We start from the raw sequence: 57671 nt of genomic DNA, 5'->3' as shown, positions 1-57671 counted from the left end.
CCTTGCGGCGGGTGAGGCGCAGTTCGCCGGTCGACGGGGAGAGGGCGGCCGCGACCACGCGGCCGTCCTCGTCCACGGTGAGGCTCACCTCCGCGTCCCCGGGCAGTTGCGCGCCCGACTCGGTCCACCAGGCCCCGGCCGTCTCCTGTTCGGTCGGGTGGGCGGCGAAGGCGATCCGGCCCGAGTCGGCGCGCTGGGCGAGCAACGTACAGTCGTGGCCGTCCAGTTCGCAGCGGACCGCCGCGACCCGGCCGGGACCGGCGGCGGTCAGCACGGTGACGGGCTCGCCGCCGGGACGCCAGGCGCGCAGGTCGCCGGAGTCGTCGGTGAAGAGCAGGGTCGTACTCCCCGACGAGGTGGCCAGCGCGCGCAGCGTGCCCGGGCGGGCCGTGGCCTCCATCGCCTCCTCCAGGACCGGCGCGGCGCCCGCCTCCTCCTGCCGCCAGTGCAACAGGGCGCCCGGCACCGCCGCGTACAGCTCGACGCGGCCCGACTCCCCCGTCACCGCGGCCGGTTCCCCCTGGACGTCGTGCCCCTTCAGGTCGTGCCAGGGTTCCCAGCCGCCCGTCTCCTTCTGGGCCCGCATGCTCATCCCGCCGGCCGCGTTGCGGACGAAGACGTGGGCGCGTCCCTCGGCGTCCACCGCGACCGTGGGGATCCCGGTGCGGTCGCCCTTCTTGTCGGGGTGCCCGATCGAGGTCCAGTCCAGGGCCGAGAGCCGGGGTTGGTAGTGGGTGGAGTGCACCAGGCCGGACTCGCCGGGCGCGGTGGGCCGCCAGGAGACCAGATGGGCATAGCCGTCGACACCCTGTCCGGTGCCGAGGACGGGGTGCAGTCGCTGCTCGCCGCCGACCCTGCGGGGCGCGCTCCAGGCGCCGCCGGGACCGCGTTCGGCGCGGCACAGGACCGCTTCGTCCGAGAACATGTAGACACTGAGCCGGCCGTCGCGGCCGCGTATGAACCAGTCGCCGTGCACCGGATCACCTTAATGCCGCCGCCGGGGACCGTGGTCGATACCGGGTGATCTCCGTGCGAGGCTGGGCGCATGAGCGACCAGGACGCGCGCCCCCTCCTCGTGATCGTCGACGCGGCGAACGTCGTCGGGTCGGTGCCCGACGGCTGGTGGCGCGACCGGCACGGCGCCGCGCGGCGGCTGCGGGACCGGCTGGCGGCGGACGGCCTGCCGGGGCACGACGGCCCGGTGGAGATCGTCCTGGTGGTGGAGGGCGCGGCCCGTGGGGTGGAGTCCGTGCCGGGGGTACGGGTGGAGTCGGCGCCCGGCAGCGGCGACGACCACCTCGTCCGGGTCGTCGCCGATGCCGCCGGGCGCCCCTGTCTGGTCGTCACGGCCGACCGTGAACTCCGGCGCCGGGTGACGGAGTTGGGCGCGCAGGTGACGGGACCGCGAGCGGTACGGGGTGACGGCCGTCCGGGGTGACGGCCGTACGAGGTGACGGCCGTACGAGGTGACGGCCGTACGGGCTGTGGCGGCCGTACGGGCTGTGGCGGCCGTACGGGCTGTGGCGGCCGTACGAGGTGACGGCCGTGCGGGCTGTGGCGGTAAGGGCTGACGGCCGGTCGGCTCACTGTCCCGCCGCCGCCCGCCGGTACAGCACCGCCCCGTCCACCCTCCCCGCCTCCTGGTACCCGGCCGCCAGCAGGTGCCGCAGCCCGGGAACGCGTGCCGGGCCGTACGGGCCGCCGCGGGAGTCGTCGACGATCAGCGACGGCGGACGGTCGGCCAGTTCCGCGCGGAAGACCGGCCAGGTGCCGGGAACCGCGTACTTCTCGCCGACCTGGGGGCCGTCGCGGCCGCCGCTGAAGTTGGTGAGCAGACCGGCCGTCAGATAGCGGCTGGCGGGGATGCGGTCGGCCAGCCAGTACGTCTCCGGGTGCATGCCCCACAGCAGGACCCGGTCGGTGGGGCCGGTGCGGTCGGCGACGGCGGCGGCCAGGCGCTGGGCGTGGGCGAGTTCGGGGCGCGGGGCGAGCAGCCCCCAGGCAAGGAACAGGGCGCAGCAGCAGGACGAGGTCAGCACGGCGGCCGGCGCCCGGTCCCGGGGCAGGATCTGGAGCGCGGAGGTGGCCAGCAGCGCGAGCGGCGGGATCAGCTGGAGGTAGTAGTGGCCGAAGAAGTGGAAGCCCAGCAGCACCGCTCCGCCCGACGCGGCCAGCCACAGCCAGAGGTCGGCCGCGCCCGTGCGCGCGATGCGCAGGGCCCGTACGACGGGTGGGAGCAGGCCCGCGCAGGCGACCGCGAGGATGGCCGTGTTGAGCAGCCCGCGGCCCAGGACGTGCAGTTCGGAGCCGGTGAACGTGGCGTAGGCGGCGGAGCCGGTGACGGTCCAGAAGAGGAAGCCCGCCGGGTCGGTCAGCAGGGCGGCGCCCAGCACCGGCAGGGCCGCGCCGGTCGCCAGCCGCAGCAGGGCCGGCCGTGCGGTGCCGTCCGGCCGTGCGGTGCCGCAGAGCCACAGCACCGGCAGCAGTACCGCGCCCCCGGTCTGTTTGGCGAGGAAGGCGCAGGCCACCGCGGCCCCGGCGGTCGCCCAGCAGCGCCGGTCGGCGCACCACATCGCGACTGCCGTACAGGGCAGTATGAACACCTCGAAGCCCGCCGCCTGCGCGTCCTCGGGGTTGAGTCCGACCGAGACCAGCAGGTAGAGCACGCCGGCGGTGCGGCCGGCGCGGTCGCCCCAGCGGCGCCGGGCGAGCGAGGCGAGAGCCGCGGCGGTGAGCAGCTCGGCCAGCACCGCGAACACCCGCACGCAGGTGAGGGAGTGCGAGCCGCACAGGGCGAACGCCCCCTGGTAGAGCCACGGCACCAGCGGCGGCTTGCGGTCCACGACCGTCTGGTAGAGCTGTCCGCCGTGGGCCAGGAGGCGGGCCTGCACGGCGAGATAACCCTCGTCCGGGTTCCACAGCGGCGGCACGAAGGACGGCACCCGGGTGACGCAGGCCAGCACCGCGAGCAGAGGTAAAAGGCGCTTCCAGTACGACGTCGCCGCTTCGGCTGCGACTACGGAACGTGGTGTGGCGAGCGGCGCGGCAGACATGGGGAGCACGTTATCCGGCCCCGCATCCCTCACCTGAACGGGACATACGACGCCGGGTGGTCGGATGGTTCGATCACTCCCCGTGCTTGGGGATCTGGTCGGCCGTGACCTCCTCGTGGCGTCCCAGACGGCTGTGCGAACGGCCGTACAGGAAGTAGACGCCGAAGCCGATCACCATCCACACCGCGAACCGGAGCCAGGTCTCGGCGGGAAGGTTCAGCATCAGCCAGAGCGTGGCGAGGACCGAGACGATCGGGAGGAACGGCACCCAGGGGGTACGGAAGGAGCGGTGCAGGTCGGGGCGGGTACGGCGGAGGATGATCACGCCGAGGGCGACGACCACGAAGGCGAAGAGCGTGCCGATGTTCACCAGTTCGGCGAGCTCGCTGAGGCTGGTGAAGCCCGCGACGATCGCGATGATCACACCGAGCAGGATGGTCGGCCGGTGCGGGGTGCGGTAGCGGGGGTGGACCCGGGAGAAGAAGCGGGGCAGCAGCCCGTCACGGCTCATCGCGAAGAACACCCGCGTCTGCCCCAGGAGCAGGATCATGCAGACCGTGATCAGGCCGACGGCGGCGCCGAAGCTGATCACGCCCGCGAACCAGGGGTGTCCGGTGGCCTTGAACGCGTCGGCGAGCGGGGCGTCCACGGACAGCTTGCTGTAGTGCTCCATGCCGGTCACCACGATGGAGACGGCGACGTAGAGGGTGGTGCAGACGAGCAGCGAGCCGAGGATGCCGCGCGGCATGTCGCGCTGGGGGTTCTTGGTCTCCTCGGCGGCGGTGGCGACCACGTCGAAGCCGATGAAGGCGAAGAAGACCACGGACGCGGCGGTGAAGATGCCCATCACGCCGAAGTTGGAGGGAGCCCAGCCGGCCATCAGCTGGATCAGCGGGGCCTTGAGGCCGCCGCCCGCCGGGACCGGCTGCGCCTTGGGGATGAACGGGTGGTAGTGGGCGGTGTTGATGAAGAAGGCGCCCGCGACGATGACGATGAGGACGACGGCCACCTTGATCGCGACGATGACCTCGGTGACGCGCGCGGAGAGCTTCATGCCGAGCACCAGGACGCCGGTCAGCACCAGGACGAGGGCGGCGGCGAGGATGTCGAAGCCGAAGCCGTGGGCCGTGTCCCGGCTGCCGAGCTCCGCGGGCAGATGCCAGCCAGCGTTGTCCAGCAGCGAGCGGATGTAGCCGGACCAGCCGACGGCGACCACCGCGGTGCCGAGCGCGAACTCCAGCACCAGGTCCCAGCCGATGATCCAGGCGGGCAGCTCGCCGAGGGAGGCGTACGAGAAGGTGTACGCGGATCCCGCCACCGGGAGGGTGGAGGCGAACTCGGCGTAGCACAGCGCGGCCAGGGCGCAGACGACGCCGGCCACGACGAAGGCCAGGGCGACCGCGGGGCCCGCGTTCTCCTTGGCGACCTTGCCGGTCAGGACGAAGATGCCGGTGCCGATGATGACGCCGACGCCGAAGACGGTCAGGTCCAGCGCGGACAGGGATTTCCTGAGCGCGTGCTCGGGCTCCTCGGTATCGAGGATCGACTGCTCGACCTTCTTCGTCCGGAAGAGGGTGCTGGTCACGGCGTACCTCCCACGCTTTGTCGTCCTCGACATGATCGAGAGGGGGCGTAGTCCGTGTGCCCCGGCGCGGGAGCTTTCACGCGGACGGGCCGGTTCCACCACCCTTCTCGATGGTGAAACCGGCCCGTCCGGCCGTGTCGTGTTGCGCCTGGACCGTCAGTCGCGCGCGGGCTCGACCTCGGCGGTCGGCCGGTCGAAGCGTCCGTCCAGCTTCGAGACCAGGCCGGTGACCTGGCGGGCGATGTCAGGCGCGGTGAGCCCGATCTCCGCCATGACCTCGGCGCGGGAGGCGTGGTCGAGGAAGCGCGGCGGGATGCCGAAGTCGCGCAGCGGGATGTCGACACCCGCGTCGCGCAGGGCCTGCGCGACCGCGGAGCCGACACCGCCGACGCGGGAGTTGTCCTCGACGGTGACGACCACGCTGTGCCGCTCGGCGAGCGGGGCCATCGCCTCGTCGACGGGCTTGACCCAGCGCGGGTCGACGACGGTGGTGGTGATGCCCTGCTTCTCCAGCAGTTCGGCGATCTCCAGGCACATCGGCGCCAGCGCGCCGACGGAGACCAGGAGCACATCGGGTGTGCGGGTGCCCGGCTCGCGCAGCACGTCCATGCCCCCGACCCGGCCGACGGCCGGTACGGCGGGGCCGACGGCGCCCTTGGAGAAGCGGACCACGGTGGGCGCGTCCTCGACGGCGACGGCCTCGCGCAGCTGGGCGCGGACCTGGTCGGCGTCGCGCGGGGCGGCCAGCCTGAGGCCGGGCACGACCTGGAGGATCGACATGTCCCACATGCCGTTGTGGGAGGCGCCGTCGGTGCCGGTGACGCCGGCCCGGTCCAGGACGAAGGTGACTCCGCACTTGTGCAGCGCCACGTCCATCAGCACCTGGTCGAAGGCGCGGTTGAGGAAGGTGGCGTACACGGCGAAGACCGGGTGGACACCGCCGGCGGCCAGGCCCGCGGCCGAGACGGCGGCGTGCTGCTCGGCGATGCCGACGTCGTAGACGCGCTCGGGGAAGGTCTTGGCGAACTTGTCCAGGCCGACCGGCTGGAGCATGGCGGCCGTGATGGCGACGATGTCCTCGCGCTCCTTGCCGAGCTCGACCATCTCGTCGCCGAAGACGGAGGTCCAGTCGGCGCCGGAGGAGGCGATCGGCAGACCCGTGTCGGGGTGGATCTTGCCGACGGCGTGGAAGCGGTCGGCCTCGTCCTGGAGGGCGGGCTGGTAGCCGCGGCCCTTCTCGGTGAGGCAGTGCACGATGACGGGGCCGCCGAAGCGCTTGGCGCGGGCCAGCGCGGACTCCAGGGCCTCGATGTCGTGGCCGTCGATCGGGCCCACGTACTTCAGGCCGAGGTCCTCGAACATGCCCTGCGGGGCGATGAAGTCCTTCAGGCCCTTCTTCGCGCCGTGCAGGGTCTCGTAGAGCGGCTTGCCCACGACCGGGGTGCGCTCCAGGAGGTCCTTGCCACGGGCCAGGAAGCGCTCGTAGCCGTCGGTGGTGCGCAGCGTGGCGAGGTGGTTGGCCAGGCCGCCGATGGTGGGCGCGTACGAGCGCTCGTTGTCGTTGACGACGATGACCAGCGGACGGTCCTTGGCGTCGGCGATGTTGTTGAGCGCCTCCCAGGCCATGCCGCCGGTCAGCGCGCCGTCACCGATCACGGCGACCACGTGGCTGTCGCGTTTGCGCAGCTCGTTCGCCTTGGCGAGGCCGTCGGCCCAGCCGAGGACCGTGGAGGCGTGGCTGTTCTCGATGACGTCGTGCTCGGACTCGGCCTGCGAAGGGTAGCCGGACAGGCCGCCCTTCATCTTCAGCTTCGAGAAGTCCTGGCGTCCGGTGAGCAGCTTGTGCACATAGGACTGGTGGCCCGTGTCCCACAGGACCTTGTCCTTCGGGGACTCGAAGACGCGGTGCAGGGCGATGGTGAGCTCGACCACGCCGAGGTTGGGGCCGAGGTGGCCGCCTGTCTTGGACACGGCGTCGACGAGGAAGGTCCGGATCTCCTCTGCCAGCTGGTCCAGCTCCTCCAGACTGAGCCGGTCCAGATCGCGCGGTCCCCTGATGCGGGTCAGCAGCGGCACCCGTGCCTCCTTGCACTTAAAAAGCTGATCGAGCTGTTGCCGGGCTCGTCGAGTCTAATGTTCCGTCCCGGCGGGTGATGCCCGGGCTCCTCGTCATGGGTCATGCGAACGGCCGTACCCACGATTGCCCGGCGTATGACATACCTGTGCCCGGCACCGCCGTTGGTGCCGGGCACAGGATCTTCCGCGGGGGCCGCCGCCGGTTTCCGCGGCGGCCCCGGTGCGGTGTTACGCGCGGCCCGCGGCCTTCTGGCTCTTGCGGGAGACGGAGTCGATGACGACCGCGCCCAGGAGCACCGCACCAGTGATCATGTACTGGATGGAGGTGTTCATGTTGAGCAGGTCCAGACCCGTCTGGATCGACTGGATGACCAGCATGCCCAGGAGGGCCGACCAGACGTTTCCGCGACCACCGAAGAGGCTGGTACCACCGATGACGGCCGCCGCGATGGCGAGCATCAGGGTGTTGCCGCCACCGGCGTTGAGCGTGGCGCTCGCGGTCTGGCCGGCGAAGAACATACCGCCGATGGCCGCGAAGGAACCGGAGATGGCGAAGACGGAGATACGGACCATCGGCACGCTGATGCCGGCCCGGCGGGCGGCCTCGATGCCACCGCCGACCGCGAAGATCTTGCGGCCGTACGTGGTGCGGCGCAGCACGAAGTCGACGATCACCAGGGAGGCGAGGAAGATCACCAGGGCGTTGGAGACACCGGAGGCGTTGTTCAGCACGGCAGCGGCGGCGAAGGCGGCCACGGCGAGCGCGACGACACGCAGCAGGATCTCGCTGGTGGGGCGGAAGGGCACCCCGGCGGCCTTGCGGCGGCGCTGCTCCATGAAGGAGCCGACGAGCATCGACAGGACGGCGAGGCCGGCCAGCAGGTAGGCGCCGATGACGGCCTGGTCCATGAAGAAGGAGCTCTGGCCGAGCAGGTGCACCGGGCCGGTCTCGGCCGGGATGTTGATGGTGCCGCTCGAACCGAGCAGCCACAGCATCAGACCGCTCCAGCCCAGGAAGCCGGCCAGCGTCACGACGAAGGCGGGCACGCCGATCCGGGCGAAGAACCAGCCCTGGAGCGCGCCGATGGCGGCACCGGTCAGGACGGTCAGGAACAGGGCCAGCCACTGGTTCATGCTGTGGTTGACCACGAACACCGCGAAGACGGTGGACGCCAGGCCGCTGACCGAGCCGACGGAGAGGTCGATCTCACCGAGCAGCAGCACGAAGACCAGGCCGATGGCGAGCATGCCGGTGGCCGAGAGGAAGTAGCTGATGTTCGACAGGTTGTCGGCGCTCAGGAACCGGTCGTTCTGCGTCTGGAAGATCGTCCAGATGACGATCAGGCCGACGAAGACCGGCAGCGAGCCCAGCTCGCCACCCTTGATCTTGCGCTTGAACTCGGTGACGTAGCCCTTGAGGCCCTCTTCGCGGACCAGCAGACGCGGGTCGACGACGGCGACCGGCGCGGCGGTGGGGTCGTCGGCGGGAGCGACCGTGCTCTGCTCCACCTCGGCCTCCGCCTTGGAAACCTTGGACGTGTCGCTCACTTTGCGGCCTCCGCACTGCGACGCCCCGCACGACGGGTCACGGCGTTGTCCGTGGCTCCGGTGATCGCGGCGATGATCTCTTCGTGGCTGGTGTCCTTCACGGAGAAGGAACCGTTGTTCTTGCCCAGGCGCAGGACGGCGACGGTGTCCGCGACGGCCTTCACATCGGCCATGTTGTGGCTGATGAGGATGACGCCGAGGTTGCGCTCGCGCAGCCGCTCGACCAGGTCGAGGACCTGCGCGGTCTGCTCGACGCCGAGGGCGGCGGTCGGCTCGTCGAGGATGACGACCTTGGGGTCGCCGATCAGGGCGCGGGCGATGGCCACGACCTGGCGCTGACCGCCGGAAAGGCTCGCGATCGGGATGCGCACGCTCGGGATGCGGATGGAGAGCGTGCTCAGCAGCTCGCGCGCCTTCTGCTCCATGGTGACCTCGTCGATCGCACCACGGTGCTTCAGCTCACGACCGAGGTAGAGGTTGCCCACCACGTCGAGGTTGTCGCACAGAGCGAGGTCCTGGTAGACCGTCGCGACGCCGAGTCCGGAGGCGTCGTGCGGCTTGTTGATGCTGACCGCCTTGCCCTCCCACTCGATGACGCCCTCATCGATGGGGTGGACACCCGCGATCGTCTTGACCAGGGTGGACTTTCCGGCGCCGTTGTCGCCCACCAGGGCGACCACTTCTCCGGCGTGGACCTCCAGCTCGACGTCGGTGAGGGCCTGAACCGCACCGAACCGCTTGGAGACTCCGCGCAACGCCAGCACGGGCGTAGCGGACACGTGAACCATCTCCTTCGCCGCCTGACCGGCGGGGATGCCGCGCTCGATCAAACAGGCGCGGAGGGATGTGCGAAAAGCACAAGGTTTACAAGATGAACATGCGCGAATCCGTCGCGCTTCGCAACGGTTCCATCCGACGCCCGCCCCGCAGCGGGGTGTGAAGGTGGGGCAGGCGTCGGACAGGTTCGCGGGACCGCCGGGCGGTCGTGACTCGGGCGGCTACCCGTGGTGCGGGTAGTCGCCCGAGACGAACTGCTTACTGAAGGCCGGCAGCCTTGCAGGCCGCGGCGAAGTCCGCGGTGCAGATGTCGGCGACGGAGTACAGACCGTCCTTGATCACCGTGTCCTTGATGTTGGCCTTGGTGACCGAGACCGGGGTCAGCAGCTGCGAGGGCACCTTGTCGCCGGAGCCGCTGGTGAGCTCCTGGGTGGCCAGGGACTTGATGTCCTTGCCCTGGAGCAGGTTGACCGCGAGCTGGGCAGCGGCGTCCGCCTCCGGCTTGAAGGCCTTGTAGACCGTGGAGGACTGGGTGCCGGCGACGATGCGCTGGATGCCCGCGAGCTCGGCGTCCTGGCCCGTCAGCGGGATGCCGCTGATCTTCGCGCCCTTGAGGGTGTTGGCGATACCACCGGCCATGCCGTCGTTGGCGGAGTAGACGCCCGCGATGTTCTTGGCACCGAGCTGGGTGATGGCGGCGGACACCTTCTGAGCGGCGACCGTGTCCTTCCACAGACCGGACTGCTCGTACGCGATGTCGACCTTGCCGTCGAGGGCCTTGTGGGCACCCGCCTTGAACTGACCGGCGTTCGGGTCGGCGTCGTCGCCGTTGATCATGACGATCTTCGACTTCGGGGTGGCCTTGGAGCCGAGCGCGGCGAGGAGGGCCTCACCCTGGAGCTCGCCGACCTTCTGGTTGTCGAAGGACACGTAGGCCGAGACCGGGCCCTGGGCGAGACGGTCGTACGCGACGACCTTGATGCCCTTGTCCACCGCGGTCTGGATGGAGGACTTGATGGCGGCCGAGTCCTGAGCGGAGATCACGAGGACCTTGACGCCCTTGGTGATCATGCTGCTGACCTGCTGCGCCTGCTTGGCAGCGTCGCCGGCCGCGTTCGCGTACTCGACGTTGCAGTCCGAGCACAGCTCCTTGACCTTGGCCTCGAACAGCGGCTTGTCGAACTTCTCGTAGCGCGCGGTCACGCTGTCGGGGAGCAGGAGACCGATGGTCTTGCTGTCCGACGAGGAGGAGCTGCTGCTGTCGGAGCTCTTGTCTCCGGCCTTGCCGCAGGCGGCCACCGAAAGGGCCATGGAAACGGCAGCGGTACCGATGACGACTCTACGCATCGTGTTGTTCATTGGTGGTGCCTCCCTGACAGGGCCGCAACGCTGCGGCCGAGGTGGGTTGGAGTCAACTCGGCCGCAGGTTCGACGTCAAGAAGTAAATACTTAACGGGTTGGCAACGGCGTGTTTCGTTCTCTAAGTGAAGGCAGGTGCTGCGGTAGACAGCGACCCGTCCAAAAGGGTCGAATCACCCATCTCGTTGAGTGCGAGAGCGAGCGCTCCGAGCACCTCGGCGCGGCCCCCAAGTGCCCCTGGGAGCACCGAGAGTTGGCGGGCGGCACTGGGGATCGCATAGCGCCCCACGGACTCCCTGATGGGCCCCAGGACCAGCTCACCGGCCTCGGCGAGATCACCGCCCAGGACGACCCGGCTGGGGTTGAGCAGGTTGCAGAGATTTGCGACACCACTGCCGATATGGCGGCCGACGTCGCCGATCACGCGACGGCATCCCGGATCCCCGTCCCTGGCCAGCCTCACGACACCCTCCATGGTCAGATCCATGCCGTGACTGGGCTGGAGCAGCGGCAGCACATAGCGCGCGGCCGTGAAGGTCTCCAGGCAGCCACGGTTGCCGCAGCGGCAGACAGGACCCGATTCATCGAGTGTAATATGTCCGATTTCTCCTGCGGTTCCGCCGGGACCCCGGTAGATCTTCCCGTCGATCACCAGCCCCGCGCCGACCCCGCTGGACACCTTGATGTAAGCAAGATCACGCACCCCGCGGCCACTGCCCCAGACCAGCTCGCCGAGGGCGCCCAGGTTGGCGTCGTTGTCCACGTGGACGGGCACGCCGAGCCGCCCCCGCATCTCCTCGGCGGGTCTGCTGCCGGTCCAGCCCGGCAGGATCGCGGTCGAGCCCAGGGTGCCGGACTCCACGTCGATCGGCCCGGGCACGCCCAGACCCACGCCCGCGATCTTCGAACGGTCCACGCCGGTGGCCGCGATCAAGCGGTTGACCAGCTCTTCCGCCCGGTCGAAGCCCTGGGCGGAGGAGGCGTCGACGTCCAGCGGCTCGGACTCCTCGGCCAGCACCTGATGGGCCAGATTGCCCACCGCGACCCGTAGGTGGGTATGCCCGAAATCGACGCCGATGACGATGCCGGCGGCACCGCTCAGCGAGACGCTGCGGGCCCGGCGGCCGCCCGCCGAGGTGGGCGTGACCTCGACGGTCCCGCCGTCCTTGAGTTCACGGACGATATTGGAGACCGTCGCCGCCGACAGGCCCGTCGTCCTCGCGATCTCCGCCTGGGTGAGCGATCCCGCCAGCCGGACGGCACGGACGACCCGCTCCAGGTTGGCTCGGTGCAGCGACGACTGCGACCCTGGAGTCTCCACGACGACCTCCTGCGCACGGGACCGCCGCGATGAGGCCCCGTCTATGTCCAACTAGTGAACTCTAAGCTGAGCCGTTCGGGTTGCCTCCCGTCAAGAGGTTGAACAATTTCGGGGGTACTGGGTGCAGCGACACACACCGCTCCCGGCCGCGGGAACGGTGTGCGCACGGGCGCCTGCGGAGCGCTACTTCAGGGTGGCCGAGGTCAGTCCCGCCTGTACCTGGCGCTGGAAGGACAGATAGACCACCAGCATCGGGATCATCGCGATGGTCACGCCCGCGAAGAGGACCGGCAGGTCGGTCGCGTAGCCCATCTGCTGCTGAAGCTGGATCAGGCCCTGGGTGAGCACGTAGCGCTCGGGATCGTCGCCGCTCTGCGGCTGCATCAGGACCGTCGGCAGGATGAACTGGTTCCACTGCCCCAGCGTGTTGAAGATTCCGACGCTGATCAGGCCGGGCTTCGCCATCGGCAGCATGACCTGGAAGAACGTCCGGGTGTGCGAGGCCCCGTCGAGGATCGCCGCCTCGAAGACGGCCGTCGGCAGGGTCCGGAAGAAGGCGTGCATGAAGAACACCGTGAACGGCAGCGAGTAGGCGACGTAGACCAGGATCAGGCCCTGGTAGGTGTTCAGCATGTCCAGGCGTTTGACCATGAAGAACAGCGGCACCAGGGCCAGGAACACCGGGAACATCGCGCCGGCCACGAAGAAGTAGTAGAGGAACCGGTTGCCCGGGAACCGGTAGCGGGCCAGCACGTACGCGGCCATCGAGCCGAAGAGCATCGTCAGCGGCACCGAGAACACCAGCACGATGACGGTGTTGAGGAGGTAGTCGCCGATACCCGTCTTCCAGGCCCGCGAGAACACGTCCAGTGACCAGTGCTGCGGCCAGCCGAAGGCCGAGCCGCCGATCTGGGCGTCGGTCTTGAAGGAGCTGAGGACCAGCCACACCAGCGGCAGCACGATCAGCAGGGCCCACAGGGCGAGGAAGCCGTGCGAGAAGGCGTTCAGTACGACGCCCTCGCGGGGCCGGCCGTCGGGGCGGACCGGGGTCCTGCCCGCGGACCGCTGGGCGGGGACCTTCGTGGTCTCCTTGATGGGGGTGCTCATCGTCGTCGTCTCTCCCGCTCAGAACTCGATGCGCTCACGGCGGGTGGCGCGCAGTGTGACCACGGACAGGACCAGGGTGAGCAGCAGCATGATCACGCCCATCGCACAGGCGTAGCCGCTCTTGCCGAAGTAGAGGAAGTTGCGCATCATCACGGTCGACATGACGTCGCTCTCGTGGTTGGGCCCGCCGCCGTAGGCGCCCATGCTCGCGGTCATCGAGGAGACCAGGACGAACATGTCCATGGCCACGATGCCCAGGTACACCCAGGCGGTCTGGACGGTGTCCCACAGCAGCGGCAGCGTGATGCGGAAGAAGGACTGGGCGCGGCCGGCGCCGTCGATGAGGGCGGCCTCGTAGACGTCCCTCGGGATCGACTGCATGGCGGCCGAGAACAGCACCAGGTAGAAGCCGACGCCGTGCCAGACGACCACCAGGATGAGCGCCCAGCGCACGATGCCGGGCTCGTTGAGCCATTCCACCGGGCTGTCGGGGTCGACCAGCCCCAGTTTGATGAGCAGTCCGTTGAGCATGCCGCCGCCGTCGCTGCGGTACACCGCGTTGAAGAGGACGGCGAGAATGGCGAGCGACAGCACCTGCGGGAAGAAGTAGACGATTTTGTAGAACGACGACCCGGCGACCCCGCTGACGCCGCCGGCACGACTGCGTCCGCCCACGTTCACCATGAAGGCGAAGAAGATCGACAGCAGAATGGTGATCACCGGGATGAACACCAGGAACTGGATGTTGTGCCAGATGGCCTTCAGGAAGACGTCGTCCTGGAAGAGGGCCTTGTAGTTGTCCAGGCCCACGAAGTCGAAGGTCTGCGACTGTCCCTTCCAGTCCGTCAGCGAATAGCCGAACGTCTGGATGTACGGCCAGATGACGAAGATCAGATAAAGCGCCACGGGAACGAGGAGAAATCCCGCGACGAACCTGTACTGCCCTTTGCGCATGGCGTTCCTGCCCCTGGTGTCCTTCCCCCGGGCCGGAGCGGATTCCGGCCCGGGGTCCGCCTCGTCGAGCGCGGTCAGTCGCGGTGGTTCTTCTTGGACGCCGGGTCCTTGGCCGCCTTGTCGACCGCCGCCTGCGCCCGCTTCAGCCACTCCTTGGGCTGGATGCGCTTGGACATGAGCTCGTTGGAGGCCGCCTCGATGGACGCGCCCATCTCGCTGTACCACTCGGTGTACAGGAACCGGAAGGTGTTGTCACCGGCCGCCTTGGACGCCTCGACCGTGGACTGGGTGCCCGGCCGCAGCTGGACGGCGGAGTCGACGCCGTCCTTGAGGATGGTCAGCGAGTTGGCCTCCTTGGCGAACGAGGTGGACCACTCCTTGGACAGCATCCGCCGCATGAACTCCTTCGCGGCGGGCAGGTTCTTGGCCTTCTTGGGGATGATGAACGGCTCGCCGGAGCCGGCCCGGATCGCCTCGAACGGCATCGCGCTGCCGGGCAGCAGCGGCATCGGCATGAACTTCATGTCGAAGTCGTCCGGGGTCTGCTTCAGCTGCTCGTTCTCCAGCCAGGAACCGCAGGTGATGAAGGCGGCCTTGTACTGGTTCCAGCGGGTCTGCGACTCGGTGTGGGTCAGACCGTTCGTGCCGGGCATCAGATAGCCCTTCTCGACGATCTCGTAGATCGCCTCGATGCCGGCCTGTGCGGCGTCGGAGCCGACGAACGCCTTCGGGTCGAGGTTGTCGATCGCCTTCATGGCGTCCAGACCGCCCTTTTTGGCGATCATGTCCATGATGGCGACATTGATGTAGTACGGGTACTTGCCCTGGTGCGCGAGGCCGCCGATGCCCTGGGACTTGGCGTCCTTGCAGATGGCGAGGAAGTCGTCCCAGGTCTTGGGCTCGCTCCAGCCCTTCTCCTTGAAGAGCTTGCCGGAGTACCACAGGCCCCACACCGTGTAGATGTAGTTGAGGGCGACGACCTTGCCCTCCTGGAGGCCCGGGTCGGTGGTGCCGGGGATCAGGGTGTCGCGGACCTTCTTGGAGGGGTCGTCGACCGAGGGCGCGTCCAGGACCTCGGCGAGGTCGAGCAGCTGGTCGTTCTTGTACAGGACGTCGACCTTGATCTGCTGGGCGCCGGAGTCGTCGACGATGTCCGGCGGGTTGCCCGCGTTGAAGCGGGGCTGGAGCTTTCCGCTGATCTCCTGGGTGCCGGTGTGGGTCGAGGTGACGCCGGCCGTCTTCTGGAAGGTCGCCTCCCACGCCTTGGCGTAGTCGTCGCCGTAGCCGCCCTTGAAGATGACGACGTCGAGCTTGCTGCCCTTCTCCACTCCGAAGGGATTGTCCTTGCTGGTCTTCCCCTTGTTGCCGTCCTTCGGGGAGTCGTCACTTCCGCCACCGCTGGCACACGCGGACAGGAAGCTCATCGTCGGTACGGAGATCAGGCCGAGCGCGGCCGAGCGCTGAATCAGGGCGCGACGGCCCACACCTTCGGAACCGTGGTTCTCTGCGGAAGTGGATCCCATGCTCAAGTCCTCGCCTTCTCACAGGACTCAGGCGGTGAACCGGATCCTCCCGGCACCGCGGTCAGGTCAAGCAGGGTCGTACAGGGCGTGCAGTTCCTCGAATCGCCGACAGGTATAGTCCACTTCCCGCCAACAGGGCAAGATCGAATGCAACGTTGGTCATCGGTCTTTTCCGAGTTGAGACCTCCCGGAAATATGAGCCGCCTGTGCGCGCCTTGCCGGAAAAATCCACTGCATAGGCCTCGAATGCCACAGTCAACACCCTTGACATCAAGGGCCACTTGCCCCACTACTGGTCCCTGCGCCTGATAGTTGACAACGTTGTCCAAAGCAGGGAGGACTCCCTCGGATGCGGCACAGAACTCGGCACGGATGGGGTACGGCGGTCGCCTTGACAGCCGCCTTGGTCATGGCGGTGGGTGCACAGGGAGCCGCGGTCGCGCAGCCCGCGACCGCGGCGGCGGACCGGGAGTTCAGCTCCTCGTTCGAGGCGGGCGACCCGGCCCCGGACTGGCTCAGCACCGTCGACACGGCCGCCGACGGCAGCGACCGGGCCTCGGGCGTCGACGGCGGCTACAGCACGGGCATCCCGGGCAACGCCACCGACCACGTCACCGACTTACGGGCGAGCGGCGAGAACACCGGCGCGGGCGAGGTGAAGGAGAACCTCGTCGACGGTGAACCCGGCACCAAGTGGCTGACCTTCGAGCCGACCGGCTGGGTCGAGTTCGACCTCGACAAGCCGCTGACCCTCGCGACCTACGCCCTCACCTCGGCCAACGACTACGCCGAACGCGACCCGCGGGACTGGACCCTGAAGGGGTCGACCGACGGCACGCAGTGGACGACCCTCGACACCCGCTCCGGCGAAAGCTTCGCCGAACGGTTCCAGACCAAGTCCTACGATCTCGCCGAACCGGCCGCCGGCTACCGGCACTTCCGGCTGGAGGTCACCCGCAACAACGGCGCCTCCGGCATCCTCCAGCTCGCCGACGTGCAGTTCTCCACCGGCGGCAGCGGCGGGCCCGTCCCGCCCGCGATGCTCTCGCTGGTGGACCGGGGCCCGAGCGGCTCGCCCACCGCCAAGGCGGGCGCCGGGTACACCGGCACGCGGGCCCTGCGCTACGCCGGACGGCACACGGCGACGGGACGGGCGTACTCGTACAACAAGCTCTTCGACGTGAACGTGGCCGTCGGCCGGGACACCGAGCTGGCCTACCGGATCTTCCCGTCCATGGCGGACGGCGACCGCGACTACGACGCCACAGATGTCGCCGTGGACCTGGCCTTCACCGACGGCACCTATCTGAGCGATCTGGGCGCCACCGACCAGCACGGCTTCGCGCTCACCCCGCAGGGGCAGGGCGCCGCCAAGGTGCTCTACGTCAACCAGTGGAACGACGTCGTCGCGCGGATCGGATCGGTCGCGGCCGGCAAGACGGTCGACCGGATCCTGGTGGCGTACGACTCCCCGGGCGGCCCGGCGAAGTTCCGCGGCTGGCTCGACGACGTGAAGATCCGTACCGCGGCACCGCAGAAGCCGAAGGCCCATCTGGCCGACTACGCGCTCACCACCCGCGGCACCAACTCCAGCGGCTCCTTCTCCCGCGGCAACACCTTCCCCGCGACGGCAGTGCCGCATGGCTTCAACTTCTGGACGCCGGTGACCAACGCGTCCTCGCTCAGCTGGCTGTACGACTACGCCCGTGCGAACAACTCCGACAACCTCCCGACCATCCAGGCGTTCAGCGCCAGCCACGAGCCCAGCCCCTGGATGGGCGACCGGCAGACCTTCCAGGTGATGCCCTCGGCCGCCGCCGGCACCCCGGACACCGGCCGCACGGCCCGCCAACTGGCCTTCCGGCACGAGAACGAGACCGCGCGGCCGTACTACTACGGGGTGCGGTTCGAGAACGGGCTCAAGGCGGAGATGGCGCCGACCGACCACGCGGCGGCCCTGCGCTTCACCTACCCCGGCGACGACGCGAGCGTCCTCTTCGACAACGTCACCGAGCAGGCGGGGCTCACCCTCGACCCGGCCACCGGCACCTTCAGCGGCTACTCGGACGTGAAGTCCGGGCTGTCGACCGGCGCGACCCGGCTGTTCGTCTACGGCGTCTTCGACAAGCCGGTCAAGGAGGGTTCGTCCAGCGGGGTCAAGGGCTATCTGCGGTTCGACGCGGGTGCCGACCGCACCGTCACCCTGCGCCTGGCCACCTCCCTCATCGGCCTCGACCAGGCCAAGGACAACCTGCGCCAGGAGATCCCCGACGGCACCTCCTTCGACACGGTGCGCAACCGGGCCCGCGGCCAGTGGGACAGGCTGCTCGGCAAGGTCGAGGTCGAAGGCGCCACGCCGGACCAGCTGACCACGCTCTACTCCAGCATGTACCGGCTGTACCTGTACCCCAACTCCGGCTTCGAGAAGGTCGGTTCCACTTACCGGTACGCCTCGCCGTTCTCGCCGATGCCGTCGGCCGACACCCCGACGCACACCGGCGCGAAGATCGTCGACGGCAAGGTGTACATCAACAACGGCTTCTGGGACACCTATCGCACCACCTGGCCCGCCTACTCGCTGCTGACTCCACATCAGGCCGGGGAGATGGTCGACGGGTTCGTGCAGCAGTACAAGGACGGCGGCTGGACCTCGCGCTGGTCCTCGCCCGGCTACGCGGACCTGATGACCGGCACCTCCTCCGACGTCGCGTTCGCGGACGCCTACGTCAAGGGCGTCGGCTTCGACGCGAAGGCGGCGTACGAGGCCGCCGTGAAGAACGCGACGGTCGTCCCGCCGTCCTCGGGCGTGGGCCGCAAGGGCATGGCGACCTCCCCCTTCCTCGGCTACACCAGCACCGACACCCACGAGGGCCTGTCCTGGGCGCTGGAGGGCTACCTCAACGACTACGGCATCGCCGAGATGGGACAGGCCCTGTACCGAAAGACCGGCGAGAAGCGCTACAAGGAGGAGTCGGCCTACTTCCTCAACCGCGCCCGGGACTACGTGAACCTCTTCGACCCGCAGGCCGGGTTCTTCCAGGGCCGGGACGCCAAGGGCGACTGGCGCGTGGCGTCGTCGCAGTTCGACCCGCGGGTCTGGGGCTACGACTACACCGAGACCAACGGCTGGGGCTACGCCTTCACCGCCCCGCAGGACAGCCGGGGCCTGGCCAACCTCTACGGCGGCCGGGCCGGCCTGGCCAAGAAGCTCGACGCCTACTTCGCCACCCCCGAGACCGCCTCGCCGGACGTCGTGGGCTCCTACGGCGGTGTCATCCACGAGATGACCGAGGCCCGGGACGTGCGGATGGGCATGTACGGGCACTCCAACCAGGTGGCGCACCACGTCACCTACATGTACGACGCGGCGGGCCAGCCCTGGAAGACGCAGCAGAACGTCCGCGAGGTCCTCTCCCGGCTCTACACCGGCAGCTCGATCGGCCAGGGCTACCACGGCGACGAGGACAACGGCGAGCAGTCGGCCTGGTACCTGTTCTCCGCGCTCGGCTTCTACCCGCTGGTGATGGGCAGCGGCGAATACGCCGTCGGGTCACCGCTGTTCACCAAGGCGACCGTCCATCTGGAGAACGGCAAGGACCTGGTCGTCAGGGCGCCCCGCAACAGCACGCGCAACGTCTACGTTCAAGGCTTGAAGGTGAACGGCCGTACCTGGACGTCGACTTCGCTGCCGCACGCGCTGCTCGCCAAGGGCGGGACGCTGGACTTCGCCATGGGACCGAAGCCGTCCGCCTGGGGCAGCGGCAAGAACGCGGGACCCGTGTCGATCACCCGGGACGACCAGGTGCCCACCCCGCGCGCGGACGTCCTGAAGGGCCCCGGCGCCCTGTTCGACAACACCTCGGCGACCGACGCGACGGTGACCTCGGTGGACCTGCCCGTCGGCGCGAGCACCGAGGGCGTCCAGTACACGCTCACCTCGTCCGCCGACCGCACGAAGGCGCCGACCGGCTGGACCCTTCAGGGCTCGAAGGACGGCACCACCTGGAAGACCCTGGACCGGCGCACCGGCGAGTCGTTCGCCTGGGACCGGCAGACCCGCGCCTTCTCGGTCGGGTCACCGGGCTCGTACGCGCACTACCGGCTGGTCCTGGACGGCGAGTCGACGCTGGCGGAGGTGGAACTGCTGGCGTGACGGCCTGACGCGGCACTGATCGGGGGCGGGTCCGGTGACGGGCCCGCCCCTTCGTGTGCGCGGCTCGGGACGCGACGGGCTGCCGGGCGCCTCGCTCAGGGCGCGACGGGCTGCCGGGGCAGTCGGGGCAGCAGTCTGCGCAGCGCGTCCGCGTGCTGGTGGACCCGGCGGACCACCGCCCTGCGGGTGGCCGCGAAGACGGGGACGTCCCGGGACGGGCCGCACTCGGCCGCCGCGTACAGGTCGTCCAGCCAGGCGCCGGTCCCTCTGGTGCCGTCCGGCGCCACCGGTATCAGCCTGGTCAGCACCTCGGACTCGGCGCCGCCCAGGAACCAGACGCGGACCGTCAGGTCCGCGCGCCGGTAGCGCAACCCCCCGTCGATGTCCTCCGCAGGACAGAAGCCCTCGCCGTCCACCAGGAACGCGAAAGCCGTACGCGCTTCGGCCCGGAACTCCTCGGGCAACAGCGGCCGTTTCCCCATTCGGGGATGCTTGCACGCGGCGATGTGCCCCCGCCAGCAGAACGGGCGAGGGCACATCTTTTCGGCTTTTCGGCTTCGTCAGCCGACGGCGACGGTGAAGACGTGGAGATCGGTGTCGTCCGGGAGCCGGACCGACGCGACGGCCTTGCCGGCCGGGGCCGTGAACGGCTGAGTGGCGAAGACGTAGGTCGCCACCGGATCCCGGTCCGCGCCCGCCACATTGCGGTAGGCGGTCCTGGCCACGACCGTGTTGCCGTACTGGACGGTGCCCCCGCCGCCGCCGACCGTCCAGTCGGTGAAGGACAGGTCGACGGTGTCGGTGCCTCCGTCGGTGTAGGTGACGGTCGCCCTGGTCCGCTGGTTGCCGTTGACGGCGCTGCCGATGAAGGACAACGTCCCTGCGGGCCGGTCGAGTTCGATGGTCTGTCCGGCCGCCGAGACGTTGTCCGGGCGGGTGCTCGGCGAGTCGGGCCAGGTGAAGGCGAGTCCGTTCACCGTGCCCGGCGCGCCCGGGCTGAGACCGGCGGCGGCGAGGGCCTGGCGCGAGTAGCTCCAGCCGCCGCCGTCGTAGTCCGCCTCGTCGTGGTCGCCGACGTCGTCGGAGACACCGGTGTTGTTGTACGCGGCGAGGAGGGTGCCGGGGGCGGCGACCGTCAGCGCCACCGGCTGCCGATAGGAGGTGTCGCCCGAGGTCACGGTGACCCGCACGTCGTAGAAGCCCTGGTGCGCGTTGGCGTCGGCGGTGAGCGTGATGCCCTGGGAGCCGTCGCTCACCGTGCCCTCGGCGGGGGTCGCCGTGACCCCTGCGGGCGTCTCGACCCGGTAGCGCACCTGCGGCCCGGTGCCGCCGTTCAGCGCGAGCGCCCGGATGCTCAACTCGGCGCTGCCGCCGGGCGCGAGCGTCGCCGTGGTGGGTCCGACCCCGATCTGGTACGGCTGTTCGCCGGTCCGGAAGGACGGCGGGGCGTCGGCCGGGTCCGCGCCCCAGGTGCGGTCGGGAGTAGAGGAGAGCGTGTAGTCCAGGCGGCCGCCGTCGCGCACCAGCGAGGCGGGCAGCCAGGTCCGTTCGGTGCTGCGGCCGTCGACCTTCAGGGATCTGATGTACGGCGCGTCCGCCGCCGCGCCCTTCGCCCGGATCGAGATGTCGCCGCCGTGCGGCCTGTTGATCTCGATGCGTTCGAACAGCGGTGAGGCGAGGACGAGTTCGGCCCGGGACGGGACCTGGGGGTACATGCCGAGGGCGGAGAAGACGTACCAGGACGACATGGCGCCGAGGTCGTCGTTGCCGGGGATGCCGCCGGGCTGGGTCGACCACAGCCGGGTCATCGCCGCGCGGACGGTCTCCTGGGCCTTGTAGGGGGCGCCCGCGTAGTCGTACAGGTAGGGGACGTTGATCGACGGCTCGTTGTCCAGCTCGGACTTCTCGCCGCCGCTGCCGGTGAACGCCCAGCCGCCGTCGGCGTCGTGGAAGAAGGTGTCGAGCCGGGCGAGGGCCTTGTCGCGGCCGCCCATCGCGGCGAACAGCCCGGCCGGGTCGTGCTGGACCATCCAGGTGTACTGGGCCGCCGTGCCCTCGACGAAGCCGTTGCCGGTGGCCGGGGTGAACCCGGTGACCCAGCTGCCGTCGGCCTTGCGGTTGGCGATGTAGCCGCCGGAGGGGTCGGCGGCGAGGTTGAAGCTGTTCTGCCACCACTGGGCGCGGCGGGCGAAGTCGGCCGCGGTGTCCTTCTGCCCCGCGGCCGTGGCGAGCCGGGAGAGCGCGTAGTCGGCGCCGGACATCTCCAGGGTCTCGGCCGCGCCGCCCCAGGCGTTGGAGACGGACGGCATGTAGTGCAGGTCCAGGTACTTGTCGAGGGAGGGGCGCTGTCCGGCCGACAGCACCGGCTTGCCGGCGGCCGACAGGTCCTGCTCGGTCGGGACCGTGGCCGCCTTCACCAGCGAGGCCAGCGCGCCGCGCAGATCGAAGTCCGTGCCGCCGAAGGCCCGGATGCCGGCCAGCGCGATGGGCGACGGGTCGCCGTTCATGACGTGGGTGCCGCTCGCGCCGTGCAGCCAGCGGTCCCAGACTCCCCCGTTCTGCCGGGCGAGTTCGTACAGCGACTGCGCGATGTCCGAGCCGGTGCGCGGATCGAGCAGGGTGAGCAGCTGGACCTGGGAGCGGTAGACGTCCCAGCCGGAGAAGGTGCCGTACTGCGCCCGGTGGCCGCCGCCGACCCGGTGCACCTTGTCGTCGGAGCCCCGGTAGCGGCGGTCGGCGTCGCTGATCACGTTCGGATGCAGCAGCGCGTGGTAGAGCGCGGTGTAGAAGGTGGTGCGTTCCGCGTCCGTGCCGCCGCCGACCCGGATCGCGGACAGCCTCTGGCGCCAGGCCCGTTCGGCCGCCCCGCGCACCGCGTCGAAGGAGCGGCCCGGCGGGTTCTCGGCTCTGAGGTTGGCCTCGGCGCCCGCGCGGCTGACGTAGGAGATGCCGACCTTGACGTTCACCGGGCCGGTGCCGGGCGCGAACTCGACATAGCCGCCCGCCCCCTTGCCCGCGACGGGCCGCCCGCCCGCCGAGAAGCCGCCGGTGCCGCCGCTCGCGGCGGTGGATCCCGGGCTGAGCCGGTCGTCCTGCCAGGTGCCGGTGGCCTTGAACGGACGGTCGAAGCGAGCGGTGAAGTACAGGGTGTAGTAGGCCCGTCGGCCCTCCGGGTCGAGGTAGCCGCAGAAGTTCCCCGAGGTCACCGAGCCGGAGACGGTACGGGCCGCGGGGTCGATCTCGACCGCCGAATCGGCGGACCCCACCTCGGAGTTGGCGGTGCGCACCAGCAGCGAGGCGGGCTTGTCGGCGGGGTAGGTGAAGCGGGCCGAGCCGGTACGGGCGGTCGCGGTGAGGTCGGCCGTGACGCCGGAGGCGAGGCCCACCCGGTAGTGGCCGGGCTCGGCCGTCTCGTCGGCGTGGCCGAAGTCGGCCGCGTACACCGCGTCCTTGGTGTCGCTCGCCGGGGACGAGGTGACCTCGCCCGCGTACGGGAAGAACGGGATGTCGCCGCTGCCGCCCGCGCAGCCGGTGCCCGACATGTGGGTGAGGCTGAAACCGCGGATGCGGGTGGCGTCGTACTGGTAGCCGCCGGGCGCCGCGGTGCGCGTGGCGTCGCCCCGCGTGTTCTCGGGGCTGAAGGAGAACATGCCGAACGGCGTGACCGCGCCGGGGAAGACGTCGCCTCCGTTCTTCGTGCCGATGAGGGGATCGACGTACGGGGTCGGGTCGTCGACCAGGACGGTCGGTGGCGCGGTGGTCGCGGCGGTCGCCGCGAGGGCGGGGGTGCTGCCGCCGGCCGCGAGCGCGGCGGCCAGTAACAGCGACAGTGACACGGGACGGAAACGCATGACGCGGCCCCTCCTCCTCCGGACGGGTCGCGCACCACGGGTCGCACAAGCCGCAGGGACAGTAGCGTGCGCCGGTCGTACCACGGAAGAGCGCGTCCGGCCGCGCGGGCTCACCCCGCGCTCACCCGGGCGGAGCACGGCCTGTCCGCCCGGCAGGCGCGGGCCGGGCTCGCCGGAATGATGTGGCCGGCTCACCCGGAATGATGTTCCCGACTCTTGACATCGTTGTCTGCTGTGACGGTAGAGTCATACGCAGATCAGAAGACAACGTTGTCGCACCACGGATTACCCAAGCCATGTTCCGCCCGGTCGCACCGACCCCCCTACGGGACCGACCGGCCCGCGGACCCGGAGGGCACCGGCTCGGCCCCACGGGTCCGCTCAGAGCGGCGGCTCAGCCCACCTGACAGGGCAGAGCCGCCGCGCTGTCCCCGCCGGAGCCGGAGACGACGTATCCGAACGTCGTGCTCTGCCCCGGACTCAGCGAGCCGTTCCAGTCGGCGTTGTGCACCATCACGTCCTGCCCGCTGTAGGTGGCGTTGCCGTTCCAGAGGCTGGCCACCGACTGGCCGCTCGGCAGCGTCCAGTCGACCATCCAGCCCAGCATCGGGACGTTCCCCGAGTTGGTGACGGTCACCTCGGACTGGTAGCCGCCGTTCCAGCTGTTGGTGGTGCGGCGGGTGGCGGTGCAGGTGCCCGGGACCGGGTCGGTCGGGTTGCCCGGGTCGTGGATGCCGGTCACCTCGCCGTTGCCGCCGTCGAAGACGACGTCGGAGCAGGAGTAGAAGGTCTCCGCGCTGTCCGAGCGCTGCCAGACCATGTAGACGATGTGCCGTCCCGACTTGCCGGCGGGGAGCTTCCCGGTCCAGGAGTAGTTGGCCTCGACCGTGCCGGGGGTGCCGTTGAGCGGCGGGTGGTCGACGGTGAGGAACGGCTGGTCCTCCATGTCGTTCCAGGTGAGGGTCCTGGTCGGGTCGAAGCCGTCCTTGGTGATGTAGACGTAGAACCAACCGGGGTGCGCGGCCCAGGCGTTGTACGAGAAGTCGACGGTCGCGCCCGAGGTGAGGTGGGTCAACGGCCAGTCGTTGCGCGGCAGGTCGAAGCCCGTGAAGTTGGGATTGCCGCCGCTGCACAGCGAGCCGTCGGGCACGAAGCCGCGGGTGCGGCCGGCGCCGTCCGAGCGCAGCACGGAGAACCAGTTGTAGAACGGGGTGGTGCCACTGACCTGCTGAGCGGCCTTGCAGGCCGGGTTGACCGGCTTGATCTCACCGGTGTCGGTGAGCCCGTCCTGCCAGCACAGGAAGGTGCGGCTGCCGGGCTTCATCGGGGTGCCGTGGGCTTCCGCCCGGCCACCGGCCGTGAGGATCAGGCCGAGCGCCGGGACGGTGGTGAGCAGGGCCAGGAGGACGAGGAACAGGGCGCCGCGGGAGGTCGGGCGCGGTAATCGCCGCAGCTGCCGTGGGGGCGCGGCCGACGGCTCGGCAGTCGATGTCATAGGCATGTCAGACGACATGGTGGAGGGACGTCCCTTCGCTCGACGGTCGTGAGGAACGTGCGTACGTGATGAAGGTGCGGACACGCGGGTGACAGGGGGCGGGAGCGCTTCCGGGCGGGTTCCGGTCCACCGTATGGGAGCGCTCCCACCCCACTGCTGCGGAAGGTAGCGCCGGACGCCGGAGTTGTAAACGGGCGGCGCCGGGATTGTCAGTGGTCCGCCGTACTGTGCACGCATGAACGAGGTCTTCGACATGCACCAAGGGCTGACCGGAGCTCTGCGCGACCGGAACCTGGCCTGGGACTTCCTGAAGGAGTTCGCCGCCTACTGGGGGCGACCCCTCCGGCCCGGCGACGGGTACGCGGCGGAGGAACTGGCGGCGGCGGAACAGCGGCTGGGGACAGCGCTGCCCACGGCACTGCGGGAGGCGTATCTGCTGTTCGGGCGACGGACCGACCTGACGAGCAATCACGACACGCTGCTCGGCCCCGACGCCCTGTACGTGCAAGACAGGGCGCTGGTGTACCGGGCGGAGAACCAGGGAGCCGCCGTCTGGGGAGTGCTCCTGACGGACCTGGGGCAGGACGACCCCGCGACCGTGATGCGGCCGGACCTCGCCGACAAGTCGCAGGAGCGCTGGGAGCCGTGGGAGCCGAGTCTCTCCTCGGCGTGTGTCTCGATGGTCATGTCCGAGCTGCTGCAACTGGACGACGGGCTCACCGACCACGCCGAACTGGACGCCGGGGATCTCGGCCAGGTGGACCTGCTCCGGGAACTGCCTCGCGTGGGACGGGAACTGCGCTGGCTCAGCGGTCCCGATGTCCTGCTGCGCGAGGTCGACGACTGGTTCCTCGACGTCCGGGCCCGCACGGAGGAGGCACTGGACGCGGTGCGCGAGGCGATACCGGTGGACTGGCTGAACGGCTGACGCGGTCGGCAGGCGGACGGACCGGCTCTCAAGGCGCCGCGGTCACCGCTCCGTCCGTACCACCTGGCCGGCGGGCCGGTCGGCCCGGCGGGCACCGTCCGGTCGTACGACGTCCTCGGTGTCGCCGTCCCCGATGCCCCGTGGGCCGCTCTTCGCGGCAGCGGTCACGGCGTCGGCCACGATCGGCAGTTCGACGGTGAACTCCGTGCGGCCCGGCTCGCTGTGTACGTCGATGCGGCCCCCGTGCGCGGTCGTGATCGCCGAGGCGACGGCGAGGCCGAGACCGGAGCCGCCCGCCGTGCCGGCCGCCCGGCTCCGGGAGGCGTCGCCCCGGGTGAACCGCTCGAAGACCGAGGGGAGCAGATCGGAGGGGATGCCGGGCCCGTCGTCGCGGACGCGCACGACGCAACTCGCGTCCCGGGCGCCCGTGGTGGTCTCGACGGTGACGACGACCGTCGTGCCCGCCGGGGTGTGCGTCCGCACGTTGGCCAGCAGATTGGCCACGACCCGGTGCAGCCGCGCCTCGTCGCCGACCACCACGGCCGGTGCGCCGAGACGCAGGTCCAGCTGCCAGTCGTGGCCGTCGCCCGCGGCCCGCGCGTCCCACACGGCCTCGGCGACCAGCGCGGCGAGGTCCACCTCGGCGGACTGGAGCGGACGGCCCTCGTCGAGCCGGGCGAGCAGCAGCAGGTCCTCGACCAGGCCCGTCATCCGGGCCGACTCGACGGAGACCCGGCGCCAGGCCAGCGGCGGCTCGCCCCGGTCGGTAGCGCGGTTCATCAGCTCCGCGTATCCGGCGATGGAGGCGAGCGGGGTGCGCAGTTCATGGCTGGCGTCGGCGAGGAAGCGGCGCATCCGCTCCTCGCTGTGGCGCATCCGCTCCTCGCTGCGCCGGCGTTCGGCGCGCGAGGACTCCACGTGGTCGATCATGCGGTTGAGGGCGGCTCCGACCTGCCCGGTCTCGCTGCCCGGGTCGGTGTCCCGCTCCGGCACCCGGGTGAGGGTGGTGTCCTCACCCCGGCCCAGCGGGGCGAGGGAGACGGCGACGGCGGTGGCGGCTACCCGGCCGAGGGGGCGCAGCTGGCGTCGTACGACCACGGCGCAGACGCAGCCCGCGGCAGTGAGGCCGGCCGCGGCGACGCCGCTCTCCACCCTCACCAGACGGCCGATCAGGTCCTGGACGTCGTCCATCGGCAGTCCGGCGAGGACCCGGACGCCGTCCGCCTCCAGTGCGGTGACCCGGTAGGCGCCGAGGCCGGGCACGCTGCGGGTGTGCGGCGAGCCGTCGGCCGCGAGGTGTGCCAGGGCCGCGCTCTGGGCGGCGGTGAGGTTCCGTGGCGGCGCGTCCTCGTCCACCAGCGCGGCGGCCAGTACGCGGCCGTGGGCGTCGAGACGGGCGGCGAGCATCCCGGCCGGGTGCCCGCGCTCGCCGAGGAAGGTCAGGTCCCGGTCGAGCTCCGGATGGAGCGCGGCCCCGCCCAGGCTGTGTTCGGCGGCGTCGGTGACCCGGTCGTCCAAGTTGCCCAGCAGATAGGCGCGTTGGACCAGGACGGTGGTGAGCGCCATCGCGGCGCACACGGCGGCGAGGGTGGCGCCGATGGAGAGGAGCAGCCGCGCGCGGAGGGAACGGCGGCCCGACGGCCTGCCGGGCGAGCGGCCGGACGAACGGCCTGGCGAACGGCTCGGCGGGCTGCCCGGTCCCATGCCGGGCAGGTCGAACGGGGGCTCGTCGTCGACGGCCCGCACAGGGACACGGCCGCTTCGGAGCCCAGAGGTGCCAGTCATGTACCGATCCTGTCCCGGTCCGCTGGGGGAACCCTGTGTTCACCCTGAGGACCGGCGATGACCTGGCCGGACGGGGACGGCCGGACGGAGACCACCGCCGGACCACGGAGAAGGGGACGGAGACGGCCGGACACGGCGAAGGGCCGCATCCCCGGTGCGGGGATGCGGCCCTTCGCCGTTCGGCGGGTGCCTACTTGCGGATCAGGTTGCGCAGCACGTACTGCATGATGCCGCCGTTGCGGTAGTAGTCCGCCTCACCGGGGGTGTCGATGCGGACGACCGCGTCGAACTCCACACCGGTGTCGGTGCTGACCTTGACCGTGCGCGGCGTGGTGCCGTTGTTCAGCTCCTCGACGCCGGTGAAGGAGAAGGTCTCCTCGCCGGTCAGGCCGAGGGACTCGGCGTTCTGGCCCTCCGGGAACTGGAGCGGCAGGACGCCCATGCCGATGAGGTTCGAGCGGTGGATGCGCTCGTACGACTCGGCGACGACGGCCTTGACGCCGAGCAGCGCGGTGCCCTTGGCGGCCCAGTCGCGGGACGAGCCGGAGCCGTACTCCTTGCCGGCCAGGATGGCCAGCGGGGTGCCCTGCTCGATGTAGTTGCGGGAGGCGTCGTAGATGAACGACACCGGCGCGTCGGCCTGGGTGAAGTCGCGGGTGTAGCCGCCCTCGGTGCCCGGCGCGATCTGGTTGCGCAGGCGGATGTTGGCGAACGTACCGCGGATCATGACCTCGTGGTTGCCTCGGCGGGAGCCGTAGGAGTTGAAGTCACGACGCTCCACACCGTGCTCGGTGAGGTACTGGCCGGCCGGGGTGTCGGCCTTGATGGCACCGGCCGGGGAGATGTGGTCGGTGGTGACCGAGTCGCCGAGCTTGGCGAGGACGCGGGCGCCGGTGATGTCGGAGACCGGGGTGGTCTCCATCGTCATGCCCTCGAAGTACGGGGGCTTGCGCACGTAGGTCGACTCGGTGTCCCACTCGAAGGTGTTGCCGGTCGGGATCGGCAGCGCCTGCCACTGGGCGTCGCCCGCGAAGACGTCCTGGTAGGACTTGTTGAACATGTCCTCGCCGATGGCGTTGGCCACGACGTCGTTGACCTCGGCCTCGGAGGGCCAGATGTCCTTGAGGAAGACCGGGTTGCCGTCCTGGTCGGTGCCCAGGGCGTCCTTGGTGATGTCCACCTTCATGGAACCCGCGAGGGCGTACGCGACGACCAGCGGCGGGGACGCCAGGTAGTTCATCTTGACGTCGGGGTTGATACGGCCCTCGAAGTTCCGGTTGCCGGAGAGGACCGAGGTGACCGCGAGGTCGTGCTCGTTGACGGCCTTGGAGACCTCCTCCGGCAGCGGGCCGGAGTTGCCGATGCAGGTGGTGCAGCCGTAGCCGACCAGGTTGAAGCCGACCTTGTCGAGGTAGGGGGTCAGGCCCGCCTTGTCGAAGTAGTCGGTGACGACCTTGGAGCCCGGGGCGAGGGTGGTCTTGACCCACGGCTTGCGGGTCAGGCCCTTCTCCACGGCCTTCTTCGCGACGAGCGCGGCGGCGACCATGACGTACGGGTTCGAGGTGTTGGTGCAGGAGGTGATGGCCGCGACCGTCACCGCACCGTGGTCGATCGTGTAGGTCGTGCCGTCGGGGGCGGTGACCTGGACCGGGTTGGACGGGACGCCGTTGGAGGAGGCCGGGGCGTCGGAGGCCGGGAAGGACTCCTTGCCCGCCTCGTCGTCGGTGTCCACGTAGTTGCGGACGTCCGTCTTGAACTGCTCGGCGGCGTTGGCGAGGACGATACGGTCCTGCGGGCGCTTCGGGCCGGCGATCGACGGGACGACCGTCGACAGGTCCAGCTCCAGCTTCTCGGAGAAGTCGGGCTCGGCCTTCGGGTCCAGCCAGAGGCCCTGCTCCTTGGCGTACGCCTCGACGAGCGCGACCTGCTGCTCGGAGCGGCCGGTGAGCTTGAGGTAGTTCAGGGTCTCGTCGTCGATCGGGAAGATCGCGGCGGTGGAGCCGAACTCCGGCGACATGTTGCCGATGGTGGCGCGGTTGGCCAGCGACGTGGCGGCCACGCCCTCGCCGTAGAACTCGACGAACTTGCCGACGACACCGTGCTTGCGCAGCATCTCGGTGATGGTCAGCACGAGGTCGGTGGCGGTGGTGCCGGTGGGCAGCTCGCCGGTCAGCTTGAAGCCGACGACACGCGGGATGAGCATGGAGACCGGCTGGCCGAGCATCGCGGCCTCGGCCTCGATGCCGCCGACGCCCCAGCCGAGCACGCCGAGGCCGTTGACCATGGTGGTGTGCGAGTCGGTGCCGACGAGGGTGTCGGGGTACGCCTGGCCGTTGCGGACCATGACGGTACGGGCCAGGTGCTCGATGTTCACCTGGTGGACGATGCCGGTGCCCGGCGGGACGACCTTGAAGTCGTCGAAGGCGGTCTGGCCCCAGCGCAGGAACTGGTAGCGCTCCTTGTTGCGGCCGTACTCCAGCTCGACGTTCTGGCCGAAGGCCTCCTTCGTGCCGAACTTGTCGGCGATGACGGAGTGGTCGATGACCAGCTCGGCCGGGGAGAGCGGGTTGACCTTGGCCGGGTCGCCGCCCAGCTCCTTGACGGCCTCACGCATGGTGGCGAGGTCCACGACGCAGGGCACGCCGGTGAAGTCCTGCATGATCACGCGGGCCGGCGTGAACTGGATCTCCTGCGACGGCTGCGCCTGGGAGTCCCAGGTGCCGAGCGCGCGGATGTGGTCGGCGGTGATGTTCGCGCCGTCCTCGGTGCGGAGCAGGTTCTCCAGCAGCACCTTCAGGCTGTACGGAAGGCGAGCCGAGCCTTCCACCTTGTCCAGCCGGAAGATCTCGTACGACTCGTCGCCCACCTGCAGCGTGCTGCGGGCGTCGAAGCTGTTCGCCGACACGACAGTCTCCTTCATTGATGTGCGCGTACCACCGTCGATCCTGCCGCCACACCAACTTGGCCGATCAGCTAAGGTGAGGCTAAGTTAGGTAACCCTTACTAGTGGGCGGCAGCGGGGCGCCTCGGCAGATATCTCGATGTCGAGATAACTCTAGTACATGGGGGCTGGATGGTCATGCCCGGCCCGGCTCCGCCATGCCGATATTCGGCCCCGCCCCGCGGCAACTCCACGGAAGTACGGCCATCAGTGGACCGAGTCGGGGCAGGCGCAGTACCGAAGGACGCCGACCACCCGGGGCGGAGGCCCCGACACCCCTCACGGCGCGGGCCGCACCGCACCCATCGACAGCGCCGGACGTCGTAGGGCATGAATGGATTTATCCGGCCACCCGGATGGCGGCACACCGCTACCGCCAGGCACCGATGACGGCGCATCACCCGAATGGCCCCCCTCGAAACGTGCCATCTCATATCTGAGATAGCCTCAGTCGCATGGCAGACGACTACCTCGTACGTATCGGCAAGCTCATCCGTGACGCCCGGCAACACCGTGGCTGGACACAGGCACAGCTCGCCGAGGCGCTCGGTACCAGCCAGAGCGCCGTCAATCGCATCGAACGCGGCAACCAGAACATCAGCCTTGAGATGATTGCCCGGATCGGCGAAGCCCTGGACAGCGAAATCGTCTCGCTGGGCTACGCGGGCCCGATGCATCTGCGGGTGGTCGGCGGCCGCCGACTGTCCGGTGCCATCGACGTCAAGACGAGCAAGAACGCGTGTGTGGCGCTGCTGTGCGCCACACTGCTCAACAGGGGCCGCACGGTGCTGCGCCGGGTCGCCCGCATCGAGGAGGTCTACCGCCTGTTGGAGGTGCTCGGCTCGATCGGGGTGCGCACCCGCTGGATCAACGGCGGCGTCGACCTGGAGATCGTGCCGCCGGCCCGGCTGGAGATGGCGTCGATCGACGCCGAGGCCGCCGTCCGCACCCGCTCGATCATCATGTTCCTCGGTCCGCTGCTGCACGTCATGGACCGCTTCAAGCTGCCCTACGCCGGCGGCTGCGACCTCGGCACCCGGACCATCGAGCCGCACATGATCGCGCTGCGCCGGTTCGGCCTGGACATCGCGGCGACCGAGGGCCAGTACCACGCGCAGGTCGACCGCACGGTCCGCCCCGACCGGCCGATCGTGCTGACCGAGCGCGGCGACACCGTGACCGAGAACGCGCTGCTGGCCGCGGCCCGGCACGACGGCGTCACGGTCATCCGCAACGCCTCCTCCAACTACATGGTCCAGGACCTGTGCTTCTTCCTGGAGGCGCTGGGCGTCAAGGTCGAGGGCATCGGCACCACCACGCTCACCGTGCACGGTGTGCCGGACATCGACGTCGACGTCGACTACTCCCCCTCCGAGGACCCGGTCGAGGCGATGAGCCTGCTGGCCGCCGCGGTGGTGACGGAGTCGGAGCTGACCGTGCGCCGCGTCCCCATCGAGTTCCTGGAGATCGAGCTGGCGGTCCTGGAGGAGATGGGCCTCGACCACGACCGCACGCCGGAGTACTTCGCGGACAACGGCCGTACCCGCCTGGTGGACCTGACGGTCCGGCCCTCCAAGCTGGAGGCGCCGATCGACAAGATCCACCCGATGCCGTTCCCCGGCCTGAACATCGACAACGTGCCGTTCTTCGCGGCCATCGCGGCCGTCGCGCAGGGCCAGACCCTGATCCACGACTGGGTCTACGACAACCGCGCCATCTACCTGACCGACCTGAACCGGCTGGGCGGCCGCCTCCAGCTCCTCGACCCGCACCGGGTCCTGGTCGAGGGCCCGACCCGCTGGCGCGCCGCCGAGATGATGTGCCCGCCCGCGCTGCGGCCCGCGGTGGTCGTCCTGCTGGCCATGATGGCGGCCGACGGCACGTCCGTGCTGCGCAACGTGTACGTCATCAACCGCGGCTACGAGGACCTCGCGGAGCGCCTGAACTCCATCGGGGCGCAGATCGAGATCTTCCGGGACATCTGAGGTCCCTCCGGCCGAGCGCCGCCGCACCCGTCCCGACCGGTGTGATCACCGGTCGGGACACGCGGCGGCGGTCACGCCCCCAAGGCTCCCGACACGAACCTCACGAAGGACGACCAGTCCTCGCGGCCCACGGCGAAGGGTGGGCGGTCCAGATCCTTGGAATCCCGTACGTGAACAGCCTGTTCGGCGATCGCGATCTCCACGCAGCTGTCGCCCTCGCTACCGCTGTAGCTCGACTTGAACCAGGCGAGTTCCGTCGCACCGCTGCTCATAGCTCTCCTCGTAGCTGCTCCAGCAGGTCCCGCGATTCCTTCGGGCTCAAGGCCTGCGAGCGCAGTGTTTCATAGCGATGGCAGAGCACACTCACCTCTTTCGGGTCGGAGATCAACCGCCCGTTCTTCTGCCCCTCGGAGTAGCCGAGCCGCTGTCCCGCAGGGGTCTCCAAGACCTGCAACGGCCCATCCAGACACGCATGCAACCCCGCTTCCACCGGCACCACTTGAAGCGTCACATTGCGCGGTGCGCTCCGCTCCAGCACGTGGTCCACCAGCCCACGCATGGCCTCCGCGTCCCCGAACCGCCGCCGGAACACATGCTCCTCGACGATGAAGCTGAACGGCACGGTCGGCCGTTCGCGCATCATCGTCTGCCGCTCCATCCGGGCGGCCAACTGCGCCTCCAGTTCCGCGTCCGTCCGCGGCGGGATCGTGCCCTCGAACACCGCCTTGGCGTACGCCTCCGACTGCAACAACCCCGGCACCAGCCGGCACTCGTACGTGCACAGGCTCATCGCCTCCCGTTCCAGCCGCGCCCAGCGCCGGAACCACGCCGCGAGTCCCGCCTCCCCTCGGCTGAGATGGCGGGCGGCCCTCCGCAGCGCGCCCGTGTTGCCCAGGGCCTCCTCCGCACGCTCGACGAACGCCTCGTCCGGCATCCGGCGACCCAACTCCACCGACTCCACCGTGTGCTTGGAGTACTGGACGACGGCCGCGAGGTCTCCCCGGCTGAGGCCGGCGTGCTCGCGTAACGCCTGGACGACCGCGCCGAACGTACGCAGACTGTCCGACGGATGGGGCTCCCGCTCTCCTTCCCCCACCGAAACCGCGCGAGCGCCGAGGCCCGTGCCCGCCTCCGTCTCGACGATGTCCATCCGCCGCCCCTCTCTCCGGCCCACGGGCCCGCACACATACGGCACTCAGCGTGACGGCGGAATGCACGTACTGTCCACTCTGTGCGCCCGTACGCTCACTCACCGTACGGGGCGCGACGCTCGCCGCCGCCCGCACCGGAGCGCCACTCTGGCGCCATGAACCAATCCCCTCCCCAACTCGCGCCCCCACCGGTCGCCTTCACTCAGCTGCTGTCGTCGACGCGGCGCGGGGCCAGGCTCGCCCGGCTGCTCGGTGTCACCGAACTGCGCTCGTGGGGTGCTCCGGAGGCTCTCACGGAGCGTGCCGAAGTCGTGGTCGCGGAGCTTGCCGCCAACGCCGTGCTCCACGGTCGTGTGCCGGGCCGCTGCTTCCGGCTGACGCTGCTCTTCGACGCGTCGGCCGGCCGACTGCGCGTGGAGGTCAGCGACGCCCAGGGAAGTCTCCGACCGCGGACCGCGACAGGCGCCACCGACTCCGATGCGCTGTGTCCGGGCGGGCGCGGCCTGGCGCTCGTCACCGCCCTCGCCGACCACTGGGACTGCGTCCCCTACCCGCCCAGCGGCAAGACCGTCCGCGCGGTGCTCTCGACGCGCCCCGATCAGTGCCGGACCCGCATGCGTGGGGGTTCGTACACGGGTCCGGCGGGGCGCGGTGGCATGTCCGGGGCTTCCGCGTACTCAGACGGACTGCCGTTCCCGGCCCACTTCGCGCATGCGCCCGAAGGAATAGACGCAGCCGGCCAGGGCGAGGTCGGAGAGGAGCATGAAGCCGATGGCGTAGGAGTTCTTGGCGCTGTAGACGGCGCCCATGACCAGGGGCGGGACGAAGCCGCCGAGCCCGCCCATCGCGCCGACGATTCCGGTGACGCTGCCGACCTTCGGCGGCGGGGTGACCCGCGCGACCATGGCGAACACGCTGCCGCTGGTGGTGCCGAGACCGGCCGCCATCACGAGGAGCAAGACCGTTCCGCCCGGGACGAGCTGGGGCTCGAAGGCCTGGCATACCGCCAGGGCCCCCACGAGGCCGAGCGCCCAGGCAGTGACGACGGCCGGGTGGATGCGGTCGGACAGCCAGCCGCCGATCGGGCGGAAGATCACGGTGATGAGCGCGAATCCGGCCGCCCGGGTACCGGCGTCGGTGGGCGACAGGCCGTACCAGGTCTTGAGGTACGTGGGCAGGTAGACGCCGAACGCGACGATGCCGCCGAACCCGATCGCGTACAGGGCCGCGAGCTCCCAGGTGACCCGCAGGCGCCCGGCGTCGCCCAGTCGCTTGCCCAGCGAGGTGGTGGGGACGACACGGTCGGGACGGTCGGCGAGGAGGAAGAACTCCACGACGGCCATGACGGCCAGGGCGATGGCCAGCACCACGAACGGCAGGCTCTCGCCGTGCTTGTAGATACGGGGGGTGAAGTAGCCGGAGAGGGCGACGCCGCCCATGCCCGCGCCGAACACGCCGACGGCGAAGCCGCGACGGGCGGGCGGGAACCAGGAGTTGACGAGGGGGACGCCGATCGCGAAGGTCGTGCCGCCCAGGCCGAGGAAGAAGCCGACGACGAGGAGGCCCGCGTAGGAGTCCTTCACGACGATCAGCAGCAGGACGGGCACGATGGTCAGCGCGCTGACGAGCGGGAACATGATCTTCGCGCCGAGGCGGTCGGTGAGCGCGCCGACGGGCACCCGTCCGAGCGAGCCCACCAGTACGGGGACGGCGACCATCAGCGACTTCTCGAAGGAGCTCAGCGAGAGCTTGTCGCCCAGGGTCGTCGCGAGCGGCGAGATGAGGTTCCACGCCCAGAAGGAGATGGCGAACCCGATCGTGGCGACGACCAGGTTGCGGTAGGCGGCGCCGGGCACCGCGGGGCTCTCGGTGGTCTGAGGGGTCCGGGTGGTCCGGGCGGTCACTGCACACGCTCCCATCCGGGCCGCTCGGAACGGGTGCCGAGCTGACCGCGTTCACGGCTGCGATAGACGATGTAGGGGCGGAAGAGGTAGGGCACGGGGGCGCTGAACATGTGGATCAGCCGGGTGTAGGGGACGAGGGCGATGAGCACGCACCCCACGACGATGTGGATCTGGTAGGTGACCGGCACGCCGTCCATCCGCGCGTAGTCCGGGTGCAGGGTGAAGACACTGCGCAGCCACGGGGAGATGGTGGTGCGGTAGTCGTAGCCGTGGCCTCCCGCGTGCGTGAGCTTGGCGATCATGCCGAGCAGGATCGCGGCGAGCAGCACGACGTACATGAGCTTGTCGTTGCGGGTGGTGGCGAGGAAGACCGGCCCGGTGGTGCGGCGGCGGTAGATCAGCAGCGCGATGCCGGCGACGGTGGCGAGGCCCGCGAGCGTGCCCGTGTAGAGGGAGAGGTAGTGGTACGCGGCCTCGCTCACCCCGAGCGCGCTGGTCCATGAGTCCGGGACGAACAGTCCGACGAGGTGGCCGGCGAGGACGAAGAGGATGCCGTAGTGGAACACCGGGGAGGCGATCCGCAGCAGCCGGGACTCGTAGAGCTGCGAGGAACGGGTCGTCCAGCCGAACTTGTCGTAGCGGTAGCGCCAGATGATCCCGCCGACGAGCAGGACGATCGTGACGTACGGCATGGCTGTCCACAGGAGACTGTCGGCGAGGCTCATCGGGAGACGACCTCCAGCAGCGGGGTGCCGAACGGGGCGAGCCCCACGTCCTCGCGCGGCGGCCCGTTGCGGGCCATGGCCTGGGCGGCGGCGCGGTCGCGGGGGGAGGCGCCGGGCAGGGTGGCGACGAGGGCCCGCAGGACGTCGGCCCAGGGGGACTCGGCGTCGGTGAGGGCGAAGCGCAGCAGTTCGAGCGCCGGGCGGTGCTCGCGCAGCAGGGTGTCGGTGCCGGTGAGGGCGCAGAACTCGCAGACGGCCGGGAGGAAGTCGGGGAGTTCGCCGGTGTCCGCGTACTCCCAGCCGTGCTCCCGGTAGATCTCCTTGAAGCGCACCAGGGACCGGCCGCGGCGGCGGGTGTCGCCGTCGGTCCACCAGGTGAGGTACAGACAGCGGCGGCCCGAGAAGTCGAAGGTCCGGACGTAGTCCTGCCGGAGCCGGTCGGGGTCCGTGCTGCCCGCGTGGTCGAGGAACGCGCACAACTCCCGTCTGCCCGGACCGGGTTGCTCGTCCAGGGCGGCACGCAGGACGCCCAGCCCGGCGTGGAACTCGCCGTCGGGGTAGACCAGGCAGCGGGCGGCCGCCGCGTGGACGACGGCGTGCGGGGTGGTCATCTCTCCTCCTGGTCGTGCTTCTCGTTCTCGTCGTTCTCGGGTGAGGGCGGGGCGGCGCCGGGGCTGCCGGGTTCTTCCGGCTTTCCGGGGAACAGGCCGGCGGGGTGGCCCCGGCCGTCCCAGTTGAGGAGGTTGACGCGACTGCGGGCGGGGTCGGCGGGTGCGTCGGCGGTCTGGCGGTCGCGCAGGACGTGGAAGTTCTCCACGGACATCGGCGGCGCCCCGCCGGACCCTTCGCCGTAGGGGCCGGAGCCGCCCATGCCGGGGCCGCCCGCGTAGTCGAGGCTGCACTCGTCGGGCAGCACGGACTCCTCCAGCCGTCGGGCGTCGCCGACGGCGGCGGTGGGGATCACGTACCGCTCGTCGTACTTGGCGAGGGCCAGCAGCCGGTACATCGCGTACATCTCCTCCCCGGACATGCCGACCGAGAGGGCGATCTCCTCGTCGACCGGGGCCGGTCCCGAGGAATCGCCGGCCAGCAGCCCGGGGCGCATCGCGCCGCGCATGGCGGCGAGCTTCTCCAGCGAGGCCCGTACGGGACCGGTGTCGCCCGCGGTGAACAGTTCGGCGAGGTACTCCAGGGGGATGCGCAGGGTGTCGATCGCGCCGAAGAGGTTGCCGGCGTCCTCGCCGTCGAAACCGGTCTCGGTGAGGGCCTCGACGACCGGGGAGAGCGGCGGGATGTACCAGACCATCGGCATCGTGCGGTACTCCGGATGGAGCGGCAGCGCCACCTTGTACTTGCTGATGAGCGCGTGCACGGGTGAGCGGCGGGCCGCGTCGATCCAGTCCTGGGCGATGCCGGCGCGTTCGGCCTCCCGGCGTACGGCGGGGTCCTCGGGGTCCAGGAACACGCCGAGCTGGGCCTCGTACAGGTCCGTGTCGTCGGGGGCGGAGGCCGCTTCCAGGACCTTGTCGGCGTCGTAGAGCATGACGCCGAGGTAGCGCAGCCGTCCGACGCAGGTCTCGGAGCAGACGGTGGGCAGGCCGACTTCGAGGCGCGGGTAGCACAGCGTGCACTTCTCGGCCTTGCCGGTGCGGTGGTTGAAGTAGACCTTCTTGTACGGGCAGCCGGTCACGCACATGCGCCAGCCCCGGCACTGGTCCTGGTCGACCAGCACGATGCCGTCCTCCTCGCGCTTGTACATCGCGCCGGACGGGCAGGAGGCCACGCAGGACGGGTTCAGGCAGTGTTCGCAGATCCGCGGCAGATAGAACATGAAGGTCTGCTCGAAGGCGAACCTGACCTTCTCCGACGCCTGTTCACGGACCTTCGCCACCATCGGGTCGAGCGCGCCGTGCTCACTGACGCCACCGAGGTTGTCGTCCCAGTTGGCGCTCCACTCGATCTCGAAGGGCTTGCCGCTGAGGAGCGAGCGCGGCGCGGCGACGGGGATGTCGTCGCCGAGGGGTGCGTCGGTGAGATTGGCGTACTCGTACGTCCACGGCTCGTAGTAGTCGCTGATGGTGGGCAGTTTGGGGTTGGAGAAGATGTGGGCGAGCTTGGAGAACCTGCCGCCGCCCTTCAGCTTCAGCCGGCCGCTCCGGTTGAGCTCCCAGCCGCCCTTCCAGGTCTCCTGGTCCTCGTAGCGGCGCGGGTAGCCCTGTCCGGGGCGGGTCTCGACGTTGTTGAACCACACGTACTCGACACCGCCGCGGTTGGTCCACGCCTGTTTGCAGGTGACGGAGCAGGTGTGGCAGCCGATGCACTTGTCGAGGTTCATGACCATCGCGATCTGTGCCATGACGCGCATGTCAGTACTCCACCGGTTCGGTGCGGCGCCGGATGACCGTGATCTCGTCGCGCTGGTTGCCCGTCGGCCCCAGGTAGTTGAAGGCCCAGCTCAACTGGGCGTACCCGCCGATGAGATGGGTCGGTTTGAGCAGAAGCCGGGTGAGCGAGTTGTGTGTGCCGCCGCGCTTGCCCGTCGTCTGCGTCTTGGGGGTGGCGACCACGCGGTCCTGCGCGTGGTGCATGTACACCGTGCCCCGCGGCATGCGGTGGCTGACGACCGCGCGCGCCGCGACGACGCCGTTGCGGTTGACCGCCTCGATCCAGTCGTTGTCGCGCACGCCGATCGCCTCGGCGTCCTGCGGGGACATCCAGATGTTCTGGCCGCCGCGGGAGAGCGACAGCATGAGGAGGTTGTCCTGGTACTCGGAATGGATGGACCACTTGCTGTGCGGGGTGAGGTAGCGGACGGTCACCTCCGCCCGGCCGTCGCCGCCGGTGGAGACCCGGTCCCCGAAGAGCCGCCGCATGTCGAGCGGCGGCCGGTACACGGGCAGCGCCTCGCCGAGTTCGTGGATCCAGTCGTGGTCGAGGAAGAAGTGCTGGCGGCCGGTGAGGGTGTGCCAGGGCTTGGCGTGCTCGGTGTTGAGGGTGAAGGCGGTGTAGCGGCGCCCGCCCGACTCGCTGCCCGACCACTCCGGGGAGGTGATGACCGGCACGGGTGCCGCCTGGGTGTCGGCGTACGTGATCCGCTTGCCCTCGTGCTCGGCGGCGAGATGGGCCATCGGCTGCCCGGTGCGGCGCTCCAGGGTGTGGAAGCCCTGGGTGGCGAGGTGGCCGTTGGTGGTGCCGGACAGGGCGAGGATCGTGTTCGCCGCCTTGACGGCTGTGTCGAGGAGCGGACGTCCCACCGCCGGTCCGGCCAGCCGGATGCCGTGCCGGTCGGCGAGCAGCCGCACCTCCTGCGCCACGTCGAAGGCGATGCCCTTGACCGGCAGGCCGAGCTTCTCCGCCAGCGGTCCGAGGGTGGCCATCTTCTCGCCGATGGCACCGTAGTCCCGCTCCACGACGGTCAGTTGGGGCATGGTCTTCCCCGGTACGGGCTCGCACTCGCCCTTGCGCCAGTCCAGCGCGACACCCCCGGGCTGCGCCGTCTCGCCCGGGGTGTCGTGCTGGAGGGCGGTGGCGACGAGGTCGCGGCGCACCCCCAGGTGCTTCGCCGCCATCGTGGAGAAGGCCTGGGCGAGGGCGTGGAAGGTGGCGAAGTCGGTGCGGGCCTGCCAGGGCGGGTCGACGGCCGGGGTGAAGGAGTGCACGTAGGGGTGCATGTCCGTGCTGGACAGGTCGTGCTTCTCGTACCAGGTCGCGGCCGGCAGGACGATGTCCGACATGAGGGTGGAGGACGTCATGCGGAAGTCCAGCGACAGCAGCAGGTCGAGTTTCCCCTCGGGTGCCTTCTCGTGCCAGCGCACATCGCGCGGCCGCTCCCCGGGCGCGGCCTCCTGGGCGCCGAGCGAGGAGGTGGTGCCGAGCAGGTGCTTCTGGAAGTACTCGGCGCCCTTTGCGGAGGAGCCGAGAAGGTTCGCCCGCCACAGGGTCACGATCCGGGGCCAGTTGGCGGGCGCGTCGGGGTCCTCTCCGGCGAACCCCAGCTTTCCCTCGCCCAGTTGCCGTACCGCGTACGCAGCCGGGTCCTCGTCGCCCGCCTCGTCGCACAGGTCGAGCGGGTTGCGGTCGAACGTCGGATAGGAGGGCATCCATCCCGAACGGGTCGCCTGGGCCAGGCAGTCGGCGGCCGTCATCCCGGCGAAGGCCCCACTGCCGAGCGGGGAGGCGAGCGTGTCGGCACGGTAGTGGTCGTAACGCCACTGGTCGGTGTTCAGGAACCAGTAGGCGGTGCCGATCGCCTGGCGCGGCGGGCGCGACCAGTCGGACGCGGCGGCGAGGGTGGCCCAGCCGGTCACCGGGCGGCACTTCTCCTGACCGACGTAGTGCGCCCACCCGCCGCCGTTGCGGCCCTGGCAGCCGGTGAGCTGGAGCAGGGCGAGGAAGGCCCGGTAGATCGTCTCGGAGTGGAACCAGTGGTTCGTGCCGGCGCCCATGAGGATCATGCAGCGGCCCCGGGAGCGCTCAGCGGTGTCCGCGAACTCCCGCGCGGTACGGACGGCCGCCGCGGCCGGGACGGAGGTGTGGACCTCCTGCCAGGCGGGCGTGCAGGGGACGGAGGCGTCGTCGTACCCCGTCGGCCAGGTGCCGGGCAGTCCGGGGCGGCCGACGCCGTACTGGGCGAGCAGCAGGTCGTAGACGGTCGTCACCAGGTGATCGCCGACGCGGACGGCGGGGACACCGGCGGTACGGACCGCCCCGCTGCCCTGGCCGTGCGGTCCGCCGTCGGTGTCGAAGCGGGGCAGCAGCACCTCGGTCGGGACGGCTTCGTCGTGTGCGTGCAGGGAGAGCCGGGGCTCCAGGTCACCCAGTTCGAGATTCCAGCGGCCCTCGCCCGACTCGGTCCAGCGGAAGCCGAGCGACCCGCCGGGGACCTCCGGGAGGCCGGTCCGGTCGTCGAGGACGACCGTCTTCCACTCCGCGCCCTCCTCGCTGTCGCCGAGGTCGGAGGCGCGCAGGAACTTGTCCGGGACGTGCCCGCCGTCGCGCTCCCGCAGGGTGACGAGGAACGGCAGGTCGGTGAAGCGCCGGACGTAGTCGGTGAAGAACGGCACCTGCCGGTCGACGAAGAACTCCTTGAGCACGACGTGGCCCATCGCGAGGGCCAGCGCTCCGTCGGTGCCGGGGTGGGGGTGCAGCCACTCGTCGGCGAACTTCGTGTTGTCGGCGTAGTCCGGAGAGACCACGACGACCTTCTGGCCGCGGTAGCGCGCCTCGGCCATCCAGTGCGCGTCCGGGGTACGCGTGACGGGCACGTTGGTGCCCCACATCATCAGGTACGCCGCGTCCCACCAGTCCCCCGACTCGGGTACGTCCGTCTGGTCGCCGAAGACCTGCGGGGAGGCGACCGGCAGATCGGCGTACCAGTCGTAGAACGACAGCATGGGGGCGCCGATGAGCGAGTGGAACCGGGCCCCGGCGGCGTGCGAGACCATCGACATCGCGGGGATCGGCGAGAAGCCCGCGATGCGGTCGGGCCCGTACGTCTTGATGGTGTGGACGTGCGCGGCGGCGGCCAGCTCCACCGCCTCGTCCCAGCTCGCCCGTACCAGACCGCCCTTGCCGCGTGCCCGCTGGTAGCGGCGGCGGCGCTCGGGGTCGGCCTGGATGTCGGCCCACGCGGTGACGGGGTCGCCGGTGCGCGCCTTCGCCTCCCGGTACATCTCCAGCAGCACGCCGCGGACGTACGGGTAGCGCACCCGGGTCGGCGAGTACGTGTACCAGGAGAAGGCCGCCCCGCGCGGGCAGCCGCGCGGCTCGTACTCCGGGCGGTCCGGGCCGACGCTCGGGTAGTCGGTCTCCTGGGTCTCCCAGGTGATGATGCCGTCCTTGACGTACACCTTCCACCGGCAGGAACCGGTGCAGTTGACCCCGTGCGTGGAGCGCACGACCTTGTCGTGGCTCCACCGGTCCCGGTAGAAGACGTCACCGCCGCGCCCGCCCTCCTTGGAGAGGATGCGCAGATCGGCGGAGGTCTCACCGCGCCGGAAGAACCGCCCGGTACGCAGCAGCAGGTCACTGGCCCTGCCGTCCATCCCGCCGTCGCCTGGGACCTTGGTCGCGGGCACGGATGCTCCTCTCGGCCGGCGTCACCCCAGCGCACCACCGACGGGCGGCGTCCGCACGCGTGCGGAGCCGAAAGGGTGATCACCGCGTCGGCCGGTCCTGCACGGTCCGGCACCCTGACGGCGGGACCGGCGGGCTTGTCGCGACACCGGCGGAACAGTCCCGACCGGTTCGCGTTCGTCCTCGGCACGCGAGGAGGGGAGGGCGCGGCGACCGGGCCGCTCCGCCGGAGGGGACGACGGGCGGCCCGATCGCCGGGCCGCACCCGTGACGAACGAGATGAAAGTCGGCCACACGCCGACCAGCAGGAGCAGGGCAGCACGACCCCGCCGCTGGACAGGGTGCACGTCATCCCGTGCGGCCCCGGGACGGGTCCGGCCTACGCCAGGTCAGACCGCCACGCCGTAAGCCTCGGTGAATGCCTGTACCGCGTAGTCCTCGGACGCGTAGCCGTAGCCTCGGTCACCCCAGTCGGTGCCCCAGCTGTTCCGGATGATGAAACGGCGCTCGGAGGTGTAGCCGACGATGGCGACCGCGTGGCCGCCGCGCGCGGTCTCCCGCTTGTACACGTCCAGCTTGCCGTGGGTGTCCGCCGCGTCGTCCCACGTCTGGTCGACGCCTAGCCGGACGAGGATCGGCCCGCCGCCCGAGGCCAGCCAGCGGCGCCATTCCTCCGCGCTCCGGCCCAGGTTGAAGTACGAGATCTTGAGCTGCGCCGCGCGGGCGTAGAAGCCACCAGGGGTTCCGGGGTACAGCCCCCCGTTGAACGGCAACTCGCTCTCGCGTACCGCGCCGAACCTGCGGGCGACGTCCAGGGCCGCCTTCAGGCTGGTGCCGTCCTCCTCGATGAAGGTGGTGGGCTGGCTGGTGAAGTCGTCGGTCTCCTTGGCGGCCATCCAGATGTAGCGGACGGAGAGGCGGTCGTCCTGAGGCAGCTTCCCTGCGTTGACAAAGCACCAGCGGAGCACCGAGTCCGCGGTCGCCCAGCCGACACAGGAGCCCGTTTGCATCTGATCTCCGATCGGCCACCAGGCCGCACGGAGGTCCACTTGGCTCGGAGCCGCCGCCGCGGTCGTCTCTTTCAGCCGGTCGCCCTCGAAAGCCGCATCGGGCGGCCAGTCCAGCTCGGTGTCGCGGGAGGGAACGCAGTTCAGGATTCGGCGGGCGGGTCCGCTGTTGTTGAGGTAGGCCACTGTGATCCTTTCGCTCCGCCGCCGCGTGACGGAGGCGGCGGCTCTATGCAGAGCGTTGCCGAGGCCTGCCTCATCGGCTACTCGGGTGCGCCGCCGGAAGTACGGCGAAAACGGTCCTGGTACGGCCGTGCCCCACCGCCTGCCGGACGGTGGGGCACGGCCCGGTTCGTGCTGCGCCGGTGGGGCGCCGCTACTCGCGCAGCGCCTTGGACGCCGCTCCTCCGGCCCGCCCCCGCGCCACTCGATCACCGCGGGCCGGGCCGGGCCGGACCAGGCCCGGTCAGTGGCCGATGGCCTCGCGGAGGAGCAGTACGGTGCCGCGCCCCGGGCGGGGTTCCGCGTTGAGGATGAGCAGGCGGTTCACGGCGCTGGGCCTTCCGTACACCGCCTGGGCGCGGGCGCTCTCCAGCGGGAGAGCGTGTTCCTCGACGCGGCGCAGCGCCGTGCCCAGGTCGGGCACCACCTTCTGCGCGCCGACGATCCAGACCGCGCGGGCGGCGCCGCCCGCGTTGGCGGGGAGCTGGCTGCCACTGCCCGAGGCGAGGACGAGCGAGCCGGTCTCGGTGACCGCGGCGACGCTGTTGACGACGAAGTCGGGACAGGCGGCCAGCCTTCGGATCTCGTCGGCGCCGGTGGCACGGTCGATGGCCAGGACGCGCGGCCTGATGGCGTCGTACCGTCCGCTGCCGTTGATGTCGTCGTCGATGCCGGACAGCCGGAGGGTCTCGCTGGCTCCGGTGAACACGCCGGCGCCCTCGGGGATCAGGTCCTCGACACGGGTGCGCGCGGCGGCTGCGTCGTCGAGGATCTCGGCGGCGAAGCCGCCCGCCCGCAGCGCGGTGGCCGCCCGTTCCAGCCGTTCGGCCGGCGCCGGGTCGGCGAAGGACGCGGCCGGAGCGGGGGCGGCGGTGGCGTGCGCCGGGCCGGTCGCTGAGTCGGGCGCCGTGCCCGCCAGCGGGGAGGTGTCGAGGTACCTGACCTCGTACACCCGCTCGGCGAACTTCCAGCCCTGTGCGGTGCGCCGGTAACGGTCGTGGTAGACGGCGTAGTTCAGTCCCTGGCGTCCGTCGAGGGTGCGTGCGAGTTCCTGGATGTAGGCGCGGCCGGTCGCGGTGTCGCCGTCGAGCAGGATCGTGCCGGGGTGGGTGGTCTGCACGAAGAAGTCCCACTGACTCTGCAGCCGCTCTCCCCCGGTACGGATCTCCTCCCGGCCGACCAGCTCGACGGGGACGTTGGGCATACGCAGGACGCCGTCCGGTGTGAACAGCGATGCCAGGCGGGGTCGGTCGCGCATCATCGCCGCGTCGGTGAACTCGCCGCGCAGTGCCTCGATCTCGACGCGGTCCGCGGTGGCCTGGAAGTCGTTCATCGAAGTCGCCTCTCCGTGTTGTCGTCGTCTCACCGGTACGACAAAGCGCCCCCGCGGAATGTGAGGCGGGGCATCGGCCTCACATTCCGGTGCGCTGTCCTGTCGTAACGGGTAGAGGCGACGAAGCGAGCGAGGGAGACGGTCGGACCATGACCACCAGAGCAGAGCCCGGTGACGACCGGAGCGATCCCGACCTCGGCGCGATCATGAGCGAGCGGCGCCGGCTGATCAACCTCGGTTATCGGCTCCTCGGGTCGCTCGCCGACGCCGAGGACGTCGTGCAGGAGACCTACGCCCGCTGGTACGCCCTGTCCGCACGGGAGCAGCAGGCCATCGAGTCGCCCGGCGCCTGGCTGATGACGGTCGCCGGCCGTGTCTGCCTGAACCTGCTCGGCTCGGCGCGGGTCAGGCGGGAGACGTACGTGGGTGACTGGATCCCGGAACCGCTGCCCGAGCCCACGGAGTGGGTCACCGGGCGCTCGGGTGCCGACCGGACCGACCCGGCCGACCGGGTCACCCTCGACGAGTCGGTGACGATGGCCTTCCTGATCGTCCTCGATTCGATGACCCCGGCCGAGCGCGTCGCGTTCGTGCTGCACGACGTCTTCCGCTACCCCTTCGGCGAGGTCGCCGAGGTGGTCGGCCGCAGTCCGGCGGCGTGCCGCCAACTGGCCTCGTCCGCCCGCCGTCGCGTCCGCACCGCGCAGACCCCGGCAGGCTCGGGTGCCGGGCAGGCAGTCGTCGTCAGGCGGTTCAAGAGGGCGTGGGAGGCCAAGGACATCGACGCCCTGATCAGCCTGCTCGACCCCGACGCCGTCGCGACCGCCGACGGCGGCGGGCTGGCCGTCACTCATCTGCGCCCGATCGTGGGCGGCGAGCAGATCGCACATGCCTACGCCAGGATCGCCCGCCTGTCGGGCGAGCGCACGACGTTCCTGGAGTACACGGTCAACGGCCGACCCGGCTTGGTGGCACGGCAGGACGGCAGCCTGGTGACCGTGTTCGCGTTCGAGATCGCGGGCGACCGGATCAGGCGTATCTGGGCGGTACGAAACCCCGAGAAGCTCCGTTCCTGGCGGAGCGGTTGAGGCGCTCCACGACGGTGATGTCCCGGTCCCGGACGGCAGTGGGCGCCGAAGAGGGCCGGGGACTGTTGTCACCGGCCCGTTGGTGGCGAGCCGGCGTCGTCCGTCTCGGGGGCGTCCGAGAGTTGTCCTGGTGCTGTCACGCTTCGCGGCGCGCTGTTCCGATCGGTGCGCCGCGCGCGCATGGTCTTCTCAGGCGAGGGCGACGACAGCGCCGCCGACACTCCTCGCATCCCAGGTGGAGGTGCACCATGTGTTCACACCGGTCCTCGTGCCCGTCCCCGGACGCCGCCGCCCCGCACATCGTCTCGGCCCATCCCGAGCAGGGCTGGAGCCTGCTGTGCAACGGCGCGATCGTCTTCGACGACAGCGGCGAACTGCTCCCCGACGGCCGTGTGATCGCTCCCCACCGGATGTTCGCCGACGACCTGGCCGTGGCGGCCTGATCCTCGCCCCTCGTGGGCCCTACGCCAGCACGGCGAAGCCGTCGAGTTCGACCAGCGCCTGTTCGTCCCACAGGCGCACGGCGCCGACGACGGCCATGGCCGGGTAGTCGCGTCCGGCCAACCTCCGCCAGATCCGCCCCAGTTCGGGGGCGCGGGCGCGATAGCCGGCGAGGTCCGTGGTGTACACGGTGACCCTCGCCAGGTCGGCGGGGGTGCCGCCGGCCGCCTTGAGCGCGGTCAGCAGGTTGGTGAGCGCCCGCTCGAACTGCTCGGGCAGGTCCGCGCCGACGATCGTGCCGCCCGGGTCCAGCGCGGTCTGGCCGGCCAGGAAGACCAGGCGCGACCCGGTGGCGACGACGGCGTGCGAGAAGCCGGTCGGCGGGGACAGTTCGGGCGGGTTGACACGCTCGGCGGTCACGGCGCCTCCAGATTGGCGTACAACTCCTTGGCGATGATGCCCCGTTGGACCTCGCTCGCGCCCTCGTAGACGCGCGGGGCGCGCACCTCGCGGTAGAGGTGTTCCAGCAGGTGGCCGCGTTCCAGCGCCCGCGCGCCGTGCAGCTGGACGGCCGTGTCGACGACGTACTGGGCGGTCTCGGTGGCGAGCAGTTTCGCCATGGCGGCGCGCCGGGGGATGTCCGGGGCGCCTTCGTCGTACGCCGTCGCCGCCGCGTACACCATCAGGCGGGCCGCCTCCGTGCGCAGCGCCATCTCGGCGACCTGGTGGGCGACGGTCTGGAGGTCCCTCAGTTTGCCGCCGAAGGCGTCCCGCCGGGCCGTGTGCAGCAGGGTCGCGTCCAGGGCGGCCTGGGCCATGCCGACGGCGAAGGCGCCGACGCTGGGCCTGAACAGGTTGAGGGTGCCCATGGCGACCCGGAAGCCGCGGTCGATCCCGCCGAGCACGTCGTCCGCGGTGACGGGTACGGCGTCGAAGTCGAGGGCGCCGATCGCGTGTGGGGAGAGCATGTCCAGGGCGGTGCCGGTGAGTCCGGGACGGTCGGCGGGGACGAGGAACGCGGTCACGCCGCGGGCGCCCGCGCCGGGGGTGGTGCGGGCGAAGACGGTGTAGAAGTCGGCTTCGGGGGCGTTGGAGATCCAGCACTTCGCACCGGTGAGCCGCCAGCCGGAGGGGCCGTCGGGCTCGGCGGCGAGCGATACGCCGTCCCGCACGCCGCCGCCCTGCGTGCCACCGCCCCGCACGCCACCGCCCCGCACGTCACCGCCCTGCGCGCCACCGTCCCGCACGCCACCGTCCCGCACGTCACCGCCCTGCACGTCACCGCCCTGCACCTCACCGCCCTGCACCTCACCGCCTCGCGCGTCACCGCCGGAGGCGACCCCCGCACCCGTCCCGGCCGCTTCCGCCCACAGGGCCGACGCCACGGCAGCCGTCCGGCCCTGATCCGCCCCCGAAGTCGACGCCACCGCGCCCGTACCGTCCGCTTCCACCCGCAGCGTCGACGCCACCGCGGCCGTCCCGACCGACTCCACCCGCAGCGTCGACGCCACCGCGCCCGCCCCGACGGGTTCCGCCCGCAGCGTCAGCGCCGCCGCGTCCGAGCCCGCGCCCGGCTCGCTCAGCGCGAACGCGGCCACCGCGCTGCCGTCGGCCACCCGGGGCAGCCAGCGCTTGCGCTGGGCGGGGGTGCCGTGGGCGTGCACCGGGTGGGCGCCCAGGCCCTGGAGGGCGAGGGCCGTCTCGGCCTCGGTGCAGGCGTACGCCAGGGACTCCCGCAGCAGACAGAGGTCGAGCGCGCCGGCCGTGAACAGGCGGGCCAGCAGGCCCAGTCGGCCGAGCTCCGCGACGAGCGGCCGGTTGACGCGTCCCGGCTCACCCCGGTCGGCGATCGGGCGCAGCCGTTCGGCGGCCAGGGCGCGCAGTTCGGCACACCGGGCGCTATGTTCCGGTTCGAGCGAGAATGCGGGCATCGCCGGTCCTCTCTCCTGACCTGTACGGCCACTCCCACCCCCGACGGTATCGCGTACCGTTGACTGTCGTCACCAAGGCGATACGCTCCTTGTGCGAGCCCACACGACGCCCACGACGGCAAGGGGGCGAACGCCCATGGCCGGCCCGATCCACTCCGCGCACGTCGACACCTTCGCGCGCGACCATCTCCCGCCGCCCGAGCAGTGGCCCGAGCTCCGCTTCGACCTGCCGGAGCTGTGCTACCCCGAACGACTGAACTGCGCCGCCGAGCTCCTGGACCACGCCGACCCCGGCCGCCCGGTGTTCCGCACCCCCACCGACGGGACCTGGACCTACGGGGAACTGCGCGCCCGGGTGGACCGGCTCGCCCATCTGCTCACCGGTGACCTCGGCGTCGTCCCGGGCAACCGCGTCCTGCTGCGCGGCCCCACCACGCCGTGGCTGGCCGCCTGCTGGCTGGCGGTGCTGAAGGCGGGCGCGGTCGCGGTCACGGTGCTGGACCGGCAACGCCCGCACGAGCTGCGCACGATGTGCGAGATCGCGCGGGTCCGGCACGCGCTGTGCGACATCCGGGCCGTCGACGACCTGGCCAAGGCGGAGGTACCCGGCCTGCGGATCACGACGTACGGCGGCGACGGGCTCGACGACCTGCTCAACCGCCCGGCGCCCGCCACCCCGTACCGGGCCGTGGACACGGCGGCCGACGACGTCGCGCTGATCGCCTTCACCTCCGGCACCACCGGCCGCCCCAAGGGCTGCATGCACTTCCACCGGGACGTCCTGGCCGTCGCGGACACCTTCTCCCGGCGGATCCTCCAGCCGCGGCCGGACGACGTCTTCGCGGGCAGTCCCCCGCTCGGCTTCACCTTCGGGCTCGGCGGCCTCGTGGTCTTCCCTATGCGGGCCGGTGCCAGCGCCCTGCTGCTCGAACAGGCCGCGCCCCGGCAGCTGTTGCCCGCGATCGCCGAGCACCGGGTCTCCGTGCTGTTCACCGCGCCGACCGCGTACCGCGCGATGCTCGCCGAACTGGACGGGCACGACGTGTCGTCGCTGCGCCGCTGTGTCTCCGCGGGCGAGAACCTGCCCGCGGCCACCTGGCGGGCCTGGCACGAGCGGACCGGGCTGCGGGTCATCAACGGCATCGGCGCCACCGAGCTGCTGCACATCTTCATCTCGGCCGCGGACGAGCACATCCGGCCCGGCACCACCGGGGTGCCCGTGCCGGGCTGGCACGCGCGCGTGCAGGACGAGAGCGGCAACCCGGTACTCGACGGGGAGCCCGGTCTGCTGGCGGTGCGCGGTCCGGTCGGCTGCCGCTATCTCGCCGACCCGCGGCAGCGGGAGTACGTGCGCGACGGCTGGAACATCACCGGCGACACCTACGTCCGCGACCCCGACGGCTACTTCCGCTATGTTGCCCGCGCCGACGACATGATCATCTCGGCCGGGTACAACATCGCAGGACCGGAGGTCGAGGACGCGCTGCTGCGCCACCCGGACGTCGTCGAGGCCGCGGTGGTCGGGCGGCCCGACGAGGCGCGCGGGCAGGTCGTGGTGGCGTACGCCGTGCTGCGGGAGGGCGCGCGGGCGGACGCGGAGGCGTTGCGCGCCTTCGTCAGGGAGGAACTGGCCCCGTACAAGTGTCCGCGCGAGATCGTCTTTCTGGACGCGCTGCCGCGCACGGCGACCGGAAAGCTCCAGCGCTTCCGCCTGCGTACCGAGGGTGACCAGCGGTGATGCACCCTGTGGTGCCCCGCGACGGCCTCGACGACCTAAGATGATCAACGTGTCCGAGCAGCACGCCCCCCGGTCCCTCATCGTCACGCTCTACGGCGCGTACGGCCGCTTCATGCCCGGCCCGATGCCCGTCGCCGAGCTGATCAGACTGCTGGCCGCGGTCGGCGTGGACGCGCCCTCCGTCAGGTCGTCGGTGTCCCGGCTCAAGCGGCGCGGTCTGCTGCTGCCGGCCCGTACCGCGCAGGGCGCGGCCGGGTACGAACTGTCCCCGGAGGCCCGGCAGCTGCTGGAGGACGGCGACCGCCGGATCTACGCCACGGCCCCGCCGGCCGACGAGGGCTGGGTGCTGGCCGTGTTCTCCGTACCGGAGTCGGAGCGGCAGAAGCGGCACGTCCTGCGCTCCCGGCTGGCCGGTCTCGGCTTCGGCACCGCCGCGCCGGGCGTGTGGATCGCCCCGGCCCGGCTGCACGAGGAGGCCCGGCACACGCTCCAGCGGCTGCACCTCGATCCGTACGTCGACTTCTTCCGCGGTGAGCACCTGGGCTTCGCGCCCACCGTCGAGGCGGTCTCGCGCTGGTGGGACCTGGCGGCGATCGCCAAGGAGCACGAGGAGTACCTCGACCGGCACGCGCGCGTGCTGCACGACTGGGAGCACCGCGCGGAGGCCTCGCCCGAGGCGGCCTACCGCGACTATCTGCTCGCCCTGGACTCCTGGCGCCGACTGCCCTACACCGACCCCGGACTGCCCGTCCGGCTGCTCCCCGCGGACTGGCCGGGCGAGCGCTCGGCGACGGTGTTCCGGGAGCTGCACGCACGACTGCGGGACACCGGGGCGGAGTTCGTGGGCCTGTGACGCGCCGAGGGCCGGCACATGCTCAAGTACCCAGTGACAGACGGGGCTTGGGCGCGTCCGTGCGCCCGGTCCGCGGGGGCCTGCTGCCCGCGCGGTAGGGCTCGGGCCAGACGACGCCCGGACCCTCGTACCCCTGCTCGGCGGCGGCGTGCAACGTCCAGTGCGGATCGTAGAGATGCGGGCGGGCCAGCGCGACGAGGTCCGTACGCCCGGCCAGGATGAGGGAGTTGACGTCGTCCCAGGAGGAGATCGCGCCGACCGCGATCACCGGGATGCCGACCTCGTGCCGGATCCGGTCGGCGAACGGCGTCTGGTACGACCGCCCGAAGTCCGGCTCCTCCTCGGCCACCACCTGGCCGGTCGACACGTCGATCGCGTCGGCGCCGTGCGCGGCGAAGGCACGGGCGATCTCGACCGCGTCCTCGGCCGTGGTGCCGTCGGCGGCCCAGTCGGTGGCCGAGATGCGTACGGTCATGGGCCGCTCCTCGGGCCACACCCCGCGTACGGCGTCGAAGACCTCCAGCGGGAACCGCAGCCGTTTCGCGAGCGATCCGCCGTAGGCGTCGGTGCGCCGGTTGGTCAGCGGGGAGAGGAATCCGGAGAGCAGATAGCCGTGGGCGCAGTGGAGTTCGAGCAGGTCGAAGCCGGCCCGGGCGGCACGCCAGGTGGCGGCCGTGAACTGCTCCCGGATGTCGGTGAGTTGCGCGCGGGAGAGCTGGCGGGGGGTCTGGCTCTCCGGCCGGTACGGCAGCGGCGAGGCGGCCACGAGCGGCCAGTTACCCTCGGGCAGCGGCTGGTCGATGCCCTCCCACATCAGCCGGGTGGAGCCCTTGCGGCCGCTGTGGCCGAGCTGCACCCCGATGGCGCCGCCCGGCGAGCGGGCGTGCACGAAGTCGGTGATCCGCCGCCAGGCCTCGGTCTGCCGGCCGGTGTAGAGGCCGGTGCAGCCGGGGGTGATCCGGCCCGTCTCGCTCACGCACACCATCTCGGTCATCACCAGCCCCGCCCCGCCCAGCGCCCGGGCGCCCAGGTGGACCAGGTGGAAGTCGCCGGGCACGCCGTCGACCGCCGAGTACATGTCCATGGGGGACACGACGACGCGGTTGGGCAGGGTCAGACCACGCAGCCGGAAGGGGGTGAACATCGGGGGTGTGCCGGGCGGACAGCCGAACTCGCGCTCCACGGAGCCGGTGAAGTGGGCGTCGCGCAGCCGCAGGTTGTCATGGGTGACCCGGCGGCTGCGGGTGAGCAGGTTGAAGGCGAACTGACGGGGCCGCTGGCCGAGGTACAGGCCGACGTTCTCGAACCACTCCAGGCTCGCGCGGGCCGCCCGCTGGGTGGAGGCGACGACCGGCCTGCGCTCCTGCTCGTAGGCGGCGAGGGCCGCTGCCGTCGTGTCCTGTTCGGTCAGGCAGGCGGCCAGGGCCAGGGCGTCCTCGACGGCCAGTTTGGTGCCGGAGCCGATGGAGAAGTGGGCGGTGTGGGCGGCGTCGCCGAGGAGGACGACATTGCCGTGCGACCAGCGCTCGTTGACCACCGTACGGAAGGTGGTCCACAGGGAGTTGCGGGAACGCAGCGGCCGGCCGCCGAGCGCGTCGGAGAAGATCTTGGCGCAGCGGTCGACCGACTCGCCCTCGTCGAGTTCGTCGAACCCGGCCGCCCGCCACACCTCCTCGCGCATCTCGACGATGACCGTGGAGGCGTCGGCCGCGTAGGGGTAGCCGTGCAGCTGCATCACGCCGTGCTCGGTCTCGGCGACCTCGAAGCGGAAGGCGTCGAAGGCGAAGTCCGCGGCGAGCCAGATGTAACGGCAGCGGTGGCCGGTCAGGGCGGGCCGGAAGACGTCGGCGAAGGCCTCGCGGGTGGTGCTGTGCACGCCGTCGGCGGCGACGACCAGGTCGTAGGTCTGCGCCAGCCGGGCCGGGTGCGGCGCCTCGGTGCGAAAGCGCAGCTCCACGCCGAGCGAGCGGCACCGCTCGTGCAGGATCTCCAGCAGCCGGCGCCGGCCCAGTGCGGCGAAGCCGTGGCCGCCCGAGCGGTGGCGCACGCCCCGGTGCACGATGTCGATGTCGTCCCAGCGTACGAACTCGGCCTTGAGCGCCTCGTGGACCACCGGGTCCGCGTGCTCGATGCCGCCGAGCGTCTCGTCGGACAGCACGACCCCGAAGCCGAAGGTGTCGTCGGGGGCGTTGCGCTCCCACACGGTGATCTCCCGGGTGGGGTCGAGGCGTTTGAGCAGGGCCGCGGTGTACAGGCCGCCGGGCCCGCCGCCGACGACGGCGACCTTCCGGACCTGCCCGGCCGCCCCTCCCTTCGCCTCGACGGTCGCCCTCTCGGTCGCCCCTGCGGTCGTCTCTCCCGCCGATTCGCGCGTCACCGTGGTGGCCACCCTGGTCGTCACCTCCCGCGCCACTTGGGCGCGCGCTTCTCGGTGAAGGCCGCGTGGAACTCGGCGTAGTCCTCGCCGTTCATCAGCAGGGCCTGGGTCGAGGCGTCCAGCTCCACCGACGCCGCCAGCGGCATGTCCAGCTCCGCGGTGAGCAGCGCCTTCGTCTGGGCGTGGGCGAGGGCGGGGCCGTCGGCCAGCCGGCGGGCCAGCGCGTGGGCGGCCTCGACCGTGCGGCCCTCCTCCGTCAGCTCGCTGATCAGGCCGATCCGCTCGGCCTCGGGTGCGCGCACCGGCTCGCCCAGCATCAGCAGCCGGGTCGCGTGTCCGAGGCCGACGATCCTGGGCAGCAGATAGGCCGCGCCCATGTCGCCGCCGGACAGACCGACCCGGGTGAACAGGAAGGCGAAGCGGGCGGAGGGGTCGGCGACCCGGAAGTCCGCGGCGAGCGCGAGCACCGCTCCCGCTCCGGCCGCCACCCCGTGCACCGCCGCGATCACCGGGAACGGGCACTCCCGTACGGCCCGCACGACCTGCCCGGTCATCCGGTTGAAGTCGAGGAGCTGGGCGGTGTCCATCGCCAGGGTGGCGCCGATGATCTCGTCGACGTCGCCGCCGGAGCAGAAGCCACGCCCCTCGCCGGCCAGCACCAGAGCCCGTACCGACCGCTCCCGGGACAGCTCCGCCAGCAGGTCGCGCAGGTCGGCGTAGGCGCCGAAGGTGAGTGCGTTGAGCTTGTCGGGGCGGGAGAGGGTGACGGTGGCGACTCCGTCGGCGTGCTCGACGCGCAGATGCCGCCAGTCCGGGGTACGGGTGGCGGAGCCGGTGAAGGGACTCATGGGGCGGCCTCCTCGGGCGGGAGCGCGGGCACTGCCTGTCCGGTCTCTACCTCACGAAGCTATCACCGATATCTGACTGTCGTCACGAGTGCGCGATAGGCCGATGTGGTGTCACCGTGTGACCGAATGCCCCTTCATCCGTCACAACCGTCACGGGGGTCACAGGGAGTCAATAGCGCGGTAACAATCGGGGCAGTCGTGGGAGACCGGGGGTCGGTCCGGGTAAGCCGCTCGTTGTCGGGGTCACTGGCCCCGACCGACGCCCGTCGTACGTACCTGACGGAGGGCGCCGTACCATTCCTGAGGATTGAAAGCAGGCCGGCCTGATGTCGATCACGAGGTGGCCTGCGCCATGAACGGACTCGCCTTGCAAGAACGCCCTTCCGCCTCCGCCTCCTGGCGCATCGCGCTGCCGCACACCGCCGCGGCCGTGCCGGTGGCCCGTGCCCTGGTCCGTACGGCGCTGGCCGAGGTGCCGCACGGCGCGGACAGCGACACGGCGGAGCTGCTCACCGCCGAGCTGGTGGCGAACGCCGTGGAGCACACCGCCGGGTCCGCTCCGATAGAGCTGGTGGTGGAGCTGCGGCCGTCCGGCTGCCAGGTCGAGGTGCACGATCCCGACCCGGCGCCGCCGCGGGATCTCACCCGGCCCGCCGTCGCGGCACCGGACCCGTGGCAGGAGCACGGGCGCGGTCTGCTGCTGATCCGCGCCCTGAGCTCGTCCTGCGGTCACCGCCCCACCGACTCCGGCAAGGCGGTCTGGTTCCGGCTGGCTACCGTGCCGCCTCAACGACGTCCGCGGTGAGCTCGGCCGTCAGCGTGCCGGCCGCCATGGCCTCGGCGACCTCCGTGGCCACCGTGGCCGAAGGGGCCGCCGCGGTCGTGGCCAGCCGGGAGTGCCGACGGCCGTAAGCGGCGTACACACCGAGTCCGACCGCGAGGAACACGGCGAACTGGAGCCAGGTCGTCCAGCCCGTCTCGTACATCAGGTAGAGGCAGAAGCCGATGCCGAGCAGGGGCGCCACGGGGTAGAACGGGACCCGGAAGGTGCGGTTGAGGCCCGGCTCGCGGCGGCGCAGCGCGAGGACGGCGAGGTTGACGACGGCCATCACGGCCAGGGTGCCGATGGTGCACAGGTTGACCACGGCGTCCAGCGAGGCGAAGGCCGCCGGGATCGCGAACACGATCGCGATGATCAGGGTGCCGGCCACGGGGGTCGAGGTCCGGGGCGAGACCTTCTCGAAGACGCGCGGGACGAGCCCGTCCCGGGACATCGACATCAGGATGCGGCTCTGGCCGTACATCACCGCGAGCACCACCGAGGCGATGGCGACGACCGCGCCGAAGGCGACGACGGCGCCGCCGATCGAGGAGCCGGTGACCCGGTTGACGACGTACGACAGCGCGGCGGGCCGGCCGCCGACCTCGTCGGCGCCGATCGCGCCGATCGCGGCCAGGGCGACCGCGCAGTACAGCAGGGTCACCACGCCCATGCAGACGAGGATCGCCACCGGGATGTCCCGGCGGGGGTTCTTCGCCTCCTCGCCGGCCGTGGTGATCGCGTCGAAGCCGATGTAGGAGAAGAAGGCGGCCGTCGTGCCCGCGCCGATGCCGCCGAGGCCCGCCGGGGAGAACGGGGTGAGGTTGCCGTCCTTGAAGGCGCTGTAGCCGATGACACAGAACGCGAGCAGGATGGTGAGCTTGACCGCGGCCATGGCGGCGGTGGCGCGGGCGCTCTCGCGCACCCCGCGCACCAGCAGCACACAGGCCATCGCGATGACGATCACGGCGGGCAGGTTGACGAAACCGCCGTCGCCCGGCCCGGCGGAGAGCGCGGCGGGCAGCTGGTGGCCGAACAGGCTGTCGAGCAGCTCGTTGACGTACTGGCTCCAGCCGACCGCGACGGCCGAGATGGAGATGCCGTACTCCAGCAGCAGGCACCAGCCGACCAGGAAGGCGGTGGTCTCGCCGAGTCCGGCGTAGGCGAAGGAGTACGACGATCCGGAGACCGGGATCGCGCCGCCCAGCTCGGCGAAGGAGAGCGCGGTGAACACGCAGGTGATCGCGGCGAGGACGAAGGAGACGACGACGGCCGGTCCGGCCTGCGCCACCGAGTCGGAGAGCCCGACGAAGATGCCGGTGCCGACGATCGCGCCGACGCCGAAGCAGATGAGCTGGAAGAGGCCCATGGTGCGCTTGAGGCCGTGGCCCGCGCGGTCGGCGCCGGATTCGGCGACGAGGAGGGCGGGGGACTTGATACGAAGCTTGGTCGCGGGAGCGGGCATGCGGGTGGTGCTCGTTTCTGGTGGTGCGGGTGCGACCGCGGGGGTGTCCCCCGCCCGGCCGGGCCGGGCATCGGGGGGAGGTCGCGCGACGGCCACGGAAGGGGTGGTTCCGGGCCGCCGGTCAGGATAGGTCGAGATGGGGGGCGAGAACTAACGCGCGAGGGTCGCGACCAGGATCGCCTTGATGGTGTGCAGCCGGTTCTCGGCCTCGTCGAAGACGACCGAGTGCTCCGACTCGAAGACCTCGTCGCTCACCTCCAGGTACTCCAGGCCGTGCCGCTCGTGGATGTCGCGCCCGACCTGGGTGCCCAGGTCGTGGAACGCGGGCAGGCAGTGCAGGAACTTCACACCGGGATTGCCGGTGGCGCGCAGCACGTCCATCGTCACGGCGTACGGGGCGAGGGCCTCGATCCGCTCGTCCCAGACCTCCTTGGGCTCGCCCATGGAGACCCAGACGTCGGTGGCGACGAAGTCGGCGCCCGCGACACCGTCCGCGAGGTCCTCGGTGAGGGTGACCCGGGCCCCGCTGGTCCCGGCCAGCTCGCGGGCCCGGTCGACGATCTCCTGGGCGGGCCAGTACGCCTTCGGCGCGACGATCCGTACGTCCATGCCGAGCAGGGCGCCGGTGATCAGGTAGGAGTTGCCCATGTTGAAGCGGGCGTCGCCGAGGTAGGCGAAGGCGATCTCCGTCAGGGGCTTGCTGCTGTGCTCGGTCATCGTCAGCACGTCGGCGAGCATCTGGGTGGGGTGCCAGTCGTCGGTGAGGCCGTTGTAGACAGGCACGCCCGCATACCGCGCCAGTTCCTCGACACCGGCCTGGCTGTCACCGCGGTACTGGATCGCGTCGAACATGCGGCCGAGGACGCGCGCGGTGTCCCGTACGGACTCCTTGTGACCCATCTGCGAGCCGGACGGGTCGAGGTAGGTCGTCGAGGCACCCTGGTCGGCGGCCGCGACCTCGAACGCGCAGCGCGTGCGCGTCGAGGTCTTGGCGAAGATCAGCGCGATGTTCCGGCCCCGCAGGTACCGCGTCTCGGTCCCGGCCTTCTTGGCGGCCTTCAGCTCGGCGGACAGTTCGATCAGACCGCGGAACTCGTCCCCGGTGAAGTCCAACTCCTTGAGGAAGTGGCGGCCGGCGAGGGCGGACGGGACTGTCGCCATGGGGGCGCTCCAACGGGTGCGGGTGCAGGGGCAGGGACGGATGGAATTCTATACGAAATTCAGCATTTCTATACACGCCCCGCCTCGCCCC

General features: G+C 70.8%; 40 protein-coding genes and 1 pseudogene (1 of these 41 running past the window's edge). 10 read left to right on the top strand and 31 right to left on the bottom strand.

All coding sequences use genetic code 11. The annotated features are described in order from the left end of the window. Nucleotides 1–976 carry the 5' portion of a DUF8189 domain-containing protein gene (locus tag FNH09_RS09075; protein ID WP_162468299.1) on the bottom strand. 41 nt of this gene lie to the left of the window's left edge, so the window shows 976 of its 1017 coding nt (coding positions 1–976); the start codon lies at nucleotides 974–976; the stop codon falls past the left edge of the window. Between the two features lie 69 nt (nucleotides 977–1045). Between FNH09_RS09075 and FNH09_RS09070 the strand changes: the two genes are divergently transcribed. Then, nucleotides 1046–1438, top strand: a complete 393-nt coding sequence (locus tag FNH09_RS09070) for a PIN domain-containing protein (RefSeq protein ID WP_152886238.1) — start codon at nucleotides 1046–1048, stop codon at nucleotides 1436–1438. Nucleotides 1439–1583: 145 nt separating this feature from the next. Here the strand turns inward: FNH09_RS09070 and FNH09_RS09065 are convergent, their stop codons facing one another. From FNH09_RS09065 to ngcE, 10 genes are all read right to left on the bottom strand, one after another. Next, a complete protein-coding gene (locus FNH09_RS09065; RefSeq protein ID WP_152886237.1) occupies nucleotides 1584–3053 on the bottom strand; it encodes an ArnT family glycosyltransferase in 1470 nt (489 codons plus the stop codon). Nucleotides 3054–3126: 73 nt separating this feature from the next. Next, complete coding sequence (locus FNH09_RS09060; RefSeq protein WP_162468298.1) at nucleotides 3127–4638, bottom strand: amino acid permease; 1512 nt, start codon at nucleotides 4636–4638, stop codon at nucleotides 3127–3129. A gap of 156 nt (nucleotides 4639–4794) precedes the next feature. Next, nucleotides 4795–6714, bottom strand: a complete 1920-nt coding sequence (dxs, locus tag FNH09_RS09055) for a 1-deoxy-D-xylulose-5-phosphate synthase (RefSeq protein WP_162468297.1) — start codon at nucleotides 6712–6714, stop codon at nucleotides 4795–4797. Nucleotides 6715–6942: 228 nt separating this feature from the next. Then, on the bottom strand, nucleotides 6943–8262 hold the full coding sequence (locus FNH09_RS09050) for an ABC transporter permease subunit (protein ID WP_162468296.1): 1320 nt from the start codon (nucleotides 8260–8262) through the stop codon (nucleotides 6943–6945). Further along, nucleotides 8259–9050: an ATP-binding cassette domain-containing protein gene (locus FNH09_RS09045; RefSeq protein WP_152886235.1), complete on the bottom strand. Its 792-nt coding sequence runs from the start codon at nucleotides 9048–9050 to the stop codon at nucleotides 8259–8261. Before FNH09_RS09045 ends, FNH09_RS09050 begins: the two co-directional genes overlap by 4 nt. A gap of 247 nt (nucleotides 9051–9297) precedes the next feature. Then, the gene (locus FNH09_RS09040) at nucleotides 9298–10398 is read right to left on the bottom strand and encodes a sugar ABC transporter substrate-binding protein (RefSeq protein ID WP_238426558.1); all 1101 of its coding nucleotides are present in this window, start codon (nucleotides 10396–10398) and stop codon (nucleotides 9298–9300) included. A gap of 121 nt (nucleotides 10399–10519) precedes the next feature. Continuing rightward, nucleotides 10520–11719, bottom strand: a complete 1200-nt coding sequence (locus FNH09_RS09035; protein ID WP_162468295.1) for an ROK family protein — start codon at nucleotides 11717–11719, stop codon at nucleotides 10520–10522. 183 nt (nucleotides 11720–11902) lie between these two features. Further along, a complete protein-coding gene (locus FNH09_RS09030) occupies nucleotides 11903–12826 on the bottom strand; it encodes a carbohydrate ABC transporter permease (protein WP_152886233.1) in 924 nt (307 codons plus the stop codon). Between the two features lie 18 nt (nucleotides 12827–12844). Continuing rightward, entirely contained in the window at nucleotides 12845–13780 is a 936-nt protein-coding gene (locus tag FNH09_RS09025) for a carbohydrate ABC transporter permease (RefSeq protein WP_152886232.1), read from the bottom strand. A gap of 74 nt (nucleotides 13781–13854) precedes the next feature. Continuing rightward, nucleotides 13855–15303, bottom strand: a complete 1449-nt coding sequence (gene ngcE / locus FNH09_RS09020; RefSeq protein ID WP_152886231.1) for an N-acetylglucosamine/diacetylchitobiose ABC transporter substrate-binding protein — start codon at nucleotides 15301–15303, stop codon at nucleotides 13855–13857. 349 nt (nucleotides 15304–15652) lie between these two features. Here ngcE and FNH09_RS09015 point away from each other — a divergent pair, with 349 nt between their 5' ends. Next, nucleotides 15653–19456, top strand: a complete 3804-nt coding sequence (locus FNH09_RS09015) for a GH92 family glycosyl hydrolase (protein WP_202919623.1) — start codon at nucleotides 15653–15655, stop codon at nucleotides 19454–19456. Nucleotides 19457–19551: 95 nt separating this feature from the next. Here FNH09_RS09015 and FNH09_RS09010 read toward each other — a convergent pair whose 3' ends face one another. From FNH09_RS09010 to FNH09_RS09000, 3 genes are all read right to left on the bottom strand, one after another. After that, nucleotides 19552–19938: a hypothetical protein gene (locus tag FNH09_RS09010; protein WP_152886230.1), complete on the bottom strand. Its 387-nt coding sequence runs from the start codon at nucleotides 19936–19938 to the stop codon at nucleotides 19552–19554. Nucleotides 19939–20016: 78 nt separating this feature from the next. Next, nucleotides 20017–23307 (bottom strand): GH92 family glycosyl hydrolase, encoded by a 3291-nt coding sequence (locus FNH09_RS09005; protein WP_152886229.1) that lies wholly within the window; start codon nucleotides 23305–23307, stop codon nucleotides 20017–20019. 394 nt (nucleotides 23308–23701) lie between these two features. Then, nucleotides 23702–24802, bottom strand: a complete 1101-nt coding sequence (locus tag FNH09_RS09000) for a lytic polysaccharide monooxygenase auxiliary activity family 9 protein (RefSeq protein WP_238426560.1) — start codon at nucleotides 24800–24802, stop codon at nucleotides 23702–23704. A 235-nt stretch (nucleotides 24803–25037) separates the two neighbouring features. On the opposite strand from FNH09_RS09000, the gene FNH09_RS08995 reads away from it, so the two are divergent. Continuing rightward, nucleotides 25038–25730 carry an SMI1/KNR4 family protein gene (locus tag FNH09_RS08995; RefSeq protein WP_152886228.1) on the top strand — a complete coding sequence of 231 codons (693 nt, stop codon included), beginning with the start codon at nucleotides 25038–25040 and terminating at the stop codon, nucleotides 25728–25730. A gap of 42 nt (nucleotides 25731–25772) precedes the next feature. Here the strand turns inward: FNH09_RS08995 and FNH09_RS08990 are convergent, their stop codons facing one another. Next, a complete protein-coding gene (locus tag FNH09_RS08990; RefSeq protein WP_152886243.1) occupies nucleotides 25773–27434 on the bottom strand; it encodes a sensor histidine kinase in 1662 nt (553 codons plus the stop codon). Nucleotides 27435–27705: 271 nt separating this feature from the next. After that, the gene (gene acnA, locus FNH09_RS08985; RefSeq protein WP_162468294.1) at nucleotides 27706–30420 is read right to left on the bottom strand and encodes an aconitate hydratase AcnA; all 2715 of its coding nucleotides are present in this window, start codon (nucleotides 30418–30420) and stop codon (nucleotides 27706–27708) included. Between the two features lie 491 nt (nucleotides 30421–30911). Between acnA and FNH09_RS08980 the strand changes: the two genes are divergently transcribed. Continuing rightward, entirely contained in the window at nucleotides 30912–32441 is a 1530-nt protein-coding gene (locus FNH09_RS08980) for a helix-turn-helix domain-containing protein (RefSeq protein WP_152886226.1), read from the top strand. 71 nt (nucleotides 32442–32512) lie between these two features. Here FNH09_RS08980 and FNH09_RS08975 read toward each other — a convergent pair whose 3' ends face one another. Next, nucleotides 32513–32713: a DUF397 domain-containing protein gene (locus FNH09_RS08975; protein ID WP_152886225.1), complete on the bottom strand. Its 201-nt coding sequence runs from the start codon at nucleotides 32711–32713 to the stop codon at nucleotides 32513–32515. Beyond that, nucleotides 32710–33591, bottom strand: coding sequence for a helix-turn-helix domain-containing protein (locus FNH09_RS08970; protein WP_152886224.1), 882 nt, complete (start codon nucleotides 33589–33591; stop codon nucleotides 32710–32712). Before FNH09_RS08970 ends, FNH09_RS08975 begins: the two co-directional genes overlap by 4 nt. A gap of 156 nt (nucleotides 33592–33747) precedes the next feature. On the opposite strand from FNH09_RS08970, the pseudogene FNH09_RS08965 reads away from it, so the two are divergent. Then, a pseudogene (locus FNH09_RS08965) lies at nucleotides 33748–34158 on the top strand (ATP-binding protein); the annotation flags it as partial. A 111-nt stretch (nucleotides 34159–34269) separates the two neighbouring features. Here FNH09_RS08965 and FNH09_RS08960 read toward each other — a convergent pair. The 7 genes from FNH09_RS08960 to FNH09_RS08930 all read right to left on the bottom strand — a co-directional run bounded on the left by FNH09_RS08960 (nucleotide 34270) and on the right by FNH09_RS08930 (nucleotide 44858). Beyond that, nucleotides 34270–35496, bottom strand: coding sequence for a nitrate/nitrite transporter (locus FNH09_RS08960; RefSeq protein WP_338017515.1), 1227 nt, complete (start codon nucleotides 35494–35496; stop codon nucleotides 34270–34272). Beyond that, nucleotides 35493–36221 carry a respiratory nitrate reductase subunit gamma gene (gene narI, locus FNH09_RS08955; protein WP_152886222.1) on the bottom strand — a complete coding sequence of 243 codons (729 nt, stop codon included), beginning with the start codon at nucleotides 36219–36221 and terminating at the stop codon, nucleotides 35493–35495. The genes FNH09_RS08960 and narI overlap by 4 nt, the downstream gene beginning before the upstream one ends. Beyond that, on the bottom strand, nucleotides 36218–36832 hold the full coding sequence (gene narJ / locus FNH09_RS08950; protein ID WP_152886221.1) for a nitrate reductase molybdenum cofactor assembly chaperone: 615 nt from the start codon (nucleotides 36830–36832) through the stop codon (nucleotides 36218–36220). The genes narI and narJ overlap by 4 nt, the downstream gene beginning before the upstream one ends. After that, the gene (gene narH / locus FNH09_RS08945; protein ID WP_152886220.1) at nucleotides 36829–38586 is read right to left on the bottom strand and encodes a nitrate reductase subunit beta; all 1758 of its coding nucleotides are present in this window, start codon (nucleotides 38584–38586) and stop codon (nucleotides 36829–36831) included. The genes narJ and narH overlap by 4 nt, the downstream gene beginning before the upstream one ends. A 1-nt stretch (nucleotide 38587) precedes the next feature. After that, nucleotides 38588–42265 (bottom strand): nitrate reductase subunit alpha, encoded by a 3678-nt coding sequence (locus FNH09_RS08940; RefSeq protein WP_152886242.1) that lies wholly within the window; start codon nucleotides 42263–42265, stop codon nucleotides 38588–38590. 420 nt (nucleotides 42266–42685) lie between these two features. Further along, nucleotides 42686–43345, bottom strand: coding sequence for a C1 family peptidase (locus FNH09_RS08935; RefSeq protein ID WP_338017516.1), 660 nt, complete (start codon nucleotides 43343–43345; stop codon nucleotides 42686–42688). Nucleotides 43346–43769: 424 nt separating this feature from the next. Continuing rightward, entirely contained in the window at nucleotides 43770–44858 is a 1089-nt protein-coding gene (locus tag FNH09_RS08930; protein WP_152886219.1) for a nuclear transport factor 2 family protein, read from the bottom strand. 149 nt (nucleotides 44859–45007) lie between these two features. On the opposite strand from FNH09_RS08930, the gene sigJ reads away from it, so the two are divergent. After that, nucleotides 45008–45946 carry an RNA polymerase sigma factor SigJ gene (gene sigJ, locus FNH09_RS08925; protein ID WP_152886218.1) on the top strand — a complete coding sequence of 313 codons (939 nt, stop codon included), beginning with the start codon at nucleotides 45008–45010 and terminating at the stop codon, nucleotides 45944–45946. Between the two features lie 248 nt (nucleotides 45947–46194). Then, complete coding sequence (locus tag FNH09_RS08920) at nucleotides 46195–46389, top strand: DUF5999 family protein (RefSeq protein WP_152886217.1); 195 nt, start codon at nucleotides 46195–46197, stop codon at nucleotides 46387–46389. Between the two features lie 19 nt (nucleotides 46390–46408). On the opposite strand, the gene FNH09_RS08915 is transcribed toward FNH09_RS08920, so the two are convergent. Together FNH09_RS08915 and FNH09_RS48325 are read right to left on the bottom strand one after the other, a co-directional pair. After that, nucleotides 46409–46807, bottom strand: a complete 399-nt coding sequence (locus FNH09_RS08915) for a Rid family hydrolase (RefSeq protein ID WP_162468293.1) — start codon at nucleotides 46805–46807, stop codon at nucleotides 46409–46411. Next, entirely contained in the window at nucleotides 46804–48318 is a 1515-nt protein-coding gene (locus FNH09_RS48325) for an acyl-CoA dehydrogenase family protein (RefSeq protein WP_238426556.1), read from the bottom strand. Before FNH09_RS48325 ends, FNH09_RS08915 begins: the two co-directional genes overlap by 4 nt. 136 nt (nucleotides 48319–48454) lie before the next feature. Here FNH09_RS48325 and FNH09_RS08900 point away from each other — a divergent pair, with 136 nt between their 5' ends. Both FNH09_RS08900 and FNH09_RS08895 read left to right on the top strand, forming a co-directional pair. Next, nucleotides 48455–50056: an AMP-binding protein gene (locus tag FNH09_RS08900; RefSeq protein WP_152886216.1), complete on the top strand. Its 1602-nt coding sequence runs from the start codon at nucleotides 48455–48457 to the stop codon at nucleotides 50054–50056. 40 nt (nucleotides 50057–50096) lie between these two features. Further along, entirely contained in the window at nucleotides 50097–50909 is an 813-nt protein-coding gene (locus FNH09_RS08895; protein WP_152886215.1) for a PaaX family transcriptional regulator, read from the top strand. A gap of 22 nt (nucleotides 50910–50931) precedes the next feature. Here the strand turns inward: FNH09_RS08895 and FNH09_RS08890 are convergent, their stop codons facing one another. Continuing rightward, entirely contained in the window at nucleotides 50932–53298 is a 2367-nt protein-coding gene (locus tag FNH09_RS08890) for a bifunctional salicylyl-CoA 5-hydroxylase/oxidoreductase (RefSeq protein ID WP_338017514.1), read from the bottom strand. An 8-nt stretch (nucleotides 53299–53306) separates the two neighbouring features. Then, nucleotides 53307–54134 (bottom strand): enoyl-CoA hydratase family protein, encoded by an 828-nt coding sequence (locus FNH09_RS08885; protein ID WP_152886214.1) that lies wholly within the window; start codon nucleotides 54132–54134, stop codon nucleotides 53307–53309. A gap of 352 nt (nucleotides 54135–54486) precedes the next feature. On the opposite strand from FNH09_RS08885, the gene FNH09_RS08880 reads away from it, so the two are divergent. After that, nucleotides 54487–54939 (top strand): ATP-binding protein, encoded by a 453-nt coding sequence (locus FNH09_RS08880; protein ID WP_152886213.1) that lies wholly within the window; start codon nucleotides 54487–54489, stop codon nucleotides 54937–54939. Here the strand turns inward: FNH09_RS08880 and FNH09_RS08875 are convergent. Continuing rightward, nucleotides 54908–56419 carry an amino acid permease gene (locus FNH09_RS08875; RefSeq protein WP_152886212.1) on the bottom strand — a complete coding sequence of 504 codons (1512 nt, stop codon included), beginning with the start codon at nucleotides 56417–56419 and terminating at the stop codon, nucleotides 54908–54910. The genes FNH09_RS08880 and FNH09_RS08875 overlap by 32 nt on opposite strands. 150 nt (nucleotides 56420–56569) lie before the next feature. Then, a complete protein-coding gene (gene argF / locus FNH09_RS08870; RefSeq protein WP_152886211.1) occupies nucleotides 56570–57580 on the bottom strand; it encodes an ornithine carbamoyltransferase in 1011 nt (336 codons plus the stop codon). Nucleotides 57581–57671: the final 91 nt, after the last annotated feature.

This window comes from Streptomyces adustus (assembly GCF_009377175.1).
Taxonomy (GTDB): Bacteria; Actinomycetota; Actinomycetes; order Streptomycetales; family Streptomycetaceae; genus Streptomyces; species Streptomyces adustus.
Note: the sequence above shows the minus strand (reverse complement) of the source record. Positions and strands in the feature narration are given on the sequence as shown.

Bases quoted from the DNA above. Each gene is read 5' to 3' on its own strand.
- argF (WP_152886211.1), bottom strand. From the start codon at position 57,580: ATGGCGACAGTCCCGTCCGCCCTCGCCGGCCGCCACTTCCTCAAGGAG.
- FNH09_RS09045 (WP_152886235.1), bottom strand. From the start codon at position 9,050: ATGGTTCACGTGTCCGCTACGCCCGTGCTGGCGTTGCGCGGAGTCTCC.
- FNH09_RS08885 (WP_152886214.1), bottom strand. From the start codon at position 54,134: ATGAGTCCCTTCACCGGCTCCGCCACCCGTACCCCGGACTGGCGGCAT.
- FNH09_RS09015 (WP_202919623.1), top strand. From the start codon at position 15,653: ATGCGGCACAGAACTCGGCACGGATGGGGTACGGCGGTCGCCTTGACA.
- FNH09_RS09040 (WP_238426558.1), bottom strand. From the start codon at position 10,398: ATGAACAACACGATGCGTAGAGTCGTCATCGGTACCGCTGCCGTTTCC.
- FNH09_RS48325 (WP_238426556.1), bottom strand. From the start codon at position 48,318: ATGCCCGCATTCTCGCTCGAACCGGAACATAGCGCCCGGTGTGCCGAA.
- FNH09_RS08995 (WP_152886228.1), top strand. From the start codon at position 25,038: ATGAACGAGGTCTTCGACATGCACCAAGGGCTGACCGGAGCTCTGCGC.
- FNH09_RS09070 (WP_152886238.1), top strand. From the start codon at position 1,046: ATGAGCGACCAGGACGCGCGCCCCCTCCTCGTGATCGTCGACGCGGCG.
- FNH09_RS08930 (WP_152886219.1), bottom strand. From the start codon at position 44,858: ATGAACGACTTCCAGGCCACCGCGGACCGCGTCGAGATCGAGGCACTG.
- narJ (WP_152886221.1), bottom strand. From the start codon at position 36,832: ATGACCACCCCGCACGCCGTCGTCCACGCGGCGGCCGCCCGCTGCCTG.
- FNH09_RS08875 (WP_152886212.1), bottom strand. From the start codon at position 56,419: ATGCCCGCTCCCGCGACCAAGCTTCGTATCAAGTCCCCCGCCCTCCTC.
- FNH09_RS09065 (WP_152886237.1), bottom strand. From the start codon at position 3,053: ATGTCTGCCGCGCCGCTCGCCACACCACGTTCCGTAGTCGCAGCCGAA.
- FNH09_RS08940 (WP_152886242.1), bottom strand. From the start codon at position 42,265: ATGGACGGCAGGGCCAGTGACCTGCTGCTGCGTACCGGGCGGTTCTTC.
- narH (WP_152886220.1), bottom strand. From the start codon at position 38,586: ATGCGCGTCATGGCACAGATCGCGATGGTCATGAACCTCGACAAGTGC.
- FNH09_RS09030 (WP_152886233.1), bottom strand. From the start codon at position 12,826: ATGAGCACCCCCATCAAGGAGACCACGAAGGTCCCCGCCCAGCGGTCC.
- FNH09_RS08970 (WP_152886224.1), bottom strand. From the start codon at position 33,591: ATGGACATCGTCGAGACGGAGGCGGGCACGGGCCTCGGCGCTCGCGCG.
- FNH09_RS09010 (WP_152886230.1), bottom strand. From the start codon at position 19,938: ATGGGGAAACGGCCGCTGTTGCCCGAGGAGTTCCGGGCCGAAGCGCGT.
- FNH09_RS08895 (WP_152886215.1), top strand. From the start codon at position 50,097: ATGATCAACGTGTCCGAGCAGCACGCCCCCCGGTCCCTCATCGTCACG.
- FNH09_RS08975 (WP_152886225.1), bottom strand. From the start codon at position 32,713: ATGAGCAGCGGTGCGACGGAACTCGCCTGGTTCAAGTCGAGCTACAGC.
- sigJ (WP_152886218.1), top strand. From the start codon at position 45,008: ATGACCACCAGAGCAGAGCCCGGTGACGACCGGAGCGATCCCGACCTC.
- FNH09_RS09005 (WP_152886229.1), bottom strand. From the start codon at position 23,307: ATGCGTTTCCGTCCCGTGTCACTGTCGCTGTTACTGGCCGCCGCGCTC.
- FNH09_RS08990 (WP_152886243.1), bottom strand. From the start codon at position 27,434: ATGGGACCGGGCAGCCCGCCGAGCCGTTCGCCAGGCCGTTCGTCCGGC.
- FNH09_RS08900 (WP_152886216.1), top strand. From the start codon at position 48,455: ATGGCCGGCCCGATCCACTCCGCGCACGTCGACACCTTCGCGCGCGAC.
- FNH09_RS08980 (WP_152886226.1), top strand. From the start codon at position 30,912: ATGGCAGACGACTACCTCGTACGTATCGGCAAGCTCATCCGTGACGCC.
- ngcE (WP_152886231.1), bottom strand. From the start codon at position 15,303: ATGGGATCCACTTCCGCAGAGAACCACGGTTCCGAAGGTGTGGGCCGT.
- FNH09_RS09000 (WP_238426560.1), bottom strand. From the start codon at position 24,802: ATGACATCGACTGCCGAGCCGTCGGCCGCGCCCCCACGGCAGCTGCGG.
- narI (WP_152886222.1), bottom strand. From the start codon at position 36,221: ATGAGCCTCGCCGACAGTCTCCTGTGGACAGCCATGCCGTACGTCACG.
- FNH09_RS08880 (WP_152886213.1), top strand. From the start codon at position 54,487: ATGAACGGACTCGCCTTGCAAGAACGCCCTTCCGCCTCCGCCTCCTGG.
- FNH09_RS08920 (WP_152886217.1), top strand. From the start codon at position 46,195: ATGTGTTCACACCGGTCCTCGTGCCCGTCCCCGGACGCCGCCGCCCCG.
- FNH09_RS09025 (WP_152886232.1), bottom strand. From the start codon at position 13,780: ATGCGCAAAGGGCAGTACAGGTTCGTCGCGGGATTTCTCCTCGTTCCC.